The sequence below is a fragment of the Granulicella rosea genome (genome assembly GCF_900188085.1).
Classification (GTDB): Bacteria; Acidobacteriota; Terriglobia; order Terriglobales; family Acidobacteriaceae; genus Edaphobacter; species Edaphobacter rosea.
In genome coordinates this window covers 282,076-338,411 of sequence record NZ_FZOU01000001.1, presented here as the reverse complement: position 1 = coordinate 338,411, position 56,336 = coordinate 282,076, and the positions used below count along the sequence as shown (strand labels likewise).

At 64.2% G+C, this 56,336-nt stretch carries 52 protein-coding genes (2 of these 52 only partly in view); 27 read left to right on the top strand and 25 right to left on the bottom strand.

The features are described 5' to 3' along the window. The 3 genes in view from CHB87_RS01550 to CHB87_RS01540 are tightly spaced (at most 50 nt apart) and all read right to left on the bottom strand, a layout consistent with a single transcriptional unit that may run on beyond the window. A protein-coding gene (locus tag CHB87_RS01550; RefSeq protein ID WP_342743531.1) for a cation diffusion facilitator family transporter crosses the window boundary here: on the bottom strand, positions 1 to 407 show its start. 556 nt of this gene lie to the left of the window's left edge; 407 of the gene's 963 nt are visible here — the first part of the coding sequence; the start codon lies at positions 405 to 407; its stop codon lies off the left edge, out of view. Positions 408 to 457: 50 nt separating this feature from the next. Next, positions 458 to 787, bottom strand: a complete 330-nt coding sequence (locus tag CHB87_RS01545; RefSeq protein ID WP_089406619.1) for an HIT domain-containing protein — start codon at positions 785 to 787, stop codon at positions 458 to 460. A 9-nt stretch (positions 788 to 796) separates the two neighbouring features. Then, positions 797 to 2,107, bottom strand: coding sequence for a M48 family metallopeptidase (locus CHB87_RS01540; RefSeq protein WP_089406618.1), 1,311 nt, complete (start codon positions 2,105 to 2,107; stop codon positions 797 to 799). Positions 2,108 to 2,222: 115 nt separating this feature from the next. On the opposite strand from CHB87_RS01540, the gene CHB87_RS01535 reads away from it, so the two are divergent. From CHB87_RS01535 to CHB87_RS01510, 6 genes are all read left to right on the top strand, one after another. Continuing rightward, positions 2,223 to 3,998 carry a metallopeptidase TldD-related protein gene (locus CHB87_RS01535; protein ID WP_245817759.1) on the top strand — a complete coding sequence of 592 codons (1,776 nt, stop codon included), beginning with the start codon at positions 2,223 to 2,225 and terminating at the stop codon, positions 3,996 to 3,998. 127 nt (positions 3,999 to 4,125) lie between these two features. Next, positions 4,126 to 5,829, top strand: coding sequence for a metallopeptidase TldD-related protein (locus tag CHB87_RS01530; protein ID WP_245817758.1), 1,704 nt, complete (start codon positions 4,126 to 4,128; stop codon positions 5,827 to 5,829). A 747-nt stretch (positions 5,830 to 6,576) separates the two neighbouring features. Continuing rightward, complete coding sequence (locus CHB87_RS01525) at positions 6,577 to 8,097, top strand: sulfatase (protein WP_089406615.1); 1,521 nt, start codon at positions 6,577 to 6,579, stop codon at positions 8,095 to 8,097. A 20-nt stretch (positions 8,098 to 8,117) separates the two neighbouring features. Next, positions 8,118 to 8,693 carry a hypothetical protein gene (locus CHB87_RS01520; RefSeq protein ID WP_089406614.1) on the top strand — a complete coding sequence of 192 codons (576 nt, stop codon included), beginning with the start codon at positions 8,118 to 8,120 and terminating at the stop codon, positions 8,691 to 8,693. Between the two features lie 251 nt (positions 8,694 to 8,944). Then, the gene (locus tag CHB87_RS01515; protein ID WP_089406613.1) at positions 8,945 to 9,979 is read left to right on the top strand and encodes a YXWGXW repeat-containing protein; all 1,035 of its coding nucleotides are present in this window, start codon (positions 8,945 to 8,947) and stop codon (positions 9,977 to 9,979) included. Positions 9,980 to 10,368: 389 nt separating this feature from the next. Further along, complete coding sequence (locus CHB87_RS01510; protein WP_176441535.1) at positions 10,369 to 12,126, top strand: M20/M25/M40 family metallo-hydrolase; 1,758 nt, start codon at positions 10,369 to 10,371, stop codon at positions 12,124 to 12,126. A gap of 67 nt (positions 12,127 to 12,193) precedes the next feature. Here the strand turns inward: CHB87_RS01510 and CHB87_RS01505 are convergent, their stop codons facing one another. Further along, positions 12,194 to 12,583 (bottom strand): DUF3592 domain-containing protein, encoded by a 390-nt coding sequence (locus CHB87_RS01505; RefSeq protein WP_089406611.1) that lies wholly within the window; start codon positions 12,581 to 12,583, stop codon positions 12,194 to 12,196. A 109-nt stretch (positions 12,584 to 12,692) separates the two neighbouring features. On the opposite strand from CHB87_RS01505, the gene CHB87_RS01500 reads away from it, so the two are divergent. From CHB87_RS01500 to CHB87_RS01455, 8 genes are all read left to right on the top strand, one after another. After that, a complete protein-coding gene (locus CHB87_RS01500) occupies positions 12,693 to 13,085 on the top strand; it encodes a hypothetical protein (protein WP_089406610.1) in 393 nt (130 codons plus the stop codon). A 97-nt stretch (positions 13,086 to 13,182) separates the two neighbouring features. Beyond that, a complete protein-coding gene (locus CHB87_RS01495) occupies positions 13,183 to 13,593 on the top strand; it encodes a hypothetical protein (protein ID WP_089406609.1) in 411 nt (136 codons plus the stop codon). Continuing rightward, positions 13,590 to 13,802 (top strand): helix-turn-helix transcriptional regulator, encoded by a 213-nt coding sequence (locus CHB87_RS01490; protein ID WP_089407472.1) that lies wholly within the window; start codon positions 13,590 to 13,592, stop codon positions 13,800 to 13,802. The genes CHB87_RS01495 and CHB87_RS01490 overlap by 4 nt, the downstream gene beginning before the upstream one ends. A gap of 10 nt (positions 13,803 to 13,812) precedes the next feature. Next, complete coding sequence (locus CHB87_RS01485) at positions 13,813 to 14,733, top strand: alpha/beta fold hydrolase (RefSeq protein WP_089406608.1); 921 nt, start codon at positions 13,813 to 13,815, stop codon at positions 14,731 to 14,733. Between the two features lie 318 nt (positions 14,734 to 15,051). Beyond that, on the top strand, positions 15,052 to 15,645 hold the full coding sequence (hslV, locus tag CHB87_RS01475; protein WP_089406606.1) for an ATP-dependent protease subunit HslV: 594 nt from the start codon (positions 15,052 to 15,054) through the stop codon (positions 15,643 to 15,645). 730 nt (positions 15,646 to 16,375) lie between these two features. Next, on the top strand, positions 16,376 to 16,660 hold the full coding sequence (locus CHB87_RS01465; RefSeq protein ID WP_089406604.1) for a HigA family addiction module antitoxin: 285 nt from the start codon (positions 16,376 to 16,378) through the stop codon (positions 16,658 to 16,660). A gap of 23 nt (positions 16,661 to 16,683) precedes the next feature. Beyond that, the gene (gene hslU, locus CHB87_RS01460) at positions 16,684 to 18,333 is read left to right on the top strand and encodes an ATP-dependent protease ATPase subunit HslU (protein ID WP_089406603.1); all 1,650 of its coding nucleotides are present in this window, start codon (positions 16,684 to 16,686) and stop codon (positions 18,331 to 18,333) included. A gap of 144 nt (positions 18,334 to 18,477) precedes the next feature. Continuing rightward, complete coding sequence (locus tag CHB87_RS01455; protein ID WP_089406602.1) at positions 18,478 to 19,347, top strand: 2-dehydropantoate 2-reductase; 870 nt, start codon at positions 18,478 to 18,480, stop codon at positions 19,345 to 19,347. A 12-nt stretch (positions 19,348 to 19,359) separates the two neighbouring features. Here the strand turns inward: CHB87_RS01455 and CHB87_RS01450 are convergent, their stop codons facing one another. Continuing rightward, positions 19,360 to 20,433: an aromatic ring-hydroxylating oxygenase subunit alpha gene (locus CHB87_RS01450; protein ID WP_089406601.1), complete on the bottom strand. Its 1,074-nt coding sequence runs from the start codon at positions 20,431 to 20,433 to the stop codon at positions 19,360 to 19,362. Between the two features lie 76 nt (positions 20,434 to 20,509). On the opposite strand from CHB87_RS01450, the gene CHB87_RS01445 reads away from it, so the two are divergent. Further along, on the top strand, positions 20,510 to 21,427 hold the full coding sequence (locus tag CHB87_RS01445; RefSeq protein WP_089406600.1) for a polysaccharide deacetylase family protein: 918 nt from the start codon (positions 20,510 to 20,512) through the stop codon (positions 21,425 to 21,427). 57 nt (positions 21,428 to 21,484) lie between these two features. Here the strand turns inward: CHB87_RS01445 and CHB87_RS01440 are convergent, their stop codons facing one another. Beyond that, positions 21,485 to 22,306, bottom strand: coding sequence for a helix-turn-helix domain-containing protein (locus CHB87_RS01440; protein ID WP_089406599.1), 822 nt, complete (start codon positions 22,304 to 22,306; stop codon positions 21,485 to 21,487). A 140-nt stretch (positions 22,307 to 22,446) separates the two neighbouring features. Here CHB87_RS01440 and CHB87_RS01430 point away from each other — a divergent pair, with 140 nt between their 5' ends. From CHB87_RS01430 to miaA, 4 genes are all read left to right on the top strand, one after another. Next, positions 22,447 to 23,607, top strand: a complete 1,161-nt coding sequence (locus tag CHB87_RS01430) for a fibronectin type III domain-containing protein (RefSeq protein WP_142988156.1) — start codon at positions 22,447 to 22,449, stop codon at positions 23,605 to 23,607. 96 nt (positions 23,608 to 23,703) lie between these two features. Next, a complete protein-coding gene (locus tag CHB87_RS01425; RefSeq protein ID WP_089406596.1) occupies positions 23,704 to 24,681 on the top strand; it encodes a transaldolase in 978 nt (325 codons plus the stop codon). A gap of 87 nt (positions 24,682 to 24,768) precedes the next feature. Continuing rightward, positions 24,769 to 24,897, top strand: a complete 129-nt coding sequence (locus CHB87_RS22705) for a hypothetical protein (RefSeq protein WP_281252289.1) — start codon at positions 24,769 to 24,771, stop codon at positions 24,895 to 24,897. A gap of 11 nt (positions 24,898 to 24,908) precedes the next feature. Next, positions 24,909 to 25,832 (top strand): tRNA (adenosine(37)-N6)-dimethylallyltransferase MiaA, encoded by a 924-nt coding sequence (gene miaA, locus CHB87_RS01420; RefSeq protein WP_089406595.1) that lies wholly within the window; start codon positions 24,909 to 24,911, stop codon positions 25,830 to 25,832. 160 nt (positions 25,833 to 25,992) lie between these two features. Here the strand turns inward: miaA and CHB87_RS01415 are convergent, their stop codons facing one another. The 7 genes from CHB87_RS01415 to CHB87_RS01380 form a co-directional block, all read right to left on the bottom strand. Then, positions 25,993 to 26,898 (bottom strand): hypothetical protein, encoded by a 906-nt coding sequence (locus tag CHB87_RS01415; RefSeq protein WP_245817757.1) that lies wholly within the window; start codon positions 26,896 to 26,898, stop codon positions 25,993 to 25,995. Positions 26,899 to 27,024: 126 nt separating this feature from the next. Next, on the bottom strand, positions 27,025 to 27,552 hold the full coding sequence (locus CHB87_RS01410; protein ID WP_089406594.1) for a DUF1697 domain-containing protein: 528 nt from the start codon (positions 27,550 to 27,552) through the stop codon (positions 27,025 to 27,027). 3 nt (positions 27,553 to 27,555) lie between these two features. After that, positions 27,556 to 28,860: a dihydroorotase gene (locus CHB87_RS01405; protein WP_089406593.1), complete on the bottom strand. Its 1,305-nt coding sequence runs from the start codon at positions 28,858 to 28,860 to the stop codon at positions 27,556 to 27,558. Next, on the bottom strand, positions 28,857 to 29,825 hold the full coding sequence (locus CHB87_RS01400; protein WP_089406592.1) for an aspartate carbamoyltransferase catalytic subunit: 969 nt from the start codon (positions 29,823 to 29,825) through the stop codon (positions 28,857 to 28,859). Before CHB87_RS01400 ends, CHB87_RS01405 begins: the two co-directional genes overlap by 4 nt. Before the next feature lie 239 nt (positions 29,826 to 30,064). Further along, a complete protein-coding gene (gene pyrR, locus CHB87_RS01390; protein ID WP_245817756.1) occupies positions 30,065 to 30,631 on the bottom strand; it encodes a bifunctional pyr operon transcriptional regulator/uracil phosphoribosyltransferase PyrR in 567 nt (188 codons plus the stop codon). Positions 30,632 to 30,678: 47 nt separating this feature from the next. Then, entirely contained in the window at positions 30,679 to 31,389 is a 711-nt protein-coding gene (locus CHB87_RS01385; protein ID WP_089406590.1) for a hypothetical protein, read from the bottom strand. A 23-nt stretch (positions 31,390 to 31,412) separates the two neighbouring features. Then, positions 31,413 to 32,057: a hypothetical protein gene (locus tag CHB87_RS01380; protein ID WP_245817755.1), complete on the bottom strand. Its 645-nt coding sequence runs from the start codon at positions 32,055 to 32,057 to the stop codon at positions 31,413 to 31,415. A gap of 218 nt (positions 32,058 to 32,275) precedes the next feature. On the opposite strand from CHB87_RS01380, the gene CHB87_RS01375 reads away from it, so the two are divergent. Next, on the top strand, positions 32,276 to 32,863 hold the full coding sequence (locus CHB87_RS01375; protein WP_089406589.1) for a MerR family transcriptional regulator: 588 nt from the start codon (positions 32,276 to 32,278) through the stop codon (positions 32,861 to 32,863). Positions 32,864 to 32,998: 135 nt separating this feature from the next. On the opposite strand, the gene prmC is transcribed toward CHB87_RS01375, so the two are convergent. From prmC to CHB87_RS01360, 3 genes are all read right to left on the bottom strand, one after another. Further along, positions 32,999 to 33,847: a peptide chain release factor N(5)-glutamine methyltransferase gene (prmC, locus tag CHB87_RS01370; protein ID WP_089406588.1), complete on the bottom strand. Its 849-nt coding sequence runs from the start codon at positions 33,845 to 33,847 to the stop codon at positions 32,999 to 33,001. A gap of 17 nt (positions 33,848 to 33,864) precedes the next feature. Further along, on the bottom strand, positions 33,865 to 34,773 hold the full coding sequence (locus CHB87_RS01365) for a hypothetical protein (protein WP_089406587.1): 909 nt from the start codon (positions 34,771 to 34,773) through the stop codon (positions 33,865 to 33,867). A 63-nt stretch (positions 34,774 to 34,836) separates the two neighbouring features. Next, the gene (locus tag CHB87_RS01360) at positions 34,837 to 35,718 is read right to left on the bottom strand and encodes a hypothetical protein (protein WP_142988155.1); all 882 of its coding nucleotides are present in this window, start codon (positions 35,716 to 35,718) and stop codon (positions 34,837 to 34,839) included. A gap of 190 nt (positions 35,719 to 35,908) precedes the next feature. On the opposite strand from CHB87_RS01360, the gene CHB87_RS01355 reads away from it, so the two are divergent. Together CHB87_RS01355 and CHB87_RS01350 are read left to right on the top strand one after the other, a co-directional pair. Continuing rightward, positions 35,909 to 36,148, top strand: a complete 240-nt coding sequence (locus CHB87_RS01355; RefSeq protein WP_089406585.1) for a hypothetical protein — start codon at positions 35,909 to 35,911, stop codon at positions 36,146 to 36,148. Between the two features lie 2 nt (positions 36,149 to 36,150). Further along, complete coding sequence (locus tag CHB87_RS01350; RefSeq protein WP_089406584.1) at positions 36,151 to 36,924, top strand: septal ring lytic transglycosylase RlpA family protein; 774 nt, start codon at positions 36,151 to 36,153, stop codon at positions 36,922 to 36,924. Positions 36,925 to 37,260: 336 nt separating this feature from the next. Here CHB87_RS01350 and CHB87_RS01345 read toward each other — a convergent pair whose 3' ends face one another. After that, entirely contained in the window at positions 37,261 to 38,466 is a 1,206-nt protein-coding gene (locus CHB87_RS01345) for a response regulator (protein WP_089406583.1), read from the bottom strand. Between the two features lie 1,434 nt (positions 38,467 to 39,900). On the opposite strand from CHB87_RS01345, the gene CHB87_RS01340 reads away from it, so the two are divergent. Both CHB87_RS01340 and CHB87_RS01335 read left to right on the top strand, forming a co-directional pair. After that, on the top strand, positions 39,901 to 40,554 hold the full coding sequence (locus tag CHB87_RS01340; RefSeq protein WP_089406582.1) for an OmpH/Skp family outer membrane protein: 654 nt from the start codon (positions 39,901 to 39,903) through the stop codon (positions 40,552 to 40,554). Between the two features lie 274 nt (positions 40,555 to 40,828). Next, a complete protein-coding gene (locus tag CHB87_RS01335) occupies positions 40,829 to 43,969 on the top strand; it encodes a ligand-binding sensor domain-containing diguanylate cyclase (RefSeq protein WP_089406581.1) in 3,141 nt (1,046 codons plus the stop codon). Between the two features lie 262 nt (positions 43,970 to 44,231). Here CHB87_RS01335 and lepA read toward each other — a convergent pair whose 3' ends face one another. Further along, complete coding sequence (lepA, locus tag CHB87_RS01330; protein ID WP_089406580.1) at positions 44,232 to 46,034, bottom strand: translation elongation factor 4; 1,803 nt, start codon at positions 46,032 to 46,034, stop codon at positions 44,232 to 44,234. 259 nt (positions 46,035 to 46,293) lie between these two features. On the opposite strand from lepA, the gene CHB87_RS01325 reads away from it, so the two are divergent. The 3 genes from CHB87_RS01325 to CHB87_RS01315 all read left to right on the top strand — a co-directional run bounded on the left by CHB87_RS01325 (position 46,294) and on the right by CHB87_RS01315 (position 50,565). Beyond that, positions 46,294 to 47,256: a hypothetical protein gene (locus CHB87_RS01325; protein WP_089406579.1), complete on the top strand. Its 963-nt coding sequence runs from the start codon at positions 46,294 to 46,296 to the stop codon at positions 47,254 to 47,256. 217 nt (positions 47,257 to 47,473) lie between these two features. Further along, positions 47,474 to 49,327 carry a lytic transglycosylase domain-containing protein gene (locus CHB87_RS01320; protein WP_089406578.1) on the top strand — a complete coding sequence of 618 codons (1,854 nt, stop codon included), beginning with the start codon at positions 47,474 to 47,476 and terminating at the stop codon, positions 49,325 to 49,327. 176 nt (positions 49,328 to 49,503) lie between these two features. Further along, entirely contained in the window at positions 49,504 to 50,565 is a 1,062-nt protein-coding gene (locus tag CHB87_RS01315) for a hypothetical protein (RefSeq protein WP_176441534.1), read from the top strand. Between the two features lie 89 nt (positions 50,566 to 50,654). On the opposite strand, the gene CHB87_RS01310 is transcribed toward CHB87_RS01315, so the two are convergent. The 7 genes from CHB87_RS01310 to CHB87_RS01280 all read right to left on the bottom strand — a co-directional run. Then, a complete protein-coding gene (locus CHB87_RS01310) occupies positions 50,655 to 51,209 on the bottom strand; it encodes a peroxiredoxin (protein ID WP_245817754.1) in 555 nt (184 codons plus the stop codon). Positions 51,210 to 51,438: 229 nt separating this feature from the next. Beyond that, positions 51,439 to 52,287, bottom strand: coding sequence for an LpxI family protein (locus tag CHB87_RS01305; RefSeq protein WP_089406576.1), 849 nt, complete (start codon positions 52,285 to 52,287; stop codon positions 51,439 to 51,441). Next, positions 52,284 to 53,396, bottom strand: a complete 1,113-nt coding sequence (locus CHB87_RS01300) for an LVIVD repeat-containing protein (RefSeq protein ID WP_142988154.1) — start codon at positions 53,394 to 53,396, stop codon at positions 52,284 to 52,286. Before CHB87_RS01300 ends, CHB87_RS01305 begins: the two co-directional genes overlap by 4 nt. A 21-nt stretch (positions 53,397 to 53,417) precedes the next feature. Further along, a complete protein-coding gene (lpxA, locus tag CHB87_RS01295; RefSeq protein WP_089406574.1) occupies positions 53,418 to 54,203 on the bottom strand; it encodes an acyl-ACP--UDP-N-acetylglucosamine O-acyltransferase in 786 nt (261 codons plus the stop codon). Further along, entirely contained in the window at positions 54,200 to 54,712 is a 513-nt protein-coding gene (gene fabZ / locus CHB87_RS01290; RefSeq protein ID WP_089406573.1) for a 3-hydroxyacyl-ACP dehydratase FabZ, read from the bottom strand. The genes lpxA and fabZ overlap by 4 nt, the downstream gene beginning before the upstream one ends. A gap of 73 nt (positions 54,713 to 54,785) precedes the next feature. Beyond that, complete coding sequence (locus CHB87_RS01285; protein ID WP_142988153.1) at positions 54,786 to 55,607, bottom strand: hypothetical protein; 822 nt, start codon at positions 55,605 to 55,607, stop codon at positions 54,786 to 54,788. 80 nt (positions 55,608 to 55,687) lie between these two features. Next, positions 55,688 to 56,336, bottom strand: partial view of an SDR family NAD(P)-dependent oxidoreductase gene (locus CHB87_RS01280; protein WP_089406571.1) — the 3' portion only. It continues 149 nt past the right edge of the window; the window shows 649 of its 798 coding nt (coding positions 150-798); the start codon falls outside the window, past its right edge; its stop codon occupies positions 55,688 to 55,690.

Sequence of the window (56,336 nt, the reverse complement as noted above, 5' to 3'; positions counted from 1 at the left end):
TTCCACAGCAGCGTCGCGATGCCGCCGTTCATGACGACGCCCGCGACCGCGACCAGCATCATGATCTTCGGCGCGACTTCGACGGGCGAGGCGAGGCGTTCGATGGCCGAGACGCCGATCCAGACCGCCAGCACCATCAGGGTCAGCGCGTTCACGAACGCCGCCAGCACGCCCGCGCGCTGATAGCCGAAGGTCTTGCGGTCGGTGGCCGGACGCGATTGAAAATAAACGGCTACGAAGGAGAGCGCGATCGCCAGCAGGTCCGAGACGTTGTGTCCCGCCTCGGAGATCAACGCCAGCGAGTGCGCGCGCAGGCCGAAGTACAGTGTGGCCACGACATAGCAGAGGGTGGCTGCCATCGACACCTTCAACACCCGCTGCATCGTCCGATTCTGGGTCGCGACCATGTGCATGCTTCCAGTCTATTCCTCTTTGACTGGAAGCATGCACATGGCGGCTAGCCCGGGGGCCAGCCCATGTGCCGCCCGCCGAGCAGGTGCAGATGCAGGTGATGGACGGTCTGGCCGCCGTCGTCGCGGGTGTTGATGACGATACGGTAGCCGTTGGGCAGCTCGCGCTCGCCGAGGGCGGCGGCCTTGGCGAGCAGGGCGCCCAGCAGTTCGGCGGGCGCGTCGGCGGCGGTGGCGTAGTGCGCCTTGGGGATGACGAGCAGGTGCTTCGGCGCCTGGGGGTTGATGTCGGCGAAGGCGAGCGACAGGTCGTCCTCGTCGAGGCGCTTGACCGGGATCTGGTTCGCGGCGATCTTGCAGAAGAGGCAGTCGGACATGGGGTGATTCTACTTCTTGAAGTACTTCGGCTGCTGGCCGGGCTGGTGGGGGTCAGCGCCTGCGGCCCATGGGTTATAGTGCGCGGCGAACTCCGCGCGGTGCGTGGTGGAGGGATGCGTGTCGGTCCAGAACTCGACGAAGGGGCTGGGGTCGGGGTCGTCGAGCGAGGCCTCGCCGAGGATCTGGAACGAACGGACGGCGGTGGCCTGCGGGTCGGGCACGATGCCGTGGACGGCCTCCTGGCCGAAGACGTCGGCGTCGTGCTCGACTCCACGGCTGATGGTGTTGGCGATCGGCTCGGTCAGGAACGTGCCGGCGCTGAGCAGCAGCAGGAGGACGGCGATTGCGCCCCAGTCCTGCTGGCTGGCTATGCGCCAGCGCCCGCCGTAGCGCGCCAGCAGCCAGTGCAGGATGCGATACGCGAGGTAGAACGCGAGCAGCAGCCCCGGCAGAGCCAACGCGATGCCGCGCAGCACATGGTGCAGGACGTAGTGGCCGAGTTCATGCGCGAAGGTGATCTGGACGATGTCGGTTGGGGCCTTCAGGGTCGTGTCCCAGACGACGACGCGCTTGGACGCGCCCAGGCCGGTGACATAGGCGTTCAGCGTGGTGTATTTGTCGCTGGCGCGCATGACGAACATGTGGCTCGGCGGGATGTCGACGCCGGCTCGGCGGATGACGGCCTGCAGGCTGTCGGCAAGCTGCGGCGCGACGGTCTGGAGCGGCTCGAAGTGGTTGAAGAGCGGGTCGATGACGAGCGGGGCCGCGAACGCGCCTGTGAAGACGATGGGCACGAGCGCGATCCAGAAGGCGAGCCACCAGCGCCGGGGCCAGCGGCGGATGCACCAGAAGAGCACCGCCGCGATCAGGCTGTCGAGCACGATGTTGACCCCAAGGCTCTTGCCGACGTCGCCCGCCCAGCTCGCCCAGCCCTGCACCGAAAGCCCGTAGACCAGCGTCAGGTGATGGGCATAGATGGCAATCGGCAGGTTCAGCACGGTGCGGACGGCCAGCAGCATCGCCAGCAGGGCCGGCCCCTGGAACCAGTAGATGCCCGTCAGCCGGACAGCCCGGTCGCGCAGGCGGGCGACGGCGCCGAGCCCCAGCAGCAGCAGCCAGCAGACGATGCTCCAACCTTCGTACGCGAAGTGGATGATGTTGAAGTCGTGCGAGAGCGCCTTTGCCTTCAACAGCTTGTCCGGCGGCAGGGTGTAGTACGGCGGGTGCTGTGGGGCGGCGGTCTGGAGCGCGTGCGCCAGGTGCGGGGCGGCGAGTATCGCGAGAAGCAAGGCGAGTGCGAGATTGAGGCGGCGGCGCATGGGTGGGTTCCAGTGTGCTCTATCGAGGGCGGCGGCGCAAAGCGGGTTGAGCCAGTCCGCCTCCGCCCACGTCTAAACCAGTGCGGCGCGGGGCGAGTTCGGATAGACTCGCCCCATGTCGATTTTGCTTCGGATGGGGCCTTCTTTGACGATGCGGCGAGCGGTTTCGGGATTGGCGGTAGTGTTGGCGGCGAGCGGGTTGCGTGCTGAGGCGCCTACGGTGGCGAAGGCGGCGGTGAGCGCGAAGCCGGACACGGTGCTGGTCGGCGCGATGGACCTGGAGCTGGCGCGGGCGATGAGGTCGCTCGGCACGGAGGCGACGGGCTCGAAGAATCCGCAGCCGAAGCCCTACTTCATCAGCTACGCGGTGTCGGACTCCGAGGGCGTCTCGATGAACGCGCAGTTTGGGGCGATCACCAGTAGCAACGCGAGCCATCGCCGCACGGCCGACGTGCAGGTGCGCCTGGGTTCTCCCGAGCAGGACAACACCCACGGCGACCATCGCGCGAGCGCCCTGACCAGCATGCCGCTGCCGCTCGGCGACGACCGCGAGGCCATCGCGCGCAGCCTGTGGTTCGCGACCAATCGAGGCTACGGCCGGGCTCTCGACAGCTATCTGAAGGTGAAGACCGAGCAGCAGGTCCGCGCCAAGGAAGAGGATGCCTCGGCCGACTTCTCGGTCGAAAAGCCCGCGACCGAGCTGCTGCCGGCCGCGCCCAGGGTGCAGCTTGAGAAGGCGGCATGGGAGGCGCGAATTCGCGAGATCTCCGGCGTCTTCAAGCAGTTTCCGGACATCTTCTACAACACGGTCGGCCTGCAGGCGTCCTCTGAAACGGATTACTTCGTGTCGAGCGAAGGCGCGAAGGTCGCCACGCCCAGCCATGTCGCGCGCCTCGTGGTCGTAGGCCGCACCCGCGCGGCCGATGGCATGGACCTCTTCCGCGTCGAGACCTTCGAGGCCGACGAGCTGGGCCATCTACCGCCGCAGAAGGAGCTGATGGAGAAGACGCTCGCCATGGCGAAGAATCTCGAAGCGCTGCGTGAGGCGCCGGTGACGGAGCCCTTCAACGGTCCGGCGATCCTGAGCGGACGGGCCAGCGCGGTCTTCTTCCACGAGGTGCTGGGCCATCGGCTTGAAGGCCAGCGCCAGCGCGGCGACGAGGAGGGCCAGACCTTCACCAAGCTGCTGAATAAACCGATCCTGCCCAGCTTCCTCTCGGTCGCGGACGACCCGACGGTCACGACCTTCCACGGCACGCCGCTGAGCGGGCACTACAGCTTCGACGACGAGGGCCAGCCCGCGCGCAAGGTCGACCTCATCAAGGACGGCGTGCTCGAAACCTTCCTGATGTCGCGCCTGCCCATCGCCAGCTTCCAGACCAGCAACGGCCACGGCCGCGCCGAGGTGGGGCATATGCCGACCGGCCGCCAGGGCAACCTCATCGTCACCTCTTCCAAGACCGTCTCCGACGCCGAGCTGCGCGAGATGCTGAAGGCCGAGGCCAAGGCGCAGAACAAGCCCTACGGGCTCTACTTCGAGGACATATCCTCGGGCTTCGCGGTGACGACGCGCCGCTCGCCGCAGGCGTTTTCGGTCGTGCCGCTGGTGGTCTATCGCGTGTATGTCGACGGCCGGCCGGACGAGTTGGTGCGGGGCGTCAGCATCGTGGGCACGCCGCAGGAGGCGCTGAGCCGCATCCTGGCCACCGACGACAAGCAGGACGTCTTCAACGGCATCTGCGGCGCGGAGAGCGGCAGCATCCCGGTCAGCGCGGTCGCGCCGGCCATGCTGATGTCGAAGATCGAGACGCAGCGGCAGGCGCAGGGCACCGCCAGACCGCCGATCGTGCCTCCGCCGTCCGACCGGATGATCGCGAAGGGTGGCCATTAGATCGCTTGTCTCTGCTTCTAGGTAGGCCAAGGCTTCAGCCTTGGCACTCAAAATCGGCAACGATGCAGGCTTTAGCCCCTGGGGTATGCACTCTTCTCCACAACGACACATCTTGGGAAGCGACCGTATGAATATGTTCTCGACAAAGTTACAGATTGGATTGATTGGCGCCGCGCTGGTTACAAATGCGGCGTTTGCCCTGAATCCACCGGCGGATAAGACTGTCGCCGCACCTCCCGCCTCAGGCGCCAGCCTGGCCGCGGATAAGGCCGCCGCGACCGACCCGATGCTCGAAGCCATGCGCGAAGAGCTGCTGCGCGAGCAGGAGACGCTCGTCCTGCCCGGCATGCAGCGGCCCTACTTCATCGAGTACCGCATGGACGAGCTGCACAGCTACGAGGCGCTCGCCAACTACGGCGCGCTGACCCGCGAGGAGGAGAATCACCAGCGCTATGTGCGGGTCACCGTCCGCATCGGCGACTACGCGGCCGATTCAAGCTCCAGCCGCGGCGACGGATCCATCCAGCTTGCGCCGGAGGACAACGATCCCGCGGCCCTGCGCTACGCCCTGTGGACCGCGACCGACGAGGCGTACAAGAACGCGCTGCGCGCCTACGCGGCCAAGCAGGCCAACCTGAAGCGCTTCGAGAAGCCGCCCACCGAGAAGGACTTCTCGGTCGCCACGCCGGTCACGCATCTGGAGCCGCTCGTCGCGCTCGAGCTCGACCGGCCGGAGTGGACGCGGCGCATCGTCGACGCCAGCGGCGTGGCGTTGAAGGATCCGTCGGCGAAAGACGTGCAGTATTCCACCGCGAACGTGCGCGGCCTGGCCGTGAATCGCTACCTCGTCAACACCGAGGGCAGCGTGCTGCGCCACGGCTACAGCGGGTACGAGGCGTCGGTGAGCGTCGGCGGGCAGGCGGCCGACGGCATGCGCCTGAGCCGCGATAACGGCACAACCGGCAAGACCGCGAAAGAGCTTGAGTCCGCCGCCGCCTTTCATCAGCGCGCGGTGGACGACGTGCGCAGCTTCGCCGAGCTGCGCGACGCTCCGCTGGCCGACGCCGAGGACTACCACGGGCCCGTGCTCTTCAGCGGAGACGCCGCCGCCGACGTGCTGAACCGGCTCTTCGTGCCCAACGTCGAGGCCGACCGGCCGGAGGTTGGAACGACCGCGCGCACGCAGGGCATCTACACCTCCAGCTACAAAGCGCGGGTGCTGCCGGAGATTCTGAGTGCGGTCGACGACCCCTCGGTCGCGACCTTCAAGGGACGCGCGCTGGTCGGCGCGTACGCGGTCGACGACGAGGGCGTGCCGGCGCAGGCGGTCACGGTCGCCGAACGCGGCAAGCTCGAAAACTACCTCATCGGCCGCACGCCGGTGCGCGACTTCCCGGCTTCGAACGGCCATGGCCGCGCCGCGCCCGGACAGGCCGCGCACTCGCGCGCCGGGGTGATGATCTTCAAGGCGGCGAACCCGCTGCCCAATGCGGAGCTGCATGCGAAGCTCGTCGCCATGGCGAAGGAGCAGGGCCGCGACGTCTACGAGGTCGAGACCATGGGCGGCGAGCTGACGCCGCGCCTGCTGTATAAGGTCCACCCCGACGGCACACGGCAACTGGTGCGCGGCGCGGTCTTCGACGAGCTGGACAACCGCAGCCTGCGCAGCGACATCGTCGCGGCGGGCGACGACGCGTACATCGCGAACACGCTGGGCGCGGTGCCGGAGACGACGATTGCGCCTAGCCTGCTGTTTGGCGACATCGAGGTGAAGCGGGCCACGGAAGAGCAGCAGAAGCTGCCTTATTACGCACCGCCGGATGCGAAGTGATAGCTTCCGAGAACGGCGTTTATCGTTACTGAAAGAATGACTGCCTCAATTGGACAACCTGGTTGGTATAGTTCTGTACGTCCCTATTGGTTTGTTATGAGATTCCCACATATCCGATTTGCTATTTATGCAGGCTCGCTCGCAATGGCATGCATTCGATCTGGTGGACAAAGCCAGGCCACCCATTCGCCCGTCCCCCAGACATGTCATGGATCGCCACAAGAACTAAGTGGCGGTGCGCTCCATATATTGCGTGTGAAAGTTATCTCGTCGAGTGCAACGGATGGCACCTACGCGGATGAGGGATACGGCCAAGGCGAGTTCGATTCTGTGAAGCTCCTCGAAGTCATCAAGAGTCCTGTTCCTTGGAGCCGCGGACACATCTTTCGCGTTCATCCTTTCTCGGGCGAGCGCAAGGGAGAAACGAACTATGCTCCAGAACGTCTTCTAGCTGGCAAGGAATACCTCATTGTCTACACGTACTACTTGGATCATGAGCCGCGGGGTGAAGCGGACCTGATCGGTCTAACAAGATGCGGTGTTCACGAGGACACTCCAGAAGACAGACAGAAACTGCTCTCAAGCTACGCACGCTAAACGGTCATTCATGATTAGTCCTGATAAGTCGGCTTCTCGTCAGTAATGCGGGCGGCAACGCTTGGTCTTGTTTCAAACCAAGAACAGTTCCTTCGGATACACTGACTGCGGTCGAAACGATCAGCAGTTGGGTCCCTGAAGGAGTTTTCGATGAGCAACAAAGTAGAGTTCCCCAAGCCCACGCGGCGCAGCTTTCTGGCCTCCGCCGCAGGCGTAGCGCTGGCTGGGGCCGTGCCCTCAGGCGCGCAGGTGGCTACGGAGAAAGCGCCGTTGATGCAGGCGAAGAAGAAGCCGCTGAACGTGCTCTTCTTCATGTCGGACGACATGCGGCCGGAGCTGGCCTGCTATGGCAGCCGCTTCCATGCGCATAGCCCGAACATCGATGCGCTGGCCGCGAAGGGTGTGCGGTTCGACCGCAACTACTGCCAGTTTCCGCTCTGCAATCCTTCGCGCGCGTCGCTTTTTTCGGGGCGTCCGCCGCATACGACCGGGGTGCTGGGCAACTCGGTTGGGCTGCGCGATCTGCATACGGACTGGACGACGCTGCCGCAGCTCTTTCGCGAGCACGGCTACACCACGCTGCGCTCGGGCAAGCTCTTCCATGCTGGCTTCGACGATCACAAGGCCTGGACCGACTTCGACGGCGAGGTGGAGTCCATGCATCCGACGCAGGTGGGCAAGCGGCTGCCGATCCCGCGGGTGCAGGTGGCGAAGCCGGATGGGTCGATGCCGCCGCTGCCGGAGTCGAACGAGCGTGGCGACCACTCCGACCAGTTGCTGGTGCTGACCGGCAATGGCGAGGGCGCGGGGGATTATCTGGTTGCGGACCGCGCAATCAAATATCTGAACGAGTGCAAGGACAAGCCGTTCTTCATCGGCTGCGGATTTTCGAAGCCGCACAGCCCGCCGGAGGCTCCGCAGCGTTTCTACGATCTGTACAACGCGAAGTCGCTGCAGCTTCCGCCGGACTTCGCCGCGTGGCCGACCGTGCCGCCGGGCTTCCCGAAGGCGGCGATCCGGCCGAAGAACGCGGACCTGTTCATCGGTCGCGGGGCCTCGCCCGAGGAGGCGCAGCAGGTCATCCGCGCGTATCTGGCGTCGATCTCCTGGGCGGACTGGAACCTGGGCCGCGTCGTCGCGGAGCTGGACCGGCTGGGGCTGCGCGACAACACGCTGATCGTCTTCGTCGCCGACCACGGCTACCAGCTCGGGGAGAAGGGCAAGTGGTCGAAGGCGGGCTCGCTCTTCGAGGGCGGCACGCGCATTCCGTTGATCATCCACATGCCGGGCGCGGCGGGCAATGGCCGTGCGTCGACGCGGATCGTGCAGTCGCTCGATATTTATAAGACGGTCGCCGAGCTGGCTGGCCTGCCTGTCCCAGCGGAGATCGAGGGCGAAAGCCTGGTCCCGCTGCTGACCGATCCGCGCGCGGCGTGGGATCGTCCGGCGTACAGCGTCTGGAGCGAGGACGGCAAGACCATCCACGGCACGATGGTTCGCACGGAGCAGCTTCGCTATGCGGAGTTTGGGCCGAAGGCGGTCAACGGCGCGATGATGTTCGACGTCCACGCCGACCCGCTGGAGCTGAAGAATATCGTGGACGATCCGAAGTATGCGGAGGAGCGGAAGCGGCTTTCGAGGCTGATTGCGGAGTATGGCGTGACCGGGTAAGTTGTATCGAGGTGGCGCGCATGGAGACGCTCAGGCTTTTCATCGAACGACATGATTTAGTGCTCGGAATCGTGCCTGCCCTGCTGCTGATGGCTGGCGGCTGCTTTTCGTTGTGGCCCATGATGACCCCTCGCTACGGGGCCTACGAAGATCGCTCCGGGCTGGTGTTCTCCGCCTTTCCGTATAACTCCCTCTTTCCGTTCTTCTACATCCCGTTCGGTCTTGTCGAATTCTTGAAGCATCTTTCAGAAGGCTGGGCGACGCGACATTTCGACTGGATGATGTGGCTTGATCTCTCGATCGTCCTCATGATGTTTGTCGCAGCCGCATTCTCCCTTCCAGGGACGATCGTGCTGGGACCGGATGGAATATATCAGCGCTTCTGGCTTTTGAAGGATCGTTGCATTCGCTACTGCGATGTAAATAAGATCGTCAGCCAGCAAGCCGGCGTAACCGTTAAGCCGCACGTCGGCAGGGCCATCTCATTCGTGAATGCGCAGGGCTTTCCAGATCGAGCGCTATTCGAAGAGACGATCACGCACCGGGTGGGTCAGCCAACGGTCGGAACTCGCTCGACCGGATGGCTTCGACGTTAGCCTCTGCCGCCAGCAGCTGAAGCGAACAGCAGATCCTCTACGAGGATGACAAACAAGAAAGGCAACGGCAAAAGCAACGGCAACGGCAGAAGCAGATTCCCTTCGGGAATGACAAACCAAAGGGCAACATCTTTTTCTCAGCCGTGTTGCGCCGTTTTTCCTGCAACTCCGCAAAAAGGCATGGGTTTACCTTGAGGCGACGCAGCTTATCGCTCCCCGGCACAGGGTGCTGGCGGAAGGAGGAGTTACCCATGATTTCGTTCAGCGCATTCCGCAAGTTCATCCTCGGGGCCGCGATCGTTGCCGTACCCGCCGCTTCCTATGCCGGCGTCTTCGTTTCGGTGAATATCGCGCCGCCGGTGCTGCCGGTGTATACGCAGCCGCTCTGCCCGGGCGATGGCTATCTGTGGACGCCGGGCTACTGGGCCTACGGCGATGCGGGCTACTACTGGGTTCCGGGCGTGTGGGTGCAGCCGCCCTCGGTGGGCGTGCTCTGGACGCCGGGTTACTGGGGCTTCGTCGGCGGCGCGTATCGCTGGAACGCCGGCTACTGGGGTCCGCATGTGGGCTTCTACGGCGGGGTGAACTACGGCTTCGGCTTTGGCGGCGTGGGCTTTGAGGGCGGCTACTGGAATGGCGGCCACTTCTTCTACAACCAGCGCGTGGCAAACATCAACGTCAACGTGATCCACAACACCTATGTCCGCAACGTGACCGTGGTGAACAACAACTACGCGCACACCAGCTTCAACGGCGGCCCCAACGGCGTGCCCGCGCATGCCACGCCCGGCGAGATGCAGGCGATGCACGAGCAGCACTTCCAGCCCACGGCCAGTCAGGAGCAGTTCCGCCAGCAGGCCGCGAGCAACCGCAGCCAGCTCGCCAGCGTGAACGGCGGGCATCCTTCGACGCTGGCCGCGCAGACGCCGCGCGACGGCTTCGGCCATGGCAACGAGGTGAACGCACGCCAGGGCAATCAGCAGGCGCGCATCAACCAGGGCGTGCGCTCCGGCCAGATGACGCCGGGCGAGACCCGCAACGTGGAGAATCGCGACGCCAGCATCAACCGCCAGGCGCAGGCCGACCGCGCCGCCAACGGCGGTCGTCTGACCGGGCAGGAGAAGCAGCAGATCAACCAGCGGCAGAATAACGTCAGCCAGTCGATCGCGGCCGATAAGCACAACGCCAACAACGACGCTGCCGCGGCGGCTCGCAACGGCCGCACCGCGGGCAGCGAGAGGCGGCAGGCTGGGCGCGTCGAGGAGAAGGATCGCCCGAAGCGGTAAGCAACCTGTTTGGTTACAAAATGGCCGGAGCCTGTCATGGGCTCCGGCTTCTTCTTTGCCTACCGCAACCGCGCGTCATCCTAAGCGAAGCGAAGGACCCGCTTTTTCGCCCACCGGGGAATGCTATCCGGACACGGGCAATGAAGCTGATCCCACGCTGCGCTCGGGATGACACGCATGGGTGCTTAGCTCACAAGAAGATATTCCTGGCCCTTACAACAAAAAGCAATCCCGGCCATAACCGCCGGGATTTTCTGTTTACATCCCACTTCGGCTGGGCTAGGTTAGCCATCAGTCCCCACAATTTAAACGGTCCCGCAAGCTGCTGCATTCCGGAATCCACGTCGATGGCCGGCGCTCCATACCCATCGAACTGGAGGATTAGCACCATGCGCCTTTCCCCTGTCGTGATGCTTCTGACCGCGTCCCTGCTGGTCCTGACCGGATGCAAGGACAAGACGACCGCGCCCACCGATACCAAGACCTCGACCAAGGCCAAGTTCGGCATCAACCCCTACGGCACCGACGGCGTGAAGCCCGACTTCAGCAAGCTGCCGACCGAGATCACCAAGACCTTCGACTACATCGACACGCATATCGACGAGCATGTCGAGAACCTGCAGAAGTGGGTGCAGCAGCCTTCGATCTCGAACTCCGGCGAAGGCATTCCGGAGTCGGCCGAGATGGTGAAGGGCTTCTTCGACAAGCTCGGCTGCCAGACCACCAAGGTCTACGACGTGGGCATCACCGAGTATGGCTCGCCCGGCAACCCGGTCGTCTACGCCAAGTGCGACGAGGGCGCGCCGAAGACCGTCGCCTTCTACTGGATGTACGACACCATGCCCGTCACGCAGCCGGACCTGTGGGTCTCGCCACCGTTTGAAGGCCGCATCGTCGACGGCAAGACCGCCGGCCTGCCCAACACGCCGCGCGTCATGATCGGCCGCGGCTCGTCGAACTCGAAGGGCCACCAGATGGTCGAGCTGAACGCGCTGATGGCCTACAAGGCCGTCAACGGCAAGCTGCCGGTCAATGTGATCTTCATCGCCGAGGGCGACGAGGAGCGCATGGACGTGGGCCTGCGCAAGTTCATGACCGACCACTCCGACCTGCTGGCGGAGGCCGACGCGCTTTACGCCGGCGGCCCGTCCGAGGGCTGCGTCTACGTGGAGCTGACCACCAGCGGCCTGAAGTGGGGACGCGGTCCGGGTGAATCCGACGTACATGGCTCGATGAAGCGCACGGTCGATTCGGTCGCGTGGCGCCACATTCAGATGCTGTCGTCGCTGACCTCAAAGGACGGCAATACGCCCATCATCAAGGGCTTCTTCGACAACAAGGAAGAGCCCACGGCCGCGCAGAAAGAACAGTTGAAGCAGGTCGCCGGAGGCATGGACCTGAAGAAGCTGGCGGCGGGCGCGGGCGTGATGAAGTTCATGTCGGACGACCCCTACCAGGTCGCCTATGACGCGACCTTCGGGACCAGCTTCAACCTCGACGGCATCTGGGGCGGCAACATGTATGCGGGCGGCGCGGGCGCCATTCTGCCGAACCGGATCACCTCGAAGCACAACTTCCGCTACGTCCCGAGCATGAACGGGCTGGACATTGTGAAGAAGCTGCGCGCGCAGCTCGACGCGAACGGCTACAAGGATGTGGAGCTGAAGCTGATCGGCGATGTGCCGTGGTCGCGCGGTTCGTCGATCGACACGGACATCAGCCACGCGCACCAGGAGGCGGCGAAGCTGATGGGGCTGCCGTCGAGCGGCGGCGGCCTCGCCGGCCTCAGCGGACGCTACCAGAAGGGCGCCGACTCGGACTCGCACCCGGTCGTGCCGGGCGGCAAGCCGGGTTCGACGACGGCCGCTGATGTGGGCGCGCCTCCGTCGGGCGGTTACTGGCCGTCGTACCTCTTCACCGATGGCGAGGTCGGCCAGAAGGTCGGCACCGTAAAGATTCCCATGGGCATGGGCGGACACACGGTGAACGGCGGCGGCAGAAACCACGCGGCGAACGAGTACTACGTGGTCGAGACGCGCAACTGGCAGAACAGCTTCGCCACGCAGGAGAAGGATGTGGTCGCGACGCTGTACGAGTACGCGAAGATCACCACCGTTGCGCCGAAGCCGAAGACGACGTCGAAGTAATTTGTAACGGAAATGGAACAGATGGGCCGGCGGGGGTATCCGCCGGCCCTGTTTACACAAACGCTCGTCACTCGCCCACGCCGTGCCAGAGTCCGTTCCAGCTCTCGGCCACGACGATGCTCTCCGCCGGATTGTGCGCGTCGTAGCGCACCTGCACGGGCATATCCAGCCGCAGGTCCGCGAGGTAGCCGCGCAGCGAAGAGACATCCTGTCCACGCTCATAGATCACGCCCGAGACGCGGTACTGGTAAAGGATCGCCGAGGGCTCACCGTCGGCCAGCAGGATGTCCAGCACGCTGCCATCGATGATGCGCCCGGTCGCGGCCAGGTGTGTCCGCCGACGCAGCTCCAGCTCCTCGGGCGAGGGTCGCCGCCGGCGAATCTCCCACCACACCGTGCCTGCGATAAGCGCAACCGCCGCCATCCCGGCGCCGATCTGGCGGGGATGCTGCAGCATGCGGAGCGCAATCGGTGGAAGATGGGGAGTCACAAGGCCTGTCGAAGGGAACAAACTTACAAGACAAGCCGAGTATAACAATCTCAACTGACCAACAGCGGAGAGAACCATGTACGTGCGTTTCGTCGTGCCCGAACTCGACAGTGAATCGGAACGGGAGCAGGGTATATTTCAGGCCATCGTTCGCCTGCATGAGGACGGGGATCTCAGTCCAGAAGAGAGGGAACGGCTCGAGGTTCTGCGCGATTGGTTCAACAACTGGCTCGATAAGCCAGCGCGCTTCACCGCCTCCAAGCCGCCTTATTATCGCAAGCAGCAGCGAGCCATCTCGTGGTTCAAAGACTCGGCAAAGGCGCACATCGCCGTTGTCTTCGAGATGGTCGCGATTCTTCGACATCACGGCATTCACGTAACGATGCTGAAGGCGGAGCGCGTTGGCTACGTTGTTTATGAGGACGACTATCAGATTGTGGCGGAACCCTTCGCAGACACCTTAACTTGACGTCGCTGCCACGTCCTAAATTCTCATGACAAGCACGCTTGACATTTCGAACGTGAATTTGTAAAGTTAGCTTGTCACTAAGTAAAGGACACTCAACATGAATCTGATGTGCTTTCCGAAGAACGCCGCAGCCCGTCGTTACGCGCAGCGCTTTTTGCCAACCATGGCGCTGTATTGTCTGGCCATCTTCTTCTCGACCTGGTATTTCAAGCACTATCACCCGGCCGGCGCGCTTGCGTATCTGCTCGCCGTTCTGCCTGCTATTCCGCTCGTAGCCGTCATCGTGATCGTCGGTCTTTATCTGTCTGAGGAGAAGGACGAGTTTCAGCACGCACTGCTGGTTCAATCGCTCATTTGGAGCATTGGGGCCACGTTGGCGGTTACGACGGTATGGGGATTTCTGGAGGCGTTTTTGCCAGTCCTGCGGCTTCAGCCCTATCTCATCTTCCCGATGTTCTGCTTCTTCTCCGGCATCGCCAAGGCGGTGCAGAGATGGAGGTACAGGTGAACAACCATCTCCGCGTGCTGCGCGCGCAGCGCAACTGGTCGCAGGCCGATCTGGCCGAGCGGCTGGAGGTCTCGCGCCAATCCGTCAACGCTATCGAGACCGGAAAGTTCGATCCCAGCCTTCCGCTGGCCTTCAAACTCGCCCGCCTCTTCGACACCACCATCGAAGCTATCTTCATAGAAGACGCCAAGCCCGAAGTTTCGAAGTAGGAGCCACGCCATGCCGATTCGTTTGAACAGCCGCCTCATCCTTCGTTTTCTCGCCTGCGTGTATGTGCTTCTGTACCTCTACTTTATGAACGTTCAGGCCGCGCATGCGCAGGCGCCAGGCAAGCAGACACGCTTTTCGGTCGTCGTCCAGGGAGTTGCTGCGGGCAAGGGGCCGGATGTGATCCTTATCCCCGGCCTCGGCAGCGGGCGCGACGACTTTGCCGCGGAGGCCGCGTTGCTCGCGCCCAGCTACCGGCTGCATCTGGTGCAGTTGGCCGGATTCGCGGGTGAGCCGTCCGGTCCGAACGCGACCGGGCCGATCCTCGCGCCGGTCGTCGAGCAGCTTCACCAATACATCGTGGACAACCACCTGCAGCATCCGGCGATCATCGGGCACTCGCTCGGCGGGCTGCTGACGCTGATGCTTGCGCAGCGGTATCCCGGCGACGCGGGCCGGCTGCTGATCGTGGACTCGCTGCCGTTCTACGGCCTCGTCTTCAGCCCGCAGGCGACGGTGGAGCTGGTCGCGCCGCAGGCGAAGATCATGGGCGACACGCTGCTCGGCATGCCGGACGACCAGTACGCCGCCACGCAGCCGCTGATGGCGTCCCGGCTGGTGAAGTCGCCCGAAGGCGCGAAGAAGGTGGTGGCGGACACGCTGGCGAGCGACCGCAAGGTGGTCGTCGCGGCGATGGAGGAGGATCTCGCCACGGACCTGCGCCCGACGGTCGCCCAGATCAAAATTCCGATCACCGTCCTCTATCCCTTCAACGCCTCGCAGGGCTCGGAGGCCGAGGTGACGGCGCTCTACAAGGGCAGCTTCGCCGGCATGCCGAACGTGAAGTTCACTCGCATCGACGACTCGATGCACTTCATCATGTTCGACCAGCCTGCGGCGTTTCATGCAGCGGTGGTGGGGTTCCTGCAGTAGCGTCATCTTTAAGGACACGGCTTCAGCCGTGTCGTAAAACACATGCGGGTTGGGCGGCTTCAGCCGCTGAGGTATTCTCTCCTGCGGGCTGGAACTCTCGCCAGCTCAGACAGAAACCGTACCCCAGCGGCTAAAGCCGGAAGACAAAGCGTTCTCTGCGGCACGGCTGAAGCCGTGCCCTTAAGCAAGACGACCCACCCATCATGCTCGTCATCCTGAACGTAGTGAAGGACCCCCGTATTTCGCTTTTGCTCTCCCGCATCGCCGAAAACCCACAAGGCGATATACTGAGGAGTGCCAAAAACGCTGAAATCCCGCATGAATCCCACTCTTCCCCTGGCTCTCGCCCACCCGCTCGACCTCGCCGAGGGCCGCCGCATCCGCTCCACCACCGTCATCTGCGTGCGCCGCGGAGACTCGGTCGTGATGGCCGCCGACGGGCAGGTCTCGCTCGGCTCGACCGTGATGAAGGGCTCGGCGAAGAAGATACGCCGCCTCTACAACGACAAGGTCCTCGCCGGATTCGCCGGTTCGACCGCCGACGCCTTCTCGCTCTTCAGCCGGTTCGAGACCAAGCTGGAGCAGTTCGCCGGCAATTTAGGCCGGTCCGCAGTGGAACTGGCAAAAGACTGGCGCACGGACAAGATGCTCCGCCAGCTCGAAGCCCTGCTGATCGTCGCCGACCCGCAGCAGACATTCCTGCTCTCCGGCACCGGCGACGTCATTGATCCAGACGAGGGCATCGCCACCATCGGCAGCGGCGGCAGCTACGCCCTCGCCGCAGCCCGCGCCCTGATGGCCAACACCGACCTGAACGCACGCGAGATCGCCGAAAAGAGCATCCGCATCGCGGGCGACATCTGCATCTACACGAACCAGAACATCATGATCGAAGAGTTGAAGGCGGTCTAGCTATACCAAGCTAGACAATCAAAGAGGGAATATGAGTTCGAGCAATGTTAGGGAAGTACTATATGTGGCTATCCGTGTGCTCATAGCGTACGAAGGGACGGTTCAGAAGCGCCTGGCAAGTGCCGCCATCAATTTAAGTACTCTTCCGACAAAGAACGACCTCCCAAAGGAATTTGAAGATGAGCTTAGGTCGATAATTCAAGATTTGACGAAAGAACCCGCTGTGGGGAGTGAGGGGAGGATTCAAGCTACAACCGCCAAAATGAGTAATCAGGACGCGAAGCGGATTGCTGAAGAGATTTTTGACCTATACGTTCGCCTCCGAGGCGGAATATAAGGGAGGCTGCATGTCTTGGCTGCGTGATCTTCTCCAATCCACTCCCAAGCCAGCGGACGGAAATTCCTCGCCGCGCAAAGCGAAGACGCAACTCGATCATGAGCGCCAGCTTGCTCTCGGGATTACTCACGCGATCTGGTTGTATTCGAATGCTCCCTGCATGGCAAACTTCTCTCAGCCTACGCCTGCTGATATTCAGCAAGACTCGGCTCACCGCTCAGCCGACAGGAAGCGATACGCTATCGAGAAGGGACTACTTGTGAACGACAAATGGACATGGCCGGGAGCAGAGGAAAATTGCAAGTGTGTAGCGCGAGCTGTCTTGCCTGGCCTGAAAGAATAAGAATCGTCGTAGCGCTTCAATAAAGTGGTTAGCGAAATTTGAGAATCACCATGCCAAAGCCATTTGCCATCCATCCCGGAGAGATTCTGCAGACCGAGTTCATGCAGCCGCTCGGCCTGACCGCCTATCGTCTGGCGAAAGAGCTGGGCGTACCCGGCCCGCGCGTGAACGACATCGTGCTCGGCAAGCGCTCCATCTCGGCCGACTCCGCGCTCCGGCTGGGCATCTTCTTTCGTCTGCCAGCGCAGTTCTGGCTGAACCTGCAAAACGACTACGATCTGCGCCTTGCAACCACCGACGCGCTATCTAATATCAGGCCGTACGAAGCCGCCTGAAACACATTTGAGGTAACCGCAACATGGCAATTTTTCTCCCCGGAGCAGCAGAAGATCAGGCTCTCGCGCTCGATGAACTCACCCCACGCGAGATCGTCGCGGAGTTGGACAAGTACGTTGTCGGCCAGCACGCCGCCAAGCGCGCGGTGGCCATTGCCCTGCGCAATCGCAGCCGCCGGCAGAAGCTCTCGCCCGAGCTGGCTGACGACATCATGCCCAAGAACATCATCATGATCGGGCCCACCGGCGTCGGCAAGACAGAGATCGCGCGGCGTCTGGCCAAGCTGACCAACTCGCCCTTCCTCAAGGTCGAGGCGTCGAAGTTCACCGAGGTCGGCTACGTCGGCCGCGACGTGGAGTCGATCGTCCGCGACCTGGTCGAGATCTCGATCGACCTCGTACGGGAAGAAAAGCTCGAAGAGGTGGAGGACAAGGCCGAGCTGCACGCCGAGGACCGCCTGCTCGACTTGCTGCTGCCGCCGCCGTCGACCGCGCAGACCGCCGCCAATGCCGCCGCCGCCGTCCAGCAGCCGGGGACGAACGTCATCCAGCTTCCCGCGTCGATGGATGTGGAGTCGCCCGAGCACATGGCCGCGGAAGCTCCACCGGCAGACCAGCCCGAGAGCCACGACCACCGCGAGGCGCGCGAGCAGTCCAGCTACGAGCGCAGCCGCGAGAAGCTGCGCCAGCAGTTCCGCGAGGGCAAGCTGGACGAGCGCATGGTCGAGATCGACGTACGCGACCGCAACCAACCGGCGTTCGAGTTCGTCGCGGCGCCCGGCCAGGACGACGCCGACGTGTCGCTCAAGGACATCATGCCCGGCCTATTCGCGCCGCGCACCCGCAAGCGCAAGATGAAGGTCGTCGAGGCCTTCGACTACCTCGTGCAGGAGGAGGAAGGCCGCCTGATCGACATGGATCAGGTCACGAAGCTCGCCGTCGAGCGCGTCGAGGACTCCGGCATGGTCTTCCTCGACGAGATCGACAAGATCGCCGGACGCGAGGGCGGCCACGGCCCGGACGTCAGCCGCGAGGGCGTGCAGCGCGACATTCTGCCCATCGTCGAAGGCACGACCGTCAGCACGAAGTACGGCATGGTCTCGACCGACCACATCCTCTTCATCGCCGCCGGCGCCTTCCACGTCTCGAAGCCGAGCGACCTGATTCCGGAGCTGCAGGGCCGCTTCCCGATCCGCGTGGAGCTGCAATCGCTGACGGTGAACGACTTCGTCCGCATCCTGACCGAGCCGAAGTCGTCGCTGGTGAAGCAGTCGACGGCGCTGCTCGAGACCGAGGGTTTGAAGCTGGAGTTCACGCCCGAGGCGCTGGCCGAGATGGCGCAGTTCGCGTTTACGGTCAACGAGACGACGGAGAATATCGGCGCCCGCCGCCTGCACACCATCATGGAGCGGGTGCTGGACGAGATCAGCTTCCAGGCGCCGGACCTGTTCAAGTCGCCCCGGACGGAGTCGCAGGAGGGCGTCGTCGCCTCGGTCGGCGTGTCGGCCTCGCTGACGGGCGAGCCGCCGTCGACCTCGCCTCCGCTGCCGGTGATCGAACGCAAACTCGAGGATGGCACGATCCAGAAGGTGATCGTCGTCGACCCGGAGTACGTGCGGCAGCAGGTCGCCGGCATCGTCAAGAGCCAGGATCTGAGCCGGTATATTTTGTAGCTCGCTCGGATTAGATGTTTGCTAACTCGAACAAAAGCAGGTCCTTCGGCTGCGCTCAGGATGACAGATCCCATGTCATCCTGAACGGAGTGAAGGACCTGCTTCTTGATCGAAGTGCCGCCGCAGCAAGAGGAACATAGACAAATGGCGAAGGTTGCAATCATCGGCGTAGGCGCGATCGGAGGAGTCCTCGCAGGTCTCCTTCAGGCCGCTGGCGCGCATGAGATCACACTCTGCACGCGACGTCCCTTGCCCTCGCTCGTGGTCGAAACTCCGGATGGCAATGTCACGGTGCAGGCGAAGAACCTTACCCAGCCCGAGCCGGCCTTGCAGGACTGGGTCTTCGTCGCGACCAAGACCTACGACGCCGCCGGCGCTGCGGCGTGGTTCCCATCGCTTGTCGGGCCGGAGACGAAGGTCGCCATCGTGCAGAACGGCGTGGAACATCGCGAGAACTTCGCCGCCTGGCTTGCGCCCGAGCAGATCGTGCCGGTCGTTATCGACGTGCCCGCCGAGCGCCTGACCTACGACAGGGTTCTGCAGCGGTCGGATGCCGTGATGCGGGTGCAGAACGATGTGGCGGGCTCGGCTTTCGCCGGCTTGTTTCAAGGAAGCAGGGCGCGGGTGGAACTGACGGATGACTTCCTCACCGCCGCCTGGAGCAAGCTCGTCATCAACGCGATGGGCGTCGTCTCCGCGTTGACGCTGAAGCCCGCTGGCGTGCTGCGCGATGAGGCGCTGGGACCGGTGGCGCTGGCCATTGGGGCGGAGTGCATCGCCGTGGGCCGTGCCGCCGGGGCAAAGCTGGACGACTCGCTCGCCGAGCGCGTACTGGCAGGCGCGCGCGCCGGTTCGCCCGATTCCATCAACTCGCTGCTCGCCGACCGCATCGCCGGCCGCCCGACCGAGATCGCCGCGCGCAACGGCGTGATCGTGCGGCTGGGCCAACTCCACGGCGTTCCCACGCCGGCGAACGCCATGGCCGTCGCGCTCTTCCTTGCGATGACGAGCTAGTGCGATGGCGCCCTAAGCTGTATAGCTCCTGCCGAGCCCCAGCGCCAGCAGGCCCTTGCGGTACGTGATCGAACTGCGATCGGCGGGAAAGTGCGCCTCGGCGTGCAGGTCCAGCGGCAGGTCTTCGGGGAACTGCCGTTCCACAACCTGAATGTCCTCGTCGAAGACCTGGTAGTTGAAGTCCAGCGTCTGCTCGATGGGCGCGTCCTTGTCGAAGTTGCGGCAGATCGGCACGAAGAGCCGCGTCTTGCGCGCCGAGACGGGAGATGCCGCGTTCAAAATGTGCAGCAGCCCGCCACCCGGAAACGTCACCGTCAGCTTGGCCGTGAAGGGGTGGTAGACCTCGAAGCGTCGATGCCAGAGGAAGTCCGGCGGGCCCAGATGCTTATAGCCATGGGCGTAGTTGCTGACCGTGCTGATGTAGTCCGCGACGAATCCGGCGCCCGTCTTCGTCACCTTGTAGTCCGGCACGACCGGGTTCTCCGGCTCGCCGAAGCTCTCCTTGTGGACGAAGGCGAAATGGCTGACATCCAGGAAGCCCTCGATCTGCCGGCCCGCGGCGGCGGCAATGTCGACCGCGTCGGGCAGCACCTGCAGGTAGTCGGCGTCGTCCCACTCTTCGAGCACGGGCAGCGGACGCGGGCCGTCGTCGACCAGCCGCACCCAGACCAGGCCGTATCTTTCCTGCGCGGTGTACATGTCCAGCCGCAAACGCGGCGAGATCGCGCCGTTCGGGTGCGCCGGGATGCAGACGCAGCGGCCCTCGCGGTCGTAGCGCAGACCATGATATTTGCAGACGATCTCGTCGTTCTCGACATGACCCATGCTCAACGGCACGCCCCGGTGATAGCAGATGTCGCGCGCGGCGGAGACCGAGCCGTCGGAGAGCCGGTAGAGCACGACGCGCTCGTCCAACAGCCTGACGGCGTGCGGCTGGTCCGTAATCTCGCGCGAGAACGCCACCGGGTACCAGAAGGGCGCGAGCGCGCGCCAGTCGGACTCCGAAAAGGTGCAGTCGCGGGGAAGCGCAGGCGAGGCCGGGGGCAGCACGTTCAACGCCGGAACAAAAGAGGAAGTGGTCGCCATGTGACATTATGGGCGCAGGCGCCCACGCAAATCAATCGGCGGTTATGGCGACGGGAGTCTCTTATACTGAAGCCTCATGCCTAGGCTCGCCTCTCTGCTCACCCTGCTTCTGTTCGCGCTGCCCGCCGCCGCGCAGCAGATCGCCTTCACCTTCGACGACCTGCCCGCACATGGCGCGCTGCCCGCGGGGATGAAGCGCATCGACATCGCGAACTCCGTCCTCGACACGCTGCGCCGCGAGAAGATGCCGCCGACCTACGGCTTCGTCAACGGCATCCGCGTGCAGGAGTCGCCCGAAACTCTGAATGTGCTGAAGGCGTGGCGCGCCGCAGGCCAGCCGCTCGCCAGCCACACCTGGTCGCACATCGACCTGACGACCGCCACGCCCGAGCAGTTCGAGGCCGACATACTGAAGAACGAGCCGCTGCTCGAATCGCTGATGCCGAGTCCAGATCAGAACTGGCGCTACCTGCGTTATCCCTATCTGCACGAGGGAGAGACGCTGGAAAAACGCCGCGCCGTCCGCGCCTGGCTGACCGAGCATCGCTACCGCATCGCCGAAACCGCGATGGACTTCAACGACTATCTCTGGAACGACCCGTACGCCCGCTGCGTGGCGCAGCACGACGACAAGTCCATCGCCTATCTGCACGACAGCTACCTGGCCACGGCGGAGCAGTTCATGACGCTCTTTCGCGGGCTGTCGAAGGATGTCTACGGCCACGAGATTCCATACGTGCTGCTGATGCATCTCGGCGCCTTCGACGCGAAGATGCTGCCCGAACTGATCGCCATGTACCGCAGCCACGGCTTCACCTTCGTGACGCTGGAGCAGGCGCAGAGCGATCCCGCCTACGCCCACGACCCGGACATCGCGCTGAAGTACGGTGGCACGCTGATCGAGCAGGAGGTGGCGGCGCGCAAGATCCGGTTTCCGGCGAACCATCTACCGGAGAAGGAGCTGGCCGAGGTCTGCAAGGCGCCGGCGAAGTGAAAAGCGGAGCCGGATCTCATCCTTCATCTGGCCGCGCCATCCAGCCGTCCGTGGCGCTTACTGCGGACGCCGCTTCACCACCGCAGCCTCGCTGCGCACCGGCAGAGCGGCCGCACCGTTCTTTACCTTGCCGGAGTTGAAGATGCCGTGCCTGGCCGGCGTCGCCGACGCCAGCGGGTGCTGCAGCGTGACGATCAGCACGGTCGCGGGCGTGTCGCCTTCGCAGGCGTAGCTGTGGATCGTCGTAGCGTCGAAGTAAACCGCGTCCCCCGGCGTGATGTGGTGCATCGCCTCGCCGTGCCGGAGCACCAGATTGCCCGAGAGCAGGTAGAGAAACTCGCATCCGGCGTGCTGGTGGGGGCGCGGCTGGCGTGTGCCCATGGGCTGAAATTCGGCGAGATACGGATCGAGCTGGCGGTCCGGAACGAGGTACCCCAGGCTTTCGAAGTAGTACATCGGTTCGTCGACGCCGCTCTGCGGCAGGCGTACCCGATCCTTTGCGCGATGGACGCGGAAGAGCGTTTGGGGCTCCGGCTCGAAGAAGAAGCTCAGATCCTTCGAGAACACCATCGCGATGCGCGCGAGATTACGCAGCGTCGGCACCACGCGGCCGGTCTCAAGCTGCGACAGGAAGCTCGCCGAGAGGCCGGTGTGGCGACCCAGCTCGACCAGACCCATCGACTTCTTCTGCCGCAGATACTTGATGCGCTCCCCGATGCGCTTCTCGGCGATGAACGACTCGGCGGCTTCGCCATCCACCTGCAGGTTGCTCAGGTCGTTTGGCGGGCCGTCCGGTGTCAGGTCGGCGAGGTTTGCGTCGAGGAAAGCCGGGGGCGGCTGGAGGGTATCTTCGGATTCTGATTTGGTTTTCGTCGGCATAGGTGAGTTCATGACATCAAAAGCTGTTTCAACCTTATCAAATTTTTATTGAATGTGAAATCTTTTATTTTTTGCCCCTGCCGTCAACCTCGGGCCGCTTCGGCCCCCCGGCCGCCTGCCGGAGTGCTAGCCTGATCAGGATGAAGCGTTCGCAGATCAGGTCGGTCCGGCGGTGGAGCGCGCGTTGTCTCGGCGCCTCACTGGCAATCTTCACAGTGGGTTGCGCCAGTCCAGGACCGCCCAAGCCGCCTTCGCTGAGACTTCCTGAGATAGTTACGAACCTGACGGCGGATCGGATTGGCGAAAAAGTAATCTTCCACTGGACCAACCCCACCAACACGACCGACGGCCTCGCGATCAAGGGGCCGACGTCCGCCGTGCTCTGCCGGATGGAGCCTCCGGCGTTGATGGCAAAGGGAGTTACGCCCCAGACGCCTTGCACGCCGCTGCAGCACTTTGCCGCGAAACCCGGCGCGGCCGAGACGGTGGATGTGCTCGACGCGTCTCATCAAGCCGATCCGCCGCGCCTGCTGGCCTACCGGCTGGAGCTGTTGAACGCGAAGAATCGCTCCGCCGGACTCTCCGCGCCGGCGTACGCGGCTGCCGGCGCCGTGCCGCCCGCAGTCGCGGGTCTGCGCATCCGGGGCCGTCGCCAGGGGCTGCAGGTGGAGTGGAATCCGGCGGAAGGCGCGGTTCCGGCGCAGGTGCGGCTGCACCGAACGCTGGTGGTCGCGAAGCCGGTGCTCGTGAATCGCGAGGCCGCGGCGGCTCCCGCAACTGAAGGAAAGCAACCGCCGAAGACCGGCATCGCTCCCGGCCGGCGCGACGAGCCCGCCGAGGTCGATCTCTCGACCGGAGCCACCGACTCCGGCGGCACGCTCGACACCGGCGTAAAGCGGCTCGAAACCTATCGTTACACCGCCGAGCGCGTCCAGACCGTGACGCTCTCCGGCCACAAGCTGGAGTTGCACAGCCTGCCCTCGCCAATGGTGGAGTACGCCGTCCGAGACGTCTTTCCGCCGCGTCCACCCACCGGGCTGGTGGCGATACCGGGCTTCGGCGACAGTCCCGCCGTCGCGCTCTCGTGGGCGCCGTCGCTCGAGGACGATCTCGCCGGCTACGTCGTCTATCGGCGCGCCGACAACAGCCAGGCGTGGACGCGGTTGACGCCCGAGCCGATCGAGCCGACGTCGTTCGAGGACAAGACGACCCCGGGCGCCAGCTTTCACTACCGCGTCACCGCCGTCGATCAGACCGGCAACGAGAGCAAACCCAGCGGCGAGGTTCGCGCAACCCCCTGATTGGCGATGCAAGAAACCTCAAAATTGGTCACACCGCTTTGGGCCGTCGTAGAATCAAACGAAGGCAGAGAAGGCTAAAACGAGGAGCAGGAAACCGTGTCCACCCTACTGGAACAGCTGAAAAAAGTGACGACCGTCGTTGCCGACACAGGCGACATCAACTCGATCGAGAAGTTCAAGCCGACCGACTCCACCACGAATCCTTCGCTGATCGCCGCCGCCGCGGCCCAGCCCGAGTATCAGTCCATTGTCGATGGCGTACTGCTCGAGGCCCGCGAGTCGCTCGGCGCCAGTGCGTCCAATGAAGACGTCGCCGCGGCTGCGTTCAAGACGCTGGCTGTCGCCTTCGGCAAGAAGATTCTCGAGATCGTCCCCGGCCGCGTGTCGACCGAGGTCGACGCACGTCTCTCGTACGACACCGAAAAGACGCTTGAGCAGGCTCGCGACATCATCGCCCAGTACGACAAGGCGGGCATCGGCCGCGAGCGCGTGCTGGTGAAGATCGCCAGCACCTGGGAGGGCATCAAGGCCGCCGAGATTCTGGAGCAGGAGGGCATCCACTGCAATCTGACGCTGCTCTTCGGCCTGCACCAGGCGATCGCCTGCGCGGAGGCCAAGGTCACGCTGATCTCGCCCTTCGTCGGTCGCATTCTGGACTGGTACAAGAAGGACACGGGCAAGGACTACACCGGCGCGGATGACCCCGGCGTGCAGTCCGTCACGACCATCTTCAACTACTACAAGAAGTTCGGCTACAAGACCCAGGTCATGGGCGCGAGCTTCCGCAACATCGGCGAGATCACCGAGCTGGCCGGCTCCGACCTGCTGACGATCGCGCCCAAGCTGCTGGCCGAGCTGGACTCGACCGAAGGCGAGCTGCCGCTGAAGCTCGACGCCGAGAAGGCGAAGACGCTCACCATCGAGAAGCTGACCATCGATCAGGCGACCTTCGAGAAGATGCACGCCGAAGACCGCATGGCGCACGACAAGCTGAAGGAAGGCATCGAGGGCTTCTCGAAGGCGCTCGAAGACCTCGAAAAGCTGCTGGCGAAGCGTCTGTCCGAGCTAAAGTAAGCCGTTTGGATGGAACAGGACGGGTGGCCCAAGGGTCGCCCGTCTTTTTGTTTGTCATTCCCGCAGGGATCTGTTGCTTCTTCTCTCATGCCCCTGAAGCCTCCAACCCGCGAGATCCTGAACCGCGAGCGCCGCAGCCAGCTCCGCTTTCTGCTGGTGCTGGCCGTCGCGGCGCTGCTCTTCACGGTCGCAAGAACAGGCTGGCGCCCTTGGTGACCGAGACCCCCATGGTTGTCCTGCTGGGCGCGACCGCATCCGGCAAGACGGCGCTCTCGCTCGCGCTGGCGGAGCGGTTCGATGGTGAGATCGTCAGTTGCGACTCGGTCGCGGTCTATCGCGGCATGGAGATCGGCACGGCGAAGCCCTCGTTTGCCGAGCGCGAGCAGGTGCCGCACCACGGCATCGACACCCATGCGCCGGACGAGCCCTGCACGGCGGGCGACTATGCTCGCCGCGCGCGGGAGTCGCTCGCCGGGATCGCCGGCCGGGGCCATCTGCCGATCGTCGCCGGTGGCACAGGACTCTATCTGCGCGCGCTGATCGACGGACTCTTCCCCGCGCCCGAGCGCAACGACGCGCTGCGGGAGCTGCTGCGAGCGAGAGTCGCACGACGCGGCGCCGCGCACCTGCACCGCACGCTGACCCGGCTGGACCCGAAGGCCGCGCAGGCCATTCATCCGAACGACATCCCGAAGGCCATCCGCGCCATCGAGGTCTCGCTGGCCGCGAAGACGCCCATGACCGAGCAGTGGGAGGCGGGCCGCGAGGCGCTCACCGGCTACCGCATCCTGCGCATCGGGCTCGACCCGCCGCGCGAAGAGCTTTACCACCGCATCAACCACCGCGCGGGAGCGATGTTCGAGCGTGGGCTGGTTGCGGAGACCCGCGACCTGCTGGCGCGCTACGGAGCCGATTGCCGGCCGCTGAGCTCGCTCGGATACGCCGAGGCCAGCGCCGTCCTGCGCGGCGAGATGACCCTCGACGAGGCCGTCGCGCAGGCTCGCCAGGGCCACCGCAACTACGCCAAACGCCAGATGACGTGGTTCCGCCGCGAGCCGGATGTGCTGTGGTTGAAGGGCTGCGGCGACGACCCGGCGATCCTGGCCGAGGCGGTGGACGCCGTTCAAAACCATCTCAATGCAACACGATAACCTGCGAAAAACGCTCGTCATCCTGAACGTAGTGAAGGACCCCCGTATTGCGTCTTTGCAGTTGTCTGTTCTCATAAAGCCAGAACAAAGACAAAAGCAAAAGCCAAATACGGTGGTCCTTCGCTCCGTTCAGGATGACGGAGTGTGTGGATAATTCAAACTACGGCTGGACCACCAGATCGTCCGCCAGCTTGAAGTTCATCACGCTCTCGGCCGGAATCTCGATGTCCCGATTGCCCGTCAGGCCTGCGACTGCCGTGCCCGCGCCGCCGCCAACCAGACCGCCGACCACCAGTCCGACGCCGCCGGTCGCTACGCCGCCAACCAGCATACCCAGACCGGTCCCGCCGCCGATGAAGGCTGCCGAGCGCTTGCCCTTACCCTTCTTGGTGCGAATGTTATCGCGCGTATCCAGCCGGTAGGTCTGGCCGTTCAGGTCCATCGAGACGAGCCGCAGCTCGAGGATCGAGCGGCCTTTGAAGTGTCCGCGGCGATGCGAATCCACCACCACGCCGTCGACATGCGTGCCGCGCGGGATGAGGATGTTGCGGCCGTCGACCGAGACCGGGGTGTTGACCTCGCCCGAGAAGCGGTCGCCCGAGCGACTGGTCTTCACGCTGATGTGCTGGTTGATCCGGATCGAAAGCGTCGTGCCGGCGGGCACGCTGACGTTGACCGGCGAGACCACGGGCGTTCCAGCCGGCGGCGGTGGCGGAGCGGAGTTATCCGCGGTCATGGAGGGTCCGGTCATCGCGGCGCCGTTGCTGGGAGCGGGCGCCATGGCGCTGACCTGCGGGCCGCTGGCCGAGACTGTGCCGTTCTTCGTCGTGGTGGTGGTGATCTGCTGGGTCGTCTGGCCCGGAGCGGGCGGCTGCACGACGGTGGTGGTCGTGGTTCCGCTGGAGTCGGTCGTGACGACCTGCTGGGCCTGACCGGTGGCGGCGGCCTGCTGCTTGGCCTGGTCGATTGCGACGTCCTGCTTGGACTTGCAGCCGGCCATCAGGACGAGCGCGATGGCGAGAGTGGAGAGCTTCATGGAGGTCTTGCTGGAGGTTTGGGCGTTCACGTGCGGTCCTCTTTCTCGTTCTATGGGGGAAGCGTGCGGGGATACTTCACCCGTCCATAGGTGGGATGCAGAGTTTCGGTTGCGCGGCAACGCGATCAAAGAAAAAGGTTTACGAAATTCAGAGGTCTACTGCATCAGCGTCAGCAGCTTGCCGACCGTGCTCCAGCTGCGGGCCGTGCTGAAGGTATCGAGCGTCTTGTCGAAGTAGACATTCGAGAGCTTCGTCTGGGGCATGCCGCCGGGCAGATGCAGATATACATCACGGTCGCGCACGGCGAACGCATCGGGCGACGAACGTAGCGGATCGAGCAGCTTCAGGTTCGCGGGTCGCGGCCTCTCAGCAAGGAAGTAGACCCACAACTGGCTCTCCGGCGCGCCCGCACGGGCGAACGGGTTGTTCCGTGCGGCGCCTTGCAGCTCTTCCCTGGAGCGCAGCACGATGCGTCCCGAGTAGCTGTAGCGCGCGGCGATCTTCTCTAAGACCTGCCCAGAGACCGCAGTCGGATCGTGGGCCGCAAAGAGGACATTGCCGCTCTGCTGAAAGGTTCGAACCTCTGCCGCGCCGCATGCGGCGAAGATCGCGGCCAGCTCCTTCATGGGCAGCTTGTTTTTATCGCCGAGGTTGATCCCACGCAGCAAGGCAAGGTGTTGCACGGTTTACCCCCGAAAGACCACGCGCCCGCCGACGACAGTAGCCCGCACCTGTCCCAGCATCGGCGCGCCGTCGAAGGGTGAGTTCTTCGAGTTGGATTTCGAAGCGGCGGCAGCGTAGTTCCACTCCGCGCCGGCGTCGAAGATGGCGAGGTCGGCGTAGGAGCCGGGGCTGAGCGCGCCGCGTCCGCCCAGCTTGACGATCCGGGCGGGGTTCGCGCTCATCAGTTCGACGACGCGGGTGAGGCTCATGCCGTGTTCGCGGTGCAGCACCCGCAGCGCGAGGCCCAGCGCGGTTTCAAGCCCGGTGATGCCGTTCGGCGCGCGTTCGAACTCGACCTCTTTTTCGTGCCGCGCATGCGGGGCGTGGTCGGTGGCGATGCAGTCGACCGTGCCGTCCAGCAAGGCCGCGATCATGGCGAGGCGATCGCTCTCGATGCGCAGCGGCGGGTTCATCTTGGCGTTGGTATTAAAGTCGCCGATGGCCTCGTCGGTCAGGGTGAAGTGGTGCGGCGCAACCTCGCAGGTCACGTGTAGACCGTCGGCCTTGGCGGCGCGAATGGCATCCATCGCGCGGGCTGTCGAGACATGCTGCACATGGAGACGGCCGCGCACGCCATCTTCGGCCTCGATCTCGCGCAGCAATCTTATGTCGCGCTCGACGATCCGGGTCTCGGCCTCGACCGTCATGCCGCGCAGGCCCAGGCGAAAGGCGACGGCGCCGTGGTTCATGCTGCATCCGCCGGTAAGCCGTGTGTCCTCAGCATGTTGCGAGACGACCAGACCCAGCCGCCCGGAGGTCAGCAGAGCGGCGCGCATCACGTGGTCTTCGAGCACCGGCTTGCCGTCGTCGGTGAAGCCGACCGCGCCGGCGGCGGCCAGCGTCGCGTAGTCCGAGAGCGTGACGCCCATGCTGCCGAGCGTCGCGGCGGGCATGGCGAAGAGGTTCACCTGCGATCCGCGAGCCGGGTCGAGCATCCAGCGCAGCGATTCGGCGGTGTCGTTCACCGGAACGGTGTTGGGCATGGCGACGACCGTGGTGAAACCACCCGCCGCTGCCGCGGCAGTGCCGGTCGCGATGCTCTCCTTCCAGGTCTGGCCGGGTTCGCGCAGGTGTACGTGGACGTCGACGAAGCCGGGGGCGACGATGCAGCCGGCGGCGTCGATAGTCTCAGCCGCTTCCACCGCCGCGAACGCGCCAGGGGTTTCGACGGCCACGACGCGGCCTTCGCGGACCAGCAGGTCGCGCGGCTCGTCGATTCCGGCGGCGGGATCGACCAGGCGACCGTTCAGGATCAAAAGTTCGCTCATAACTCCACTCCCAGCGCCCGGACCAGCAGGGCGGCGCGTACGGCGAGACCGTGGCCGACTTGATCCTCAATCGCTGAGTTCGGGCCGTCGGCCACCTCGCCCTGAATCTCGAGGCCGCGAATCATCGGGCCGGGATGCATCACCAGCGCCTTGGGCGCGCAACGTGCGAGCCGGTCTTCGTTCAACTGGTAGTTTGTCGTGTACTCGGTCAAGTCGAGTTCGAGTCCGGCGAGGCGTTCGCGCTGGATGCGCAGCATCATGGCGACCTGGCTGCGTCGTAAAGCGGTGTCGAAGTCGCGCACGATCTCGACGCCTTCGCCCAGCGTCAGCGCCTCTTCGGGCAGCAGCTCCGGCGGGCCGCAGAGCAGAACCTTCGCGCCGAGGCGCGGCAGCAGCATGGCGTTCGACCGTGCGACGCGCGAGTGGCGGATGTCGCCCGTGATCGTGACGGTCACACCCTTCAGACTGGTCTCGTCGACGCGCGTAGCGTCGAGGCCGAGCCGCGTCAGAATCGTGCGCAGGTCCAGCAGCGCCTGCGACGGGTGCTGGTGCATGCCGTCGCCGGCGTTCAGCACCGGCAGGCCGGTCGTCCGGGCCAGCACGAAGGGCGCGCCGCCCGCGTTGTGGCGCAGGATGATGCACTCCGCGCCGAGCGCACGCAGGGTAAGGCCGGTGTCCTTCAGGCTTTCGCCCTTCTCGATGGAGGACGACTTGTCGCTGACCAGCGTGGTCGTCGCGCCGAGCGACTTCGCCGCCAGCTCGAACGAGGTTCTTGTCCGCGTGCTGGACTCGTAAAACAGCAGCGCGATGCGGCGGCCGGCGAGCAGCGTGGCTTTTTCGGCTGCGGGCATCGCGGCCAGCTTCGCTGTGGTGCTTAGAATGCTGGAGGTTTCGGCAACGGAGAGGCTGGCGACGGTGATGAGCGAGCCGGGCGCGTAGGGGGAGGTTTGAAAGGTGCCTTCCATCAGGATCGTCGCCACTCCGGGCAAAATACAGGGGTCCTTCACTGCGTTCAGGATGACGGGCGGTATGGGTTCGGTGGAAGCGTGGGGCTTTAGCCCCACGAAAAAGCGGTCAATGATCCGGGCTTTAGCCCTGGGCCTTCTCGCGACCCAGACTGAAACCGAGGGCTAAAGCCTTGTCCTATCAGGGATCTGTTTCACGGGGCTGAAGCCCCATGCTTCCACCCCAAAGAAAACAAAGGTTAATCCACCAGCTCCATCAGCAGTACCTGCTCGTCGTTGTCGATCTCGCGCAGCTTCACTTCGATGATCTCGCGCGACGAGGTTGGCACATTGCGACCGACGAAGGTGGCTTCGATGGGCAGCTCGCGGTGGCCGCGATCGATCAGCACCAGCAGTTGCACGCTCTTGGGACGTCCGTGGTCGAAGAGCGCGTCCAGCGCGGCGCGGATGGTGCGGCCGGTGTAGAGCACGTCGTCCATCAGCACGATATCGCGTCCCGTAACGTCAAAGCCCAGGTCGCCGGGGGTGACGGTCGGGCGGACGCCGGTCGTCGAAAGGTCGTCGCGGTAGAAGCTGATGTCCAGCACGCCGGTGTCGACCGGCTGCTTTTCGATCTTCGCGATCAACGCGCCCAGCCGCTGCGCCAGCGGCACGCCGCGCCGCTTGATGCCCACCAGCCCGACGTTCGAGCTGCCGTCGTTCTTCTCGACGATCTCGTGCGCCAGGCGCACCAGGGTCCGTTCGATCTCCGAGGCCGACATCAGGCGGCCCTTCTCACGCAGTTTCTGAATCTTCTTTTCGCTCATGATTCGCTCTGGGGGACTCTTTCTTCACGCTGTCGACTGTGATGATATCAGCCCTCGATGACGCGCGGACGCGTACGCAGGAAGCCGGCAAAGGCGCCGCCGAGGGTGGACATGACGAGCACGCCCACGCCGAGCGTCGTCATCACGGTCAGCATCCAGGCCGCGCGAAACTCGGGCGAGAACATGTAACGCACGATCTCGTCCGGCATGGGCTGGCCCTGGCTTTGCGCCTGGGTCTGATGGATGAGCGTCTGCAGCAGGGTGCGCAGCGTCGCGTCGAACTCGCCCATGCCGTGCAGCGCGTAGCGCGAGACGACGCCCGCGATTGCGATCGCCACGCCCAGCGCCGCCGCGACGATCAGCCCGACGACCACGCCGATGCGCGCGCCCGTCGCCGCATCCATATACGCCGCGGGCCGCCGCGACTGGTAGAGTCCGATGGCGATCACCGAGCCCGAGACCACCCACAGGAAGCCCAGCATGCCGAAGACCGCCACCTTCATGCTGACCACGCAGAGCAGCGCCGCCACCGCGCCGACGAAGGCCGCCGACTGGATGACGGTCTGCCACTCGATCAGACGTCCGGCGCCGGGTACGCCGGGCGGCGGCGGCGCGCCGGTGGTCTGGCTGTCGGCCGGTACATCCTCGAGCAGGTGGTCGAGCAGGTAGAGCTGGGTCGCGCCGCAGTGCGGGCAGAAGCTCGCTGCGCCGTCGCGGCTGGTCAGCTCGCCACTGCAGCGGTGGCAGAGGTTGTTCATCTCTCCATTGTAGCGACTGTGCGCTACTGGACCTTTTCCTTGCCGTTCTTGCCGTTGTCTTTCTCGTCGTCGGAGTCGAAGGAGATGTGGCCGGGCAGGTCGAGCGCCACGATGTTGAACTTCGCTCCCGCGCCGTCGGGGTCGATGGCGACGATGTGCTGATGCTGCTCGGAGCCGGTCTTCAGCTCATGCTTGCTCGACGAGCCGGCGACGGTGTAGACGTGCTTCTTCTTGCCGTCTTCGGCGCAGGTCAGACCCTCGGGGGTCTTGCTGGGTTCGCCGGTGGGGCGGTTATTCACGCAGTCCAGCACGACGCCGTAGCGGCCGAGCGCCTTGCGGTAGAAGTCCATCACCTTTTCGGGCGAGTCGGTGGTGCGGTAGCGCGCGGCCTTCACCTTCAGGCTGAAGCCGGCGAAGCTCATGTTCACGTCGGCGCTGCCGTTGCTGTGATCGCCATCCTCGTCGGTCTTCACGGGCGTGGCGCCGGGATAGACCGGCAGCCCGAGGCCGTCGATGGCGCCGGCGTCGTTGGTCTTCACGCTCATGCCGCCGAAGGGCGTCGCAATCTTGACGTCCTGGTTCTCGCCATTCTTGTGCTCGTCGACGCGGCATCCCGCTGCCATCATCGAGACTCCGGCGATCAGGGTTGCTGCCACAAGCGTCTGCATGCGCATCTTCGATTCCTCCGCTTCCTCAGAACTGTACGCGGAAACCTGGAGGAAGGTTCCAGAAAAACGTAGCGACGCGAGGAAGAGATATTTTTTGCAAAGGGTATGCGCCTGGGTTCCGCCGAAAAACTCCGCATCATCCATTGTTTTGCTTGCGAAACGCTGTCCTATACTGGTGGGGCGGATGCGTCAAGCGCCGCGCCCCGGAGCACCCTCGTATGGCCCAGCAGGAGCCAATCCGCAAGCGTCCCGCACCGACCCAGGAGATCCCGGACAAGCTCTACTTCCGGATTGGGGAGGTGGCGAAGCTGTGCGATGTCCCGGCCTACGTGCTGCGCTTCTGGGAGGGCGAGTTCCCGCAACTGAAGCCCAACAAGGGCGGCACCGGCCAGCGGCTCTATCGCCGGCGCGACGTCGAAACCGCGCTGCGCGTCAAGACGCTGCTCTATGACGAGGGCTACACCATTCCCGGCGCGCGGCAGGCATTGAAGACCGAGCTGCGCGGTTCCAAAGAGCCGCAACTGGCGCTTGGCATTGCGGATACGGGTCCGTCCACGGTGGACGCCGCGCCGCTGCGCAAGCTGCAGAAGGATCTGCGCGACCTCTACACGCTGCTCTCGAAGCCGCCGGCCAAGCCCAGCGTGCAGCCCATCCGCGGCGGACGCCCCGCGCCCGCGCCGTTTGCGACCAGGCCCGCGCCCAAAGCTACCGTCAAGGCCTTCCCGAAGCCCAAGACGCCTTCGCTCTACGACTCCTTCGACCGGCTCTTCGATACGCTGCCGGAGTCCGAGCCGAACGAGAGCTAGGGATTGTGCTGCGTCATCGGTCTCCCACAAACTTGTCATCCTGAGCGAAGCTGAAGGATCTGCTTTCTGCCCGGTGTAGCGAGGTCGCTCTGGGCAAGAAGCAGGTCCTTCGCTGCGCTCAGGATGACAGGCGTTTCAGGGCCACCGCGCCAGCGCCACTCTCGGAATCCCCTGCAGGTCGTCGATGAACCCCACCGCATCCCACCCGGACAAGAGTTCCGCAATCGCATCTCTCTGGCCGAAGCCGAACTCCATCGCCAGCAGGCCGCTGGGCTCAAGCGACTGCGCCGCCTGCGGGATCAGCCGCTGGTAGACCGCCAGGCCATCGTCTTCGGCGAAGAGCGCGCCGGCGGGTTCGAACTCCGTCACCTGCGGGTGCATGGTTTCGCGGTCTGCCGACGGAATGTAGGGCGGGTTCGAGACGATGGCGTCGAAGCGCTCTCCCGCAACCGCCGCCAGCAGGTCGGACTCGATGAACCGTATGCGATCCTGCACGCCATGCCGAATGGCGTTTTCCCGTGCGATGGAGAGCGCGGCAGGGGAGAGATCGAGCGCGGCGACCTCGGCCAGCGGCAGCAGGTGGGCAAGCGCAATCGCGATCGCGCCCGAGCCTGTGCCGATGTCGGCGATCCGCACCGGCTTATCTTTGGGCAGCCGGGCGAGGACGGCTTCGACGAGGTGCTCGGTCTCGGGCCGCGGGATCAGCACGGCTGGCGTCACCTTCAGGGGCAGGCCGTAGAACTCCTGCTCGCCGAGGATGTACTGCAGCGGTTCGAATACGACGCGGCGCTGCAGCATCGCCTGGTAGGCGACCTGCTCCTCCGTGGTGAAGCGCCGTTCGGGATGCGCGACCAGAGTGGCGCGGGTGACGCCGAGGGTATGCATCAGCAGCAGCGCCGCATCCTGCAGAGCGGTCTCGCGCAGTTCGGGCCGCGCGGAGAGCTGGCTGACGCCGCGCCGCAGCGCCTCTTCCACAGTGATCATGCTCTTGAGAATAACCGCTACGGCAGGCCGGTCGAGCCGGTGGAGTTGTTCGACGGCGCGGCTACCTGGTTCAGAATGCGCTGCACGAAGAGAATCTGGATGTGGATGTGGCTCGCTACGTCGGGCAGGAACTCCGTGATCACATTGCCGATGGGGTCGGTCGCGTAGCCGGTGACGATGCGCTTCATGGTCGACGGCCCGTTGGTCGCGACGCCGGGCACGTAGAGGTTCGAGATCTCGGCGCAGATGGGGTTGCCGAGCAGCGTGGAGTAGTTCGGCATGGAGCGGCCGTAGTCGCTCTCCGCGATGACCGTGCGGGAGACGGCGTGCAGCAGCCGGCGCGGGATGCTCGCGTGCGGCATGCGGTGATAGTGCGGGTCTTCGTGCGTGACGGAGGGAATCGCGAAGGTGCCGAAGAACTCGCCCGTGGCGTCCTGCAGGTAGCTGTAGCCGATGTCTTTGCCGAAGCCCTTCAACCCCGGACCGTAGGCCGTGCGCGGGTTGCTGCCGATGGTGTATGCCGCGTTGCCGACGATGGTCAGCGCGTTGAAGGGATCGCGCAGGCTGTGCAGCGCGAGCTTGCCCTTCTGCAGGGGCGTCAGCGGTACGGGCGTCTTCGAGTTCAGAAAGCGGTGGTACGGGCTCTCGGGCGCGCAGGGGACGGTCCGCGGCTGCCTGGCCTGCTCCGCCTGCTCGGCCTCGGTGGTTGCCGGTGGCTTGCAGGGAACGGGGTTCGCGGCCAGCACGGCGCTGGGCGCGTCGGGCAGACCATCGGGAACCTCGTCGCCCGGCTGCCGCAGATGCAGGGTCAGCGCGGTCGAGCTGGGGACATCGTAGCTCGCCGGCAGCGTCTGGGCCTGAAGATTCCGGGCGCAGAGGCTGGTGGCGAACGCAAGTCCGAAGATCCCCAACCAGCCCGTGCGCATGACCGCCCCCACGTACGCATCTGTAGATTTATGACGTGCGGACTGCCGTTTTGTTGTGCCGTCTTACTGCTGGTTGCGATGGAAGCCGTGGAAGTAATCCGGCAGGAACTCGGCCATGACGAAGCCGAAGGCCGAGCCGGCGACCGATCCGGCGAAGGTCTCGGCGACCTCGCCGAAGCCGCGGTTGATCGCTGGGTAGTAGGCCTGAGTCATGGCCGCGCCCGCAAGGTTACCGCCCAGCAGGCTGAAGTTCACCGTGCTGGCGCCGCCGTCGGTGCGGGTGAAGAGGGTGCGGGTGGCCGCGTAGCCGATGCGCTTGAAGGGATTTTTGCCCTTGCCCAGGCGGTAGTAGCGCGGATCTTCCTTGAGCACCGAGGCCAGCACGGAGTCGCTGAAGACGCCTTCCGAGACGCCACGCGCGGCGGATGCGCCCAGCCGCTGGCTGAATCCCTTGAAGGTCTGCCCGTAGTTCGGGCTGCTGTTGGTGATCTGCTCGTAGCTCGCGGCCAGCACCCAGCCGGTGGCGGAGATCGGCAGCACGGTGTGCTTCACGCCGAGGATGACCTTGTCGAAGACCGTCAGGTGAGGCGCGACGTCGCCCGGATTGATGTACTTGTCATGCACGCCGGCGACGTGGCCGGTCTTGTGCGTGGGCGCAAGCGTCGTCGTCTGCATATCCTCCAGTTCTTCGTTGGTGAAGAGACTGCTGGAGGCGCCGATGGAGACAGGCGCGGGCGCGGATGGACCGGACACGGTAAAGCCGGGCGAATCCGGCAGCGTGACCTCGGCAACCGTCTGATTCTCTGGCTGAACGGAACTCTGGGCCGTAGTCTGAGCCGAGCCGAAGCGTGTTGCGGCGAGCACCAGCGCGCCCATCAACGCAGCCTCTCCGTACCTGCTGTAAAGGTGGGCAAAACGTGCGCGGGTCTTAGTGTTGTGTTTCAATGAACGTGCCTCGATCTTGGTGAGTTTCCGGTGACGGAATAAGTTGCCTGATTACTGACTCTTAGGTCAGACGCGCACATTTGCGTCGCTGTTGTATGGCCATGCGCCGTTACCACCTTGGCGCTGCGCGTCAGATTGCCGAGACAAGCGTGTATCCCCTCCTCAATACTGTGATTGAGAGGGTTCCGCCATGCCATTCGACACACCGAAACAGCCGTGGGAGCAGCGTCTCCGCGAGGCCGGCGCGCAGATCGAAGAGGATCTGAAGCGCGTCATCGCCTACGTGAACGACGAGGTGGTGCCGGATGTCCGGCGCAACGGCTCGGAAGCCCTGCGCGCCGCCGCCGCGGAGCTGCAAAGGCTTGCCCAGCGGATGGACGAGCGCAACGCCGCGCCCCCACCGCCGCCGCCCGGCCCGCCCAAATACTGACCATGCGCCCCCGCCTCCAACTCGCAGCCGCACGCACGCTGCCGCTGGCCTCGCTGGCCGGCGCGGCGTTGCTGCTCGCTGGCTGCGGCCATAAGGCGGAGGTCTACGCGCCGCCTCCCCCGCCGCCTCCCGCGCGCCGCGCCCCGGCAAAGACGCCGCCGAACGCGCCTGCCGCGCAGGCCGGCGTGGCGAAGCCGAAGCCCGTGCTGCCGCCCGACGACCTCACCGGCAAACCCATCTCCACCGAGATCGGCATGGCGAGCTGGTACGGACCACCCTATACCAACCGCAAGGCCGCCGACGGCTCCGTCTTCGACCAGAACGCAATGACCGCCGCGCACCGCACGCTGCCCATGGGCACGACCGTCCGGGTGACGAATCTCGCCACGGGGCAGTCGGTGATCGTGAAGATTACGGATCGCGGACCGTTCGTCTCCGGCCGCATCCTCGACCTGTCGCTGGGCGCGGCGAAGGCCACGGGCCTCTACCGCATGGGAGTCGCCAAGGTGAAGGTCGAGGCCTTCGCGCACAACACCGCCGACCCCGGCGGCCGCTGGTGCGTGCAGATCGGCGCCTTCATCGACCCGGCCGACGCCGTCCAGTTGAAGAACGACCTGCTGCGCCGCTATGCGCCGTCGAAGGTGATCGAGTTCGCCGGACCCACCGGCCACTGGGTCCGCATCAGTCCCGCAACGCCCGACCGCAAGCACGCCGACCAGATCGCCGAGACAATTCATGTTCCGGATGCGGAGCCGTATGTGGTGCGGTTGAACTAGAGCGGTTGCCTTAGGTGTCCAGTGCCTTGCCACAATGCCTGTCATCCTGAGCCCAGAGAAGGACCTGCTTTTTAGAACGGATTACCTTTGCTGACGAGCGTCCCCAACTGCCTGTCATCCTGAGCGTAGCCGAAGGATCTGCTTTTGTTCTTGCTGTTGCTTGTTTTCCGCTCTGACTAGAGCATGAAGAGGCAACGACAAAAGCCAAAGCAGATCCTTCACTTCGTTCAGGATGACAGGCGCCTGTTGCGGGGGGCTGGATACCCGGCAATCCGGGCGCAGCAAACAAAAGGGCTGCGAGATATCTCGCAGCCCCTTTGCCTTCCAGCATAAATCCTACTGGTTGTAGTTCGCCTCTTCGACCTCTTCGATGCCGTAGCGGCGAAGCAGGTTCGGCAGGTTCTGCGAGAACGCCGCGCGCGGCATCACCGTATCGCAGCCGGCCTCGACCGCCTTGGCCTTCAGGTCGCCCTGCAGGTGCGAGAGGAAGCCGATGATGGAGGTGCTCTTCTTCAGCTTGGCCTTCAGCTTCGGGATCAGCGTCAGCGGCTTGGCGTTCGCGTTGTTCAGGTCGAAGACGATCAGGCCGGGACGCTCTTCCTCCGACGCCGAGGTGAGAGCGGCGATCTGCTCCTTCTCGTTCTTGGCGAAGCCGACCTTGACGCCCAGCTTGCGCGCCGTCTCGCTGATCTTGGCCAGGAAGAACAGGTCCTCGATGAAGAAGTAGATCTTCGTCGGGGCGTCCTCGCGGATCGGAATGGTGCGGCCCTGCGAGTAGTCGATGGGCTGCGAGTCGCTCTGGTAGCCGCCACCGCCGCCGCGGCTGCGTCCGCCGTAGTTGCCGTTGCCGCCGGTCTCGATGGTGGAAGGCGGTGTGTCGGCGAAGTTGCCGTTCACGACGCGGTAGCTGTGGTCCATGGGGCCGACGAAGCCGCCGCGCGAACCGCCATTGCCTCCACCGCCGTTGCGCTGCTGTTGCTGCTTGCCGAATCCGCCGTTCTTGCGTTTGAATCCGCCGGCGTTGTTGCCTGGCTGGTGCGTGCTGCCGTCGCGGAAGCCCGCGCCCTGATTCTGCTGGCCGCCGCCGTTCGAGCTGGCCTGGTTGCCGATGTTGTCGCGATTGCGCTCTCCGCCGCCGCCGCGACCGTCGCGCTCGCGGAAGTTCTTCTTCTTCCAACGCTTAGTGCCCGCGGGATTGGCGCCGTTCTGCTGGCTGCCGTTCTGCTGCTGGCCGGCATTGGCCTGGAAGCTGCGTCCCTGGCCGGGCTGCTGGTTGCCGCCGGCCTCGGCGGGAGCCGCGTCGCCACTGCCTTCCGCGCTGGGCGTGGCGTCCGAGCCTGCGGCCGCCGCGTCGGTGGACTTACCCTTACGCTTGCGTCTGCGCCGGCGGCTGCTTTTGGACTGGCCCTGGCCATGCGGCACGTCGGAGCCTTCTCCGCCATCCTGGCTATCGTTTTCGGCGTTATGGTTGAAGCCCTGCTGGGCAACCTGCGGCGGTCCCTGGTGTACTTCTACCTCGGGCACATTCTGCTCTGAAGTCATGCTTCCACTTCCTCTTACCTGCTGCTGAGATCACGTGCTGAGAGCTGTCTATCCATCGCCGCCAGGGCGTTGGACACGGCTTTCCGACGACCGCATGCACCCCTGCCGGGGTTTACCTTCAACTTCCACTGCAAGCGGTCTTCGAGTGCCGGGGGGAACAGTCTCAAGTTTTTCGACTCGTGTCTGAATATAAAGCGTCTACACCTGGAACGCTTACGCCCTCAGTACCCGGGAGAACATAAAACGCTCGATAGAAACGCCTGCGTAAAGACGTCTGTTGTTTCTCTTCGTCTGCCATGGCCGGCTGACCTCGGAGTCTGCCGGAAAATCGCGGTACGAACCTTACACAAAGCCTGCCACAACCAAGTGCCGGCACAGATTAAACCTGAAGCGTACTGCAAAGGCCGGTTTGGAATGTTTGGCGGACGAAACCGGTATCCATGCATCGATGGAGAACAGCTTTGATCTCCTCGATGTGCGATTCGCCCTTCGACTCTGTCGTTTGCAAGCTTTCCTGCCATGCGGCTCGCGGGAATGATCTGGCTCGCGGAATGATCTTGGTGGGCTGCTCACCGGCTCAGTTTGCCGATTCGCTTGAACGCCCATCTGCCGCCATCTCGCTTAACGGCATATCCGCTACTCTGCGTGCGGCACCCATAGCCATTTGCAAGGTAAACTTAGCTTAGACCTAAACGTCGGCCAAAGCAAGAGATATGCGGAGGAGTCGCGAAAAAACCTTCATCGTGCCCACTTTTCGCTTTGGCTACCCTGCCCCACGCAGAGCAGCCGAATGCGTATTTCCGTGGTCCTGCGTACTGCCAATGGCCAGTCACGGCCTCCAAAAACGGTATTCGGCTCCATCCCGACCTGGAAAGGGCGAATCCCGAACCTCGTACCGGCAAGCCATGCCATCTGTGGGCGTGGGCTCTTCCGGGAGTACGAGGTGCATCCGGCGCGGTCTTGCATTGCACCAGTCATACGTGAGAAGAGCAATCCTCGTGCCAAACGCATTTGTGGCCGCATCCTCATTGAAATCTGAGAAATACACGATCCTCGGTATAAAGATGGAGCTGCAATGCAACGGGAAAACACAGATTTCGGCGTGTGCGTCTACATATTTCTGTAGACTTCGAGGCCGGATCTCTTCGAAGCTGGAGCCAATTCGTTTGACCGCTCCCCGCCCGTCACCTATATAATTTGTGCAGTCTGGCTGTACCCTCGTTTCCATCTCTTCCGCAACGGTTCCGGATGATCGAGACACAACCGGAGACGGCGCCAGCTCACTGGCCGAAGCTGAATGGATTTTTGGAAGCGCTTCACGTTGGCCCAACACTTCCATGCTGCCTCGCAAAAATCATCTTCAGACGGCTCACCCCCAGACGACTTTTTGAAGAAATACCGCAGTACAGAAGACCAAGGAGCTTTACACACCGCATGAACCGCAACCTCACACTGCTGACCGCGCTTGCCGCCGCCCTCGTCTCGCCCCTCGCCATCGTTCCCGCCGCTGTCGCCCAGGCTGCTCCGGCCGCCGCCGCCGCGCCTGTGGCCATGCCGGCGCAGATCGCCCTCATCGCCTTCGAGCAGGCTGTCTTCGCCTGCAACGAGGGCCAGGTTGCCGCCCAGGGCGTGCAGAAGAAGTACGAGCCGAAGAAGGCGCAGATCGAGACCCTCGCCACCGAAGTGGACTCGCTGAAGAAGCAGCTTCAGGCCGCTCCGGCGACCCTGTCGGACGAGGAGCGTGCCAGCCGCCTCCGCGCCATCGACACCAAGGAGAAGCAGTTGAACCGCGACGCCGAGGATGCGCAGACCGCCTACAACACGGACCTGCAGGAGGCGCTCGGTAAGGTCGCCCAGAAGCTCTCGGTCTCGATGAAGAACTATTCGCAGTCGCATGGCTTCACGCTGCTGCTCGACGTCTCCGCGCAGGGTTCGAACGTCCTCTGGGCGCTGCCGAGCACGGAGATCACCCAGGCCGTCGTGGACGACTACAACAAGACCTCGGGCATCGCCGCTCCTGCTCCTGCCGCGCCTTCGGCTGCGCGTCCGCGTACGACGGCTCCGGCTGCCAAGCCCGCCGCCAAGTAGCTCTCACGCTGTAAATGGAACCGCCCGGACGCGATCTGCGTCCGGGCGGTTCCGTTTTGATGGACAAAGATCCGTGACGGCGCCGTCGCGAAGAGAGAATGTGCCAATTTCGAGACATCTCATCGTTCGCCTGCCGGTCACATCGCGAACGCATCGTTATATCCTGCAATCAGTTTAGCCATTTTCTTGAGAAGAACGCATATACCTTGCCCCAGCATGGGATGAGAGGCTGTGCCTTCGATTTTCGGGCCTTTCAGATAGTGGGGATCACACGATGGCGAGCAAGCGCCTTTCAGTCCGCATGACAGCGGTTCCGGCGCGGTTCAAGGACCGCGAACTGTATTGCAGATTCCGCCGGACCGCGAGGCGTATCCCAACCTTGCTCTTCATCCTGTTGGGCGCGCATGCGGTCTTTGGCCAGGCTCCGGTCGTGGCGCAGGGGCCGGGCGGATACGCGGATACGATCTTCGACCAGCTCAACCATAAGAACGGACTGTCCGGGAGCGTTGCCCAGGCCATCGCGCAGGATAGCGACGGATTCCTGTGGGTGGGCACGGAGATGGGTCTCTCGCGTTGGGATGGGTACAACGTTCGCAGTTACGTCACGCAGCCCGGCACGACGGGTTCGCTACCCAGCAACAATGTCATGACGCTTTACCTCGATCCGCAAGGGCGTCTCTGGGTCGGCACCAACCACGGGCTTTCGCGTTACGATGCGGCGCGCGACCGCTTCGATACCTTCACCCCCAGCGGCCCCACCGGCGACTACCCCTCGATCTATGCCATCGTGACCGACGGCCGCGGCGGCCTGTGGCTGGCCACGCGCAAGGGACTGGATCACTTCGACCCCAACACCGGCCGTTTTCAGCCGGAGCTGATGGCCGGCAACCAGACCGGTCGCAATACCCCCACCCTTATCCGCGATCCGGACGGGCGTCTGTGGGCAGGCACGACGCGCGGACTCTTCGTCAGCGATGGAGCCGGTCACCACTTTCAGCCTGTCGCCGTCGTCGAGGGCAAGCCGCCCACGGTGTGGAGCCTGCTGCGCGATCGCGCGGGACGGCTGTGGATCGGCACGACGGCGGGCATGTACGTCCTCGAACCCGGCGCGGCGATGCCCCGGCCGCTGCATGAGAGCGATCCAGCCAGCCCGCTCGACCGGCAGGGAATCGATGCGCTCGTCGAGGTCGAACCCGGCGTCCTCTGGCTCGGCACCTACGGCGAGGGCATCGTCGAGGTCGACACGAAGAGCTGGCAGACGCATCGCATTCTGCACCAGCCGTCCATTCCCACCAGCCTCGCGCATAACCTCGTTGACGTCTTCTTCCGCGACCGCGCGGGCGCCACCTGGGCAGGCTCCGTCGGCGGACTCAGCCGCCGCAACCCCACCGGGCAGGGCATCCTGACCTTCTTCGGCGGCACGGGCGACGCGGCCCACCCCATCGCGGAGTCCGATATCACCGCCGTGAGCGTCATGCCGGATGGCCGTCTCTGGCTGGGCCTGCTCGAAAAGGGGATCCAGGTCTTCGACGCATCCGGCCGCGAGCTCAGCGAGCCGATCTCCGCCGCGTCTCTCCTGAAGATGCAGAACGTCGCCAGCTTCGCGCCCGCGCCGGACGGCAGCATGTACTTCGGCTCGGAGCAGGGGCTCTATCATGCCGACCGCGACGGCCGGCACATCCGGCACATCGACCTGAAGGAGAACAATCTCAAAGTGACGCAGGTGGCGTACGACCCCGCCGGGCTCTGGCTGGGCACTCCAGCAGGCCTGTGGCGTCTCCCGCTTCCGCTCGCTGCGGGCACGCAGATGTCGGTGCAGGTGAAGAGCCTTCCCGCCGGCCCCATCACCGCGCTGCTGCGCGGCCAGGGCTCGGATCTGTGGGCTGGCCTGGGCAACAACGTCTACCGTATCGATGCCGGGACGCTGGCCACGGAGCGGGCCGCGCTCGAACCCGGCCGGTCCACGCCGCTGCCTGCCGCCGTCATGTCGCTGATGGCCGATCGCGCCGGCCGTGTGTGGATTACGACCGACGGCGCCGGGCTCTACCAGGTGCAGGACCGCGTCGCGCAGGGACAGCTACAGATTCGCAAGATCACGACACTCGACGCCGGTCGAACGCTGGAAGCTGCCGACGGCGGCATCTGGTTTCCTGGCGGCGACAGCCTCGCCCGGCTCGATCCGCATACGCTCGCGGTCCAGTCCTTCAAGCAGCCGGACGGCGTCGCCATCCCCGGCTACTGGGCCGACTCCGGCGCGGCAGGGCCGGATGGACGGCTCTACTTCGGCGGCGTGGGCGGGCTCACCATCGTGGACCCGCGGCGCACGCGGCAGTGGGCTTACGCGGCGCCGGTTGCCGTCAGCCAGGTCTCGGTGGGCGATAAACCCGCTGTCGGCGCGCGACAGCTTGCCAACTCCGGCGCCGCGCCGATCCTGATTCCGGCCGACGCCAACCGCCTCGCGGTCGAGTTCTCCGCGCTCGACTTCAGCGCGCCGGATCGGAATCGGTACGCCTACCGGCTCGTCGGCTTCGATCGCGACTGGGTGGAGGCCGATACCGGCAGCCGCATCGCGCGCTACACCAACCTGCCGCCCGGCGGCTACACGCTCGAGCTGCGCGGCTCCAACCGCATGGGCGACTGGGGCGCGACACGCGCGGTGGAGATCCGCGTCCTGCCCGCGTGGTATCAAACTCTCTGGGCTCGTCTGCTGGCCGTGCTGGCCGCGATTCTTGCGGTCGTCTTCATCCTGCGCATCTACACCGCGCTCCTGCGCGCCGGTCAACGAGAGCTGAAGCGCAAGGTCGCCGTCCGCACCGGGGAGCTGGAGTCGCTTACCGTCAAGCTGCAGCAGAGCCAGCAGGAGCTTGAGTTCATCGCTCACCAGGACAGCCTTACCGGCCTGCCCAACCGGCGCATGTTCACGGCATGCTTCCGCCAGTTGCTCGAAGGCAAACGCCAGCAAGGCGGCGCGTTTACGCTCCTTCTTCTTGACCTGGACAAGTTCAAATCGATCAACGACAGCTTCGGTCACGACGCCGGCGACGCCCTGCTTCAGACCGTGGCGGAACGGCTCCGGGCGCTCGCCGGGCAGAACGATTGCTTCGCCCGGCTCGGTGGCGACGAGTTCGCCTTTCTACTGGCCGATATCGGCGACGACACAGCGGCCGCGCAGACCTGCCGCCGCATCGTGGCCGCGCTCGAAGATCCGATGCTGTTGCCTGGTCTCACCTTGCAGACGACGCTGAGCATGGGAATGGCCGTGTATCCCAACGACGGCCGGGATCAGGAGAGCCTCTACAAGGCCGCCGACCTCGCGCTCTACGAGGTCAAACGCGGAGGCCGCAACGGCTGGCGACGCTACATGGCGGAACAATCGGCGCCGCTCGGCGAGGCTGCCGGCAGCGGTATGCGCTGAAGCGATCGCGACGTCGCCGCGAGATTCAACCCACCCAGACGCTTGTCATCCTGAACGGAGCGAAGGACCTGCTTTTGCCGTTGCTTGTTCTCGCCGGCGACCGTCGTGTAACTGAATCCTGCGATGCGGGGCTGTCGTTCGTCCATTTGCCAGCCTGAGCGAAAAGCAGGTCCTTCGCTCCGCTCAGGATGACAAACATTGTGCTTCAAGATGACAAATACGGCGCTGCGAATATTGCGCTGCGTGCGAAAGACTCGCCGTTCTAGTCTTCGCCGACCTTCAGCACGGCGAGGAACGCCTCCTGCGGGATGTCGACCTTGCCGATCCGCTTCATGCGCTTCTTGCCTTCCTTCTGTTTGTCGAGCAGCTTGCGCTTACGGCTGATGTCGCCGCCGTAGCACTTCGCGATCACGTTCTTGCGGATGGCGGTGACGGTCTCGCGTGCGATGACCTTCGACCCGACGGCGGCCTGGATCGCGACCTCAAACATCTGGCGCGGGATCAGCTCGCGCATCTTCGACACCAGCAGGCGGCCGCGGCTGACGGCGAAGTCCTTGTGGATGATGATCGAAAGCGCGTCCACCGGGTCGCCGCCGATCAGGATGTCCATCTTCACCATCGGCGAGATCCAGCTTCCGGCGAGCTGGTAGTCGAGCGACGCATAGCCGCGCGAGACCGTCTTCAGCCGGTCGTAGAAGTCGAGCACGATCTCGTTCAGCGGCAGCTCGTAGGTGATGAGCACGCGCGTGTCGGAGACGTACTCCATGTTCTGCTGGCGTCCGCGCTTCTCTTCGACCAGCTTCAGGATGCCGCCGACGTACTCTTCATTGGTCAGAATCTTCGCGATGATGACCGGCTCTTCGATCGTCTCGATCTCGGTGGTTTCGGGCCAGCGCGACGGGTTGTCGACCTCGAGCACGTCGCCGTTGGTCAGCGTGATCTTGTAGCGTACGCCGGGCGCGGTGGTGATGAGGTCGAGGTCGTACTCGCGCTCCAGCCGTTCCTGAATAATTTCGAGATGCAGCAGGCCGAGGAAGCCGCAGCGGAAGCCGAAGCCCAGCGCGGCGGAGCTTTCGGGCTCGAAGCTGAAGCTGGCGTCGTTCAGCCGCAGCTTTTCGAGCGCGTCGCGCAGCATCGCATGCTCGTGCGAGTCGACCGTGTAGAGACCGGCGAAGACCATGCTCTTGATGTCTTCAAAGCCCGGCAGCGCCTCGGCGCAGGGACGGTCGACCTCGGTAATGGTGTCGCCCACCTTGGTGTCGGCCACGTTCTTGATGGTCGCGACGAAGAAGCCGACCTCGCCGGCGGAGAGTTCGTCGAGCGGCACCGGCTTCGGCGTCATCACGCCGAGGGAGTCGACCTCGAACTGCCGCCCGTTCGACATGATCTTGATCTTCATGCCCTTGCGCAGCTTGCCGTTGATGATGCGGGCCAGCACGATGACGCCGCGATAGGCGTCGAACCACGAGTCGAAGATCAGCGCCTGCAGCGGCGCGTTCACATCGCCCTTGGGCGGCGGCAGCAGCGTGACGACGGCTTCGAGGATCGAGGCGACGTTGAGGCCCGTCTTGGCCGAGACGGCGACGGCGTCGTCCGCCGGCAGCCCGACCGTCTTCTCGATCATCTCCTTCGTCCGCTCGATGTCGGCGGAGGGCAGGTCGATCTTGTTGATGATGGGGATGATCTCAAGGCCGTTCGAGATGGCGAGGTAGGCGTTGGCGAGCGTCTGCGCTTCGACGCCCTGGGTCGCGTCTACAACCAGAAGGGCTCCCTCGCAGGACGCGAGGGAACGCGAGACCTCGTAGCTGAAGTCCACGTGGCCGGGCGTGTCGATGAGGTTGAGCTGGTAGGTCTCGCCGTCGTTGGCCTGGTAGACCATGCGGACGGTGTGGGCCTTGATGGTGATGCCGCGCTCGCGTTCGAGGTCCATGGCGTCGAGCACCTGCGCCTGCATCTCGCGCTGGGTGAGCGAGCCGGTCAGCTCCAGCAGCCGGTCCGACAGGGTGGACTTGCCGTGGTCGATGTGCGCGATGATCGCAAAGTTGCGTATGTGTAGAGGGTCCATTGCAATCTCTAGGCTAACATCCTGCCCGCAGAGCGTCGCGCCGGGTTGGGGGATCGGAGGTTTGCAATTCCCGCCGGAGGACGACGGGCGGCTGACGAGAAGCCGACTTGTGAGGATCAAAAGCCTGTCTCGTGGTGTCTAAGCACCCATGCGCAAGCTGGTTAGGTGTATAGCATCCATTTCCGTGCTCTCAATTTCTTTGGGGTGTTCGCGTAGCAAACCGAATCAGGTACCACCGGTGCTTGCCAGTACCCCCGAAATGTACTTCTATACCAATCCTGCGAAACAACTCTTCTGGGTGGGCGAACCCGTTGTCATCGGGCTTGAGCTTTACAGCCGATTTGAACAGCCAGTTCTGGTGGCCCCCCTGCAAAACAATGAGTTCGTCCAATTCAAATTAGTAGGACCTGACGGCAATGAAGTGCCGTGGCAGGGCAAAGCACCAGACCACGCCAGAGCCTACTCCCCTTCTGATTTCAAGGTGCTCGAACAGTACAACGCAGTCAAGGCTGAGAGAACCATTTCGCTGAAAGATGGGACAGGGTTTGCCTGCAACCGACCTGGCCAGTACACGCTTACCGCTGTGTTCTCTATGGGGTCGCCGGAGCACTTCACTTTGTTCGCAGATCAGGCAAAGCCTATAGTAGGCTCCGTTCGCTCTTCAAAGCTGGCATTTTGCATCGATGCGTGCATTCTCAAACAGGTTCCGGTGAGCAACGATGCTCCACCGTCTGCTCTTCAAGCTGTCGGCTTGTTCTACACCGACGTCATCAAGTACCACAGCTCGGGTATTCCGGTCGGTCATATAAAGGAAATACTTGGCCCTCTGATGAGCAAAAAACTCGCCCAGGAGATCGACAGCCTGAGCGCGTGTGACAAAGATTATTTCCGGCGCTATGGTGAGATTCTCCGTGTGCACACTCTCAAGGCCGCAATCCCGTGGGGTGAGGCAGGTCTGTTCACAGGCCCAAATGACGCATCAACTCCGTCTGCGTTTCGTATTCTCGGCAGCAGAGCCATTGGGGAGAATCGCGTCGACGTTCTAATTGCGTTCAAAGAGGATTGGGGCGAATCCCAAGGTGATGTGACGGTCGTTCTCGAGAACAATCGGTGGGTCATTGACGATTACGTGGCAATGTACGAGAACGATAAGCTGGAGCGCTTGTCTGCCGGATATTCGGTTTGCAAAGACGGTAGATGGGTAGGCGAACCGGCCTACTGACAGAACCGCTGAGGCATGAAGAGGCGCTAAGGGCGTCCGTTTTATTTTCAGTCAGTCCTCATAAACGCTCATATCGGAAGCATCCCATAAAGTCCCAACGCGCACCGGGAACCCCCGCACGGCCAATGTGGAGCCAGACTGCGACGCCGAGCAAACGACGCAGAGGTGATGGCGACACGCGCGCCCTGTCTTTCGTCTTACAATCAGACGAGTCTCGATGGCACACACAAACCCTTACGCCCGCCGCCTCGCCCTGACCCTGCTCTGCGCGCCCCTGCTGCTGCTGGCGGGTTGCCCGGGCGATCCGCTGGCCGATCAGACCAACGCCATCACGCTGCCGGCCAACGCCACCGCGCCCACGCTCTCGCCGCAGAGTGCGCAGGCGCAGGCCGTCGCCGCCGCCGCGCAGGCCGTGGCCGATCAGAACGCGCAGCAGGCCAAGGTGCAGGCGCTGATCAACCACGTCGACCAGAGCTATCGCAGCGGCGTCGAGAACTATCGCGCCAACCGGCTCGACGCCGCGCGGCTGGACTTCGACTTCGCCGTCGACATGATGCTCACCAGCGGGATGGATCTGAAGAACGACCCGCAGTTGTCGGACTCCTTCGAGCGGTTGGTCGACGCCATCAACTCGCTCGAGTTGGCGGCGTTGAAGGCAGGCAACGGACTCTCGCCGAAGCTGGAAGCCGCGCCGCTCGAATCGGCCGACGACATCACCTTCCCGGCGAACCCGGAGCTGACGGCCAAGTTGAAGGCGGAGTTGAACCTTGCGTCGGACCTGCCGCTCGTCATCAACGACCAGGTCGCGGGATACATCGGCGTCTTCTCGAGTTCGAACAGCTTCCGTAATCACATGGCCGCGTCGCTGCAGCGCGTGGGCAAGTATCGCGGGCTCATCCAGAAGGTGCTGACCGAAGAGGGCGTGCCGCAGGATCTCATCTATCTCGCGGTGGCGGAGTCTGGCTTCCAGCCGCAGGCGTTGAACGCTCGCTCGGGCGCCGGCGGCATGTGGCAGTTCATGCCCGCGACCGGCGCGAACTTCGGCCTGACGCGCAACGGATACTTCGACTACCGCTTCGATCCGGAGAAGAGCTCGCGCGCCTATGCGAAGTACATCAAGGCGCTCTATAACCAGTTCGGCGACTGGTATCTTGCGATGGCCGCGTACAACTGGGGACCGGGCAATATTCAGCGTGTGGTTCAGCGCACGGGCTATGCGGACTTCTGGGAGCTGTATCGCCGCGGCGTCATGCCGGCGGAGACGCGCGCGTATGTGCCGCAGATTCTCGCCGCGGTCATCATGGCGAAGAACCCGGAGAAGTATGGACTCGACAAGCTCGTGCCCAGTCCGCCCGTGATCTACGACACGATCGTCACCGACTACAGCATCGACCTGCGTCTGGTGTCCGATGTCACGGGCGCGTCGATGGCCGAGCTCGTTGCGTTGAACCCAAGCATGCTGCGCATGGCCACGCCGCGCGATACGAGCTTCGACCTGCATATCCCCGCGGGCACGAAGCCGTTGTACGACGAGCGCTTGAAGGACATCCCCGAAGACCGCCGGATCAGTTGGCGCTTCCATGTCGTGAAGGCAGGCGAGAGCGTCGACGAGATTGCGACCGCGCTGCATGCGAAGGCCGCGGACATCGCGAGCACCAACGGCATCACGTCGACCGACCCCATGAGTCCAGGCGATGAACTCGTCGTGCCCGTGCAGTCGATCTCGGGCACGGCGCGTCCGCAGCGTTACACGGTGGCTCGCGGAGACACACTTGTAACCGTAGCCGATCGCTTCAACGTGTCGGTCGAAGACCTTCGCCGCTGGAACGATCTCTCTGCATCGAGCACGTTGAAGCCCTTCCGTTCGCTCTATGTGGCGGAGCCTGTGAAGCTCGGTCCGGCAACGCGCATGCGTGCTCGCACGCGTGGTGGACGCAGCTCTCGCGGTGGTCGCGCGTCACGCGGTTCCTCGCGTGGTTCATCCTCCGTTGCAAAGGGCAAAGGCTCGCAAAGCCGCGCTACGAGCGGGTCCGCGGGCACATCCTCCACGAAGAAGAAGAAGAAACGTTAGACGTTCCAGCGCATTCCCAAAAAGAACACTTGCCATCGCTGGCGCACCGTTGCATCCTGTTGCTAGAATCCGTCGCGCAGAGTATGTGTACGATGTGATTGCGGCCCGATCGGCAAAGTGCGCATCACATCATGCAGCATGCGGCGAACCGGACTACCGCAGAGGGATACAACACGATGACGTTCCACGATGAAGACCTCGACAAGATCTATAAGCTCAGCGCATCGGCCGATGAGGAAGAGGCGCAGGACTCTCCCGCAAGCCACTCCTTCGACAAGGACGATGACGAGGAAGACGACGAAGAGGAAGAGATCACGATGACCTCGGACGATGACGACGAGCCTGCCTCTTCGCATGCCGAAGAGGCCGTGTTGCTCGCAAGCCCCAGCACGCCGGCCGAGCCATACGAGCCGGCTGAGGCGGAGTCGGTCCTGCCGGTCGCGAATGAGAGCACGCCCGATGTCGGCGCAGTGCTCCAGGAGATTGCGGCGAAGAAGACGGTCGCCAAAAAGACTCCTGCGAAGAAGACTGTAGCGAAGAAGACCCCGGCGAAGAAGGCCGCTGCTGCTGTCGAGCCGCCGCCTCCCGCACCTGTAGCAACTCCAACACCCGCACCCGCGAAGAAAGTAGTGACCGTGAAGAAGGCCGTACCCGCAAAGAAGGCAGCACCCGTCAAGGCAGCACCGGTGAAGGCAGCAGCGAAGAAGGTTGTGGCGAAGAAGACCGTCGCCAAGAAGGTCGTCGCAACGAAGGCGGTCGCGAAGAAGGCCGCGCCGTCGAAGAAAGTCGTCGCCAAGAAGGTTGTGCCCGCGAAGAAGGTTGTCGCGAAGAAGGCCGCAGCCAAGAAGACGGTGGTCAAATCGATTTCGACATCTGCCGCGAAGTACTCCAGTGCTCTACGCGGCGGTAAGGCTGCCACTAAAAAGGCAGCCGGCAACAAGAGCACTGCGAGCAGCAAAAAAACCACCACGAGAGGTATTACCTTGGCCACCAAGAAAGCAGCAGCACCCGCAAAGAAGGTCGTTGCAAAGAAAGTTGTCGCGAAGAAGGTTGTAGCCAAGAAGGCAGTCGCGAAGAAGGTCGTCGCGAAGAAGGCCGCTCCGGCGAAGAAGGCAGTCGCGAAGAAGGTTGTCGCCAAGAAGGCAGTTGCGAAGAAGGTTGTCGCTCCCGCCAAGAAGGCAGTTGCGAAGAAGGTCGTCGCAAAGAAGACAGCCAAGAAGGTCGCAGCGAAGTCGTAGTCTCGGCCCCCGCACCATCAACCAACAGGCAAGCAAAAAGGCCCGGTCCCTCATGCGAGAGGTCCGGGCCTTTTTGCGTCTGCTGGAATCTACTTCTTGGCTGCGGTGATGGCGGCGAGGATCTCGTCGCTGTGCGATGCGATGTCCTTCACCTCCCACGTCTTGATCACCTTGCCGTCGGGCGAGATGAGGAACGTGTCGCGCTTGGCGAAGGACATGCTCTTGCCATCGGGGGTGGTGCGCGTCGAGACCGGCACGCCATACGCGTCGATGACCTTGTGGTCGGGATCGGCCAGCAGCTTGAAGGTGAGGCTGTCCTTCGAGCAGAAGGTCTTGTGGCTCTCGACCGTATCGAGGCTCACGCCCAGCACAACCGCGTTCAGCGCGTCGTACTTCGGCAGGTCGCGCTGGAAGTTGTGCGCCTCCATCGTGCAGCCGGAGGTCATGTCCTTCGGGTAGAAGTAGAGCACTACGAACTTGCCCTTGTAGTCCTTCAGGCTGACCGGCTTCTCTTCCTGCGAAGGCAGCGAGAAGTTCGGCGCCGCCGTGCCGGGGGCCAGCGGAGTCGCATCCGCGGCCGCTGCTGCGTGAGCCTTCATGCCGGCGCCTGCTGCCACGCCGATCGCTACGATCGCTGCTGCCATCCATCCCTTACGCATCTCGTCCTCTTTCGTGTTTCGTTTTAAAATTGATGATGCTCAAGCCGGGGTTGAACTCTGAGAGCACGTCCGGGGCGACATGGCCCGCGCGGCTTGCCCAGCTTCGGGCGCCAGATGCTCGCATTCTACTCCGTAGACGTTAGCCGCGTTGTCACGGACGCGTCTACTTCGCAGCCATCCTCTGATCGAACTCACCGCGATTTGGTTACAGGATTCATTCGGCGACGATGGCGATTCCGGCCTCGTCCGCCGCCCGCACCATTGCTTCGCGGTCGAAGAGCAGCGTGCGTCCGGCCTCGATGCAGAGGCAGGTCGCGCCCGCGCCGCGCATGGTCGCGATGGTTGGCGCGCCGACGACCGGCACGTCGAAGCGCATGTCCTGATTGGGCTTGGCGACCTTGACGACGGTCAGGCTGCGCGCAAGCGTCGTGTCGCCGACGTCGCCCTGCGCCTGCAGGAGCGCGCCGGCGCGTGCGATGGTGGCGTCGGTGCCCTCCATCGCCTCGACGGCCACACAGGCCTGCGCGGCGATGACGACCGTCTGGCCGAGATCGTATCCCGCGATGGCTTTGGCGACCATGCGGCCATAAGCGATGTCCTTCGCCTCGTCCTCGGTCGGCCGGCGCGCGGTCAGGACGCCTGCCTGCGCAAGCAGCGGTTCAAGGTACGCGGTCGAGGAGATCAGCTCGATGCCCTCGTCGCCCAGCACCTTCGCCACCGCGCCCAGCAGCATGTCCGTGTTGCGCGTGCGCAGGTTCAGCAGCAGCTTGGCAAGGCGCCAGTCCGGCCGGATGCTCGAGAAGATCTGCTTGTGCTTCACCTGCCCGGCCATCACGGCGCGCGTCACGCCCTCGCGCTGAAAGGTCTCGATCAGCTTCGAGAGCTCGCCCAGCGACATCCAGTACACGCGAACGCCTGCGTCGGCCTCGGCGCGCGCGTTCATCTCGGGGTCGGTCTCTTCCTTGATCGCCGCGACGACGACGTTCAACCCATGCGCGCGCGCGGCCTCCAGCAGCAGAAACGGGAAGCGGCCATTGCCCGCGATGAGGCCCAGCTTGTTCATGGCGCGCCCAGGCCGATGCGATAGACCGCGCCGCCGGCCTGCGCACTGGGTACGAGCAACGCGGCACCGTCGACGACCAGCCGCTGCGGGTTGACGATGCCGCTGACGTTCTGCAGGACCTTGATCGCCGTGGGGTCCGATACGTCCAGCCGTTGCACCGTCGCCTGGTCGTAGCAGCCGGCGTAGAGGTTCGTGCCGATCATGGCCACGGGAATCGCGTTGCAGGCAGCCGCGCCCGTGCTCGAGCCGCCGGCCGAGCCGCTTGCCGTCAACGGCGCCACGCCCAGCACCTTCATGCTCGCGGGGTTGCTCACGTCGATCGACTCCAGTTGCGCCGCGTCGTAGAAGGTGACGAAGGCCACGCCGTTCGCGACGGCGATCTGCTGCGGCGAGTGCGCCACGGTCAGCGGGCTGCCCACCAGCGTCATCGTCGCCTCGTTCACCACCTGGATGGTGCTCGACTGGTCGACCGGCAGGCTCTCGGAGCCTGCCGCCACGTAGATGTATCCATTCGCCAGCGTCACGAAGCCGGGGTTGGCGTAGCCGCCGGCGACCGGGCTGGCCAGGGTCGTCATCCCGGTAATCGCGGGCGCGGCGGGCGTCGCGATGCTGACCTTCGCCACGCCGCCGTTCGAGACCAGGTTCTTGCCGAAGATCGGAATCAGCACATCCGTGCCGGAGAGCGCCGTGCCGGGATACGGCGTGCCCAGGCCGCCGACGCTGCCCAGCGCGGTCAGCGAGCCGTCGCCGTTGATCGTCAGCGTGACCAGCGAACCCGTGTCGTAGCAGACCACCGCCAGCACATTCACGCCGCCGATGGCCGTCACCACCATGCCGCTCGGATCCTTGCAAGGCGTCGCGTAGACGCTGGCGAAGACCTGCGCGCCGGTCGAGACGTTGTAGGTGAAGATCTGGCCCGTGCCCTGCACGGAGACGAACTCGTAGCTTCCCACGGTCGCCACGGCGTTCGGCACGCCGGTCGCCGAGGGCGTCACGGAGGTGACCGCGCCCAGCGCGACCTGCTGCGGAGCGGCGCCCGTGGACGTGCCGCAACTGCATAACGCAGTTGCAAGTGAGATTGCCAGGCCCGGCAACAACTTACGTCTCAATGGAGTCTTGCCCTTCCGCCGCTAACGTATGCAGCCCCGTTCGCTCTTGCCTACAAAGTCCACGAGGTAGCGCACATGGTCGCCCGCCTCGCCTGCGTCCAGCATGGCACGCATGGCTTCGAGCGCCTGCGTGGTGTTCTTCTTGCCGCCGACCAGCACGCGATAGGCCGCGCGCAACTCCTTGATCTGCTGCGGCGTAAATCCGCGCCGCTCGAGGCCGACCTTGTTCAACCCGTACGCATGATTATCGCGCGAGATCGAGGTCAGCGAGTAGGGAAGCACGTCCTGCGTGATCGTCGTGCCGCCGCCGATGTACGCATACTGTCCGATCCGGCAGAACTGATGCACCGGGCACAGCGCGCCGACGACGGCAAAGTCCTCGACCGTCACATGCCCGGCCAGCGTGGCGGAGTTCGCCAGGATGCAGCCGTGGCCGATCGCCGAATCGTGCCCGATGTGCGTATAGGCCATGATCAGGCAGCCGTCGCCGACGCGCGTCACGCCGCCGCCGCCGACCGTACCGCGCGAGATCGTCACATACTCGCGAATCTGGTTGTTGTCCCCCAGGACGACCCGCGTCGGCTCGTTCTTGTACTTCAGGTCCTGCGGCGAGATGCCCACGCAGGCGAAGGAGTAGATCTTGTTGCCCCGGCCGAGCGTCGTGTGGCCGTCCAGCACCACATGCGAGACCAGCTCGCAGTCCTCGCCCAGCACGACGTTCGCGCCGACCGTGCAGAAAGGTCCGATGGTGCAGCTTGCAGGCACGACCGCGCCCTCGGCGACGATCGCTGTCGGGTGGATGCTCACGCGATCGCCTCTGGGGTTGGCGCGGGAGCGGTCTTCTTCGGTCTTGGCACCAGCATGCAGGTCACGGTCGCCTCGCAGGCCACCTGGCCCTCGACGGTCGCGACGCCCAGCATCTTTACGAAGGTGCGGCGCCAGTTCAGCACGGTCACCTCGATGCGAAGCTGATCGCCCGGCACGACGGGCCGGCGAAACTTCGCATTCTCGATGCCGGTGAAGACCATCAGCTTGTCGTCGCGGTCGGGAATCTCGGTCAGCAGCAGCGCGCCGCCGGCCTGCGCAATCGCCTCGACCATCAGCACGCCGGGCATGATCGGGTAGTCGGGAAAGTGGCCGGTGAAGTGCGGCTCGTTGACCGAGACGTTTTTCAGCGCGACGATGCGCTGCTTTGGAATCATCTCGACCACGCGGTCGATCAGCAGAAAGGGATAGCGATGCGGCAGGATCGCCATGATCTCGCCGATATCCAGGGTCTTCTTCGGGGCAGGGGTTGCTGACTCAAGCTCACTCATAGGCAGCCCTGAGTATAAACCCGCCGCCTTTGCTTTTCTTGTCTGTCATCCCCGAAGGGAATCTGCTTTCGTTCTACTTCACCTCCAGCTTCGCCGGGTCGAACAGCTCCGGCGCCATCGGCTCGCCGTACTTGACCTTGCTGAAGTACTCCTGATCGACCATGTCGCCGTTGCGATAGCGCGTGATGTTCATTGGCGTCTGTACGCCCTGATAGACGTGGTAGTCGCTGTAGGCCTCTTCGTCGATGTCGTGGTCCTTGAACTGCTCGTTGCGCCATTCGAAGCTGCGCTCGAGCGGCAGGTGCGTGAACTGGTCGATCTCGATCGTCACCGCGTCGTTGTTCGCGCTCAGGATCGTCACCTTGTCGACGATGCGCCGGTCCTGCGTCGTCGTGCCCTCGCTGACGATCATCACGCCGGGCGCGTGAATCCACGTCCGGATCACCTCTTCGATCGAGTGCCGCCGCCGTCGCAGGTAGTCCTCCACCTGCGGGCGGGGAAGCTCCGTCCGGCCCTTGTAGGTGTACTCGTAGCCGTTGTCGGCCGTCCAGAGGTGGAAGATGTCCTTCTTCTGCCCCGGCGCGACCATGCCGCGATAGGTCTTGAACGCGATTCGCGTCAGGTCGGTCGGCTGCGTGGCGCTGGCCAGCCGCGTGTTCTCGACGTAGCGCGTGACGTTGCCGGTCGGCTGTCCACGAAAGAACGCCGCCGTGCTGCCCTCGCGGTAGATCGTGCCGCGATTGAGCCACGCCGGGCCGCCCAGCGCGGCAACCATCTCGTCCAGCAGCCGACGCCCGCGCGCCTCGGGACTCTCGCCCGCGCGGACCTCGGGCATCGCGCTGGGCAGATCGTGCGCCTGTCCGAACGCCGGCGCCGCGCCGCACACCATAACCAACCCTAAAATCCAAACCCGCATATCGGACCCTCACCAGTCGGACGAACCTACCCCATAAGACGCGACTGCGTGAACTTCGGCTACCCCACCAGCACCGCTCCGCCATTCACATTGAAGACCTCGCCCGAGACGAACCCCGCCAGCGGCGTACACAGAAACAGCACCGGCCCGGCGATCTCCTCGACCGACCCCACGTGGCCCATCGGAATCGGAGCGATCGCGCGCGCCTTCAGCGCCGGGTCGCTCAGCGCGGCCATCGACATCTCGGTCGCCACCCAGCCCGGCGCCACGCAGTTGCACAGAATCCCCCGGCCGGCCAGCTCGCTCGAAAGGCTTTTGGTCAGCGAGATCAGCGCGCCCTTGCTGGCCGCGTAGTCCGCGTGGTAGGCCTCGCCGCGCTGCGCTGCCGTCGACGCGATCAGCACGACGTGTCCCTTAACTTCGGAGTTCGCCGGCTGTTCCAGCATCTGGGCCACGCCCGCCCGCACCAGCCCGAAGACGCTGTCCAGGTTGACCGACAGCGTCCCACGCCACTGCGCATCGGTCATCGTCGCAATGGGCTGGTCGTGCGGGGGCCAGATGCCGTGATTCACGATCAGGCAGTCCAGCCGCCCAAACGCCTCGACCGCCGCCGCCACCAGCGCGCGCCCATCCTCGGGCGAAGCAAGCTCCTGCCGTACGGCCCGGCAGACGCTTTCGCCGCCCAGCTCCTCGACCAGCGCCGAGGCC

What these genes read in the sequence shown, in the direction of transcription:
- CHB87_RS01545 (WP_089406619.1), bottom strand. Translation starts at nt 787, where the DNA reads ATGTCCGACTGCCTCTTCTGCAAGATCGCCGCGAACCAGATCCCGGTC.
- CHB87_RS01540 (WP_089406618.1), bottom strand. Translation starts at nt 2,107, where the DNA reads ATGCGCCGCCGCCTCAATCTCGCACTCGCCTTGCTTCTCGCGATACTC.
- CHB87_RS01535 (WP_245817759.1), top strand. Translation starts at nt 2,223, where the DNA reads ATGTCGATTTTGCTTCGGATGGGGCCTTCTTTGACGATGCGGCGAGCG.
- CHB87_RS01530 (WP_245817758.1), top strand. Translation starts at nt 4,126, where the DNA reads ATGAATATGTTCTCGACAAAGTTACAGATTGGATTGATTGGCGCCGCG.
- CHB87_RS01525 (WP_089406615.1), top strand. Translation starts at nt 6,577, where the DNA reads ATGAGCAACAAAGTAGAGTTCCCCAAGCCCACGCGGCGCAGCTTTCTG.
- CHB87_RS01520 (WP_089406614.1), top strand. Translation starts at nt 8,118, where the DNA reads ATGGAGACGCTCAGGCTTTTCATCGAACGACATGATTTAGTGCTCGGA.
- CHB87_RS01515 (WP_089406613.1), top strand. Translation starts at nt 8,945, where the DNA reads ATGATTTCGTTCAGCGCATTCCGCAAGTTCATCCTCGGGGCCGCGATC.
- CHB87_RS01510 (WP_176441535.1), top strand. Translation starts at nt 10,369, where the DNA reads ATGCGCCTTTCCCCTGTCGTGATGCTTCTGACCGCGTCCCTGCTGGTC.
- CHB87_RS01505 (WP_089406611.1), bottom strand. Translation starts at nt 12,583, where the DNA reads ATGCTGCAGCATCCCCGCCAGATCGGCGCCGGGATGGCGGCGGTTGCG.
- CHB87_RS01500 (WP_089406610.1), top strand. Translation starts at nt 12,693, where the DNA reads ATGTACGTGCGTTTCGTCGTGCCCGAACTCGACAGTGAATCGGAACGG.
- CHB87_RS01495 (WP_089406609.1), top strand. Translation starts at nt 13,183, where the DNA reads ATGAATCTGATGTGCTTTCCGAAGAACGCCGCAGCCCGTCGTTACGCG.
- CHB87_RS01485 (WP_089406608.1), top strand. Translation starts at nt 13,813, where the DNA reads ATGCCGATTCGTTTGAACAGCCGCCTCATCCTTCGTTTTCTCGCCTGC.
- hslV (WP_089406606.1), top strand. Translation starts at nt 15,052, where the DNA reads ATGAATCCCACTCTTCCCCTGGCTCTCGCCCACCCGCTCGACCTCGCC.
- CHB87_RS01465 (WP_089406604.1), top strand. Translation starts at nt 16,376, where the DNA reads ATGCCAAAGCCATTTGCCATCCATCCCGGAGAGATTCTGCAGACCGAG.
- hslU (WP_089406603.1), top strand. Translation starts at nt 16,684, where the DNA reads ATGGCAATTTTTCTCCCCGGAGCAGCAGAAGATCAGGCTCTCGCGCTC.
- CHB87_RS01455 (WP_089406602.1), top strand. Translation starts at nt 18,478, where the DNA reads ATGGCGAAGGTTGCAATCATCGGCGTAGGCGCGATCGGAGGAGTCCTC.
- CHB87_RS01450 (WP_089406601.1), bottom strand. Translation starts at nt 20,433, where the DNA reads ATGGCGACCACTTCCTCTTTTGTTCCGGCGTTGAACGTGCTGCCCCCG.
- CHB87_RS01445 (WP_089406600.1), top strand. Translation starts at nt 20,510, where the DNA reads ATGCCTAGGCTCGCCTCTCTGCTCACCCTGCTTCTGTTCGCGCTGCCC.
- CHB87_RS01440 (WP_089406599.1), bottom strand. Translation starts at nt 22,306, where the DNA reads ATGCCGACGAAAACCAAATCAGAATCCGAAGATACCCTCCAGCCGCCC.
- CHB87_RS01430 (WP_142988156.1), top strand. Translation starts at nt 22,447, where the DNA reads ATGAAGCGTTCGCAGATCAGGTCGGTCCGGCGGTGGAGCGCGCGTTGT.
- CHB87_RS22705 (WP_281252289.1), top strand. Translation starts at nt 24,769, where the DNA reads ATGCCCCTGAAGCCTCCAACCCGCGAGATCCTGAACCGCGAGCGCCGC.
- miaA (WP_089406595.1), top strand. Translation starts at nt 24,909, where the DNA reads ATGGTTGTCCTGCTGGGCGCGACCGCATCCGGCAAGACGGCGCTCTCG.
- CHB87_RS01405 (WP_089406593.1), bottom strand. Translation starts at nt 28,860, where the DNA reads ATGAGCGAACTTTTGATCCTGAACGGTCGCCTGGTCGATCCCGCCGCC.
- CHB87_RS01400 (WP_089406592.1), bottom strand. Translation starts at nt 29,825, where the DNA reads ATGGAAGGCACCTTTCAAACCTCCCCCTACGCGCCCGGCTCGCTCATC.
- pyrR (WP_245817756.1), bottom strand. Translation starts at nt 30,631, where the DNA reads ATGAGCGAAAAGAAGATTCAGAAACTGCGTGAGAAGGGCCGCCTGATG.
- CHB87_RS01385 (WP_089406590.1), bottom strand. Translation starts at nt 31,389, where the DNA reads ATGAACAACCTCTGCCACCGCTGCAGTGGCGAGCTGACCAGCCGCGAC.
- CHB87_RS01380 (WP_245817755.1), bottom strand. Translation starts at nt 32,057, where the DNA reads ATGCAGACGCTTGTGGCAGCAACCCTGATCGCCGGAGTCTCGATGATG.
- CHB87_RS01375 (WP_089406589.1), top strand. Translation starts at nt 32,276, where the DNA reads ATGGCCCAGCAGGAGCCAATCCGCAAGCGTCCCGCACCGACCCAGGAG.
- prmC (WP_089406588.1), bottom strand. Translation starts at nt 33,847, where the DNA reads ATGATCACTGTGGAAGAGGCGCTGCGGCGCGGCGTCAGCCAGCTCTCC.
- CHB87_RS01365 (WP_089406587.1), bottom strand. Translation starts at nt 34,773, where the DNA reads ATGCGCACGGGCTGGTTGGGGATCTTCGGACTTGCGTTCGCCACCAGC.
- CHB87_RS01355 (WP_089406585.1), top strand. Translation starts at nt 35,909, where the DNA reads ATGCCATTCGACACACCGAAACAGCCGTGGGAGCAGCGTCTCCGCGAG.
- CHB87_RS01350 (WP_089406584.1), top strand. Translation starts at nt 36,151, where the DNA reads ATGCGCCCCCGCCTCCAACTCGCAGCCGCACGCACGCTGCCGCTGGCC.
- CHB87_RS01345 (WP_089406583.1), bottom strand. Translation starts at nt 38,466, where the DNA reads ATGACTTCAGAGCAGAATGTGCCCGAGGTAGAAGTACACCAGGGACCG.
- CHB87_RS01340 (WP_089406582.1), top strand. Translation starts at nt 39,901, where the DNA reads ATGAACCGCAACCTCACACTGCTGACCGCGCTTGCCGCCGCCCTCGTC.
- CHB87_RS01335 (WP_089406581.1), top strand. Translation starts at nt 40,829, where the DNA reads ATGGCGAGCAAGCGCCTTTCAGTCCGCATGACAGCGGTTCCGGCGCGG.
- lepA (WP_089406580.1), bottom strand. Translation starts at nt 46,034, where the DNA reads ATGGACCCTCTACACATACGCAACTTTGCGATCATCGCGCACATCGAC.
- CHB87_RS01325 (WP_089406579.1), top strand. Translation starts at nt 46,294, where the DNA reads ATGTACTTCTATACCAATCCTGCGAAACAACTCTTCTGGGTGGGCGAA.
- CHB87_RS01320 (WP_089406578.1), top strand. Translation starts at nt 47,474, where the DNA reads ATGGCACACACAAACCCTTACGCCCGCCGCCTCGCCCTGACCCTGCTC.
- CHB87_RS01315 (WP_176441534.1), top strand. Translation starts at nt 49,504, where the DNA reads ATGACGTTCCACGATGAAGACCTCGACAAGATCTATAAGCTCAGCGCA.
- CHB87_RS01310 (WP_245817754.1), bottom strand. Translation starts at nt 51,209, where the DNA reads ATGGCAGCAGCGATCGTAGCGATCGGCGTGGCAGCAGGCGCCGGCATG.
- CHB87_RS01305 (WP_089406576.1), bottom strand. Translation starts at nt 52,287, where the DNA reads ATGAACAAGCTGGGCCTCATCGCGGGCAATGGCCGCTTCCCGTTTCTG.
- fabZ (WP_089406573.1), bottom strand. Translation starts at nt 54,712, where the DNA reads ATGAGTGAGCTTGAGTCAGCAACCCCTGCCCCGAAGAAGACCCTGGAT.